Source organism: Streptomyces sp. XM4193 (assembly GCF_023072595.1).
Taxonomy (GTDB): domain Bacteria; phylum Actinomycetota; class Actinomycetes; order Streptomycetales; family Streptomycetaceae; genus Streptomyces.
Genome location: NZ_JALLGK010000002.1, coordinates 630130 through 687800, shown reverse-complemented (window position 1 = coordinate 687800; position 57671 = coordinate 630130). Strand labels below are relative to the sequence as shown.

Annotated in this window: 48 protein-coding genes and 1 riboswitch (2 of these 49 only partly in view); of the genes, 17 read left to right on the top strand and 31 right to left on the bottom strand. The window is 72.2% G+C overall.

What is annotated here, in order from left to right; all coding sequences use genetic code 11:
- Positions 1-341, bottom strand: the beginning of a protein-coding gene (locus MTQ01_RS10215; protein WP_247488785.1) for a TraR/DksA C4-type zinc finger protein. 523 nt of this gene lie to the left of the window's left edge; the window shows 341 of its 864 coding nt (coding positions 1-341); the start codon lies at positions 339-341; the stop codon falls past the left edge of the window.
- 477 nt (positions 342-818) lie between these two features.
- Between MTQ01_RS10215 and ileS the strand changes: the two genes are divergently transcribed.
- Positions 819-3962: an isoleucine--tRNA ligase gene (ileS, locus tag MTQ01_RS10210; protein ID WP_247488783.1), complete on the top strand. Its 3144-nt coding sequence runs from the start codon at positions 819-821 to the stop codon at positions 3960-3962.
- 142 nt (positions 3963-4104) lie between these two features.
- On the opposite strand, the gene MTQ01_RS10205 is transcribed toward ileS, so the two are convergent.
- From MTQ01_RS10205 to rsmH, 16 genes are all read right to left on the bottom strand, one after another.
- Entirely contained in the window at positions 4105-5220 is a 1116-nt protein-coding gene (locus MTQ01_RS10205) for a DivIVA domain-containing protein (protein WP_247488781.1), read from the bottom strand.
- 49 nt (positions 5221-5269) lie between these two features.
- Positions 5270-5554 (bottom strand): YggT family protein, encoded by a 285-nt coding sequence (locus MTQ01_RS10200; RefSeq protein ID WP_211039735.1) that lies wholly within the window; start codon positions 5552-5554, stop codon positions 5270-5272.
- Positions 5555-5618: 64 nt separating this feature from the next.
- Positions 5619-6239 (bottom strand): cell division protein SepF, encoded by a 621-nt coding sequence (locus MTQ01_RS10195; RefSeq protein ID WP_247488779.1) that lies wholly within the window; start codon positions 6237-6239, stop codon positions 5619-5621.
- A gap of 122 nt (positions 6240-6361) precedes the next feature.
- Complete coding sequence (locus MTQ01_RS10190; protein ID WP_247488777.1) at positions 6362-7105, bottom strand: YggS family pyridoxal phosphate-dependent enzyme; 744 nt, start codon at positions 7103-7105, stop codon at positions 6362-6364.
- Positions 7102-7839, bottom strand: a complete 738-nt coding sequence (pgeF, locus tag MTQ01_RS10185) for a peptidoglycan editing factor PgeF (protein ID WP_247488775.1) — start codon at positions 7837-7839, stop codon at positions 7102-7104. Before pgeF ends, MTQ01_RS10190 begins: the two co-directional genes overlap by 4 nt.
- A gap of 25 nt (positions 7840-7864) precedes the next feature.
- A complete protein-coding gene (gene ftsZ, locus MTQ01_RS10180) occupies positions 7865-9079 on the bottom strand; it encodes a cell division protein FtsZ (RefSeq protein ID WP_247488773.1) in 1215 nt (404 codons plus the stop codon).
- Between the two features lie 272 nt (positions 9080-9351).
- Positions 9352-10155, bottom strand: coding sequence for an FtsQ-type POTRA domain-containing protein (locus MTQ01_RS10175; RefSeq protein WP_308294381.1), 804 nt, complete (start codon positions 10153-10155; stop codon positions 9352-9354).
- A 53-nt stretch (positions 10156-10208) separates the two neighbouring features.
- Positions 10209-11303, bottom strand: coding sequence for an undecaprenyldiphospho-muramoylpentapeptide beta-N-acetylglucosaminyltransferase (gene murG / locus MTQ01_RS10170; protein WP_211039729.1), 1095 nt, complete (start codon positions 11301-11303; stop codon positions 10209-10211).
- A 6-nt stretch (positions 11304-11309) separates the two neighbouring features.
- Positions 11310-12890 carry a putative lipid II flippase FtsW gene (gene ftsW, locus MTQ01_RS10165; RefSeq protein WP_247488771.1) on the bottom strand — a complete coding sequence of 527 codons (1581 nt, stop codon included), beginning with the start codon at positions 12888-12890 and terminating at the stop codon, positions 11310-11312.
- Positions 12891-12958: 68 nt separating this feature from the next.
- Positions 12959-14443 (bottom strand): UDP-N-acetylmuramoyl-L-alanine--D-glutamate ligase, encoded by a 1485-nt coding sequence (gene murD / locus MTQ01_RS10160; RefSeq protein ID WP_247488769.1) that lies wholly within the window; start codon positions 14441-14443, stop codon positions 12959-12961.
- On the bottom strand, positions 14440-15498 hold the full coding sequence (gene mraY, locus MTQ01_RS10155) for a phospho-N-acetylmuramoyl-pentapeptide-transferase (protein WP_247488766.1): 1059 nt from the start codon (positions 15496-15498) through the stop codon (positions 14440-14442). Before mraY ends, murD begins: the two co-directional genes overlap by 4 nt.
- A complete protein-coding gene (murF, locus tag MTQ01_RS10150) occupies positions 15495-16925 on the bottom strand; it encodes a UDP-N-acetylmuramoyl-tripeptide--D-alanyl-D-alanine ligase (RefSeq protein ID WP_247488765.1) in 1431 nt (476 codons plus the stop codon). The genes mraY and murF overlap by 4 nt, the downstream gene beginning before the upstream one ends.
- Complete coding sequence (locus MTQ01_RS10145) at positions 16922-18688, bottom strand: UDP-N-acetylmuramoyl-L-alanyl-D-glutamate--2,6-diaminopimelate ligase (protein ID WP_247489200.1); 1767 nt, start codon at positions 18686-18688, stop codon at positions 16922-16924. The genes murF and MTQ01_RS10145 overlap by 4 nt, the downstream gene beginning before the upstream one ends.
- Positions 18689-18757: 69 nt before the next feature.
- On the bottom strand, positions 18758-20698 hold the full coding sequence (locus MTQ01_RS10140; protein WP_247488763.1) for a penicillin-binding protein 2: 1941 nt from the start codon (positions 20696-20698) through the stop codon (positions 18758-18760).
- Positions 20699-20705: 7 nt separating this feature from the next.
- Complete coding sequence (locus tag MTQ01_RS10135; RefSeq protein WP_247488761.1) at positions 20706-21083, bottom strand: septum formation initiator family protein; 378 nt, start codon at positions 21081-21083, stop codon at positions 20706-20708.
- The gene (gene rsmH / locus MTQ01_RS10130; protein WP_247488759.1) at positions 21080-22045 is read right to left on the bottom strand and encodes a 16S rRNA (cytosine(1402)-N(4))-methyltransferase RsmH; all 966 of its coding nucleotides are present in this window, start codon (positions 22043-22045) and stop codon (positions 21080-21082) included. The genes MTQ01_RS10135 and rsmH overlap by 4 nt, the downstream gene beginning before the upstream one ends.
- 560 nt (positions 22046-22605) lie before the next feature.
- Here rsmH and MTQ01_RS10125 point away from each other — a divergent pair.
- From MTQ01_RS10125 to MTQ01_RS10110, 4 genes are all read left to right on the top strand, one after another.
- Positions 22606-23136 (top strand): carbonic anhydrase, encoded by a 531-nt coding sequence (locus MTQ01_RS10125; RefSeq protein ID WP_247488757.1) that lies wholly within the window; start codon positions 22606-22608, stop codon positions 23134-23136.
- A gap of 132 nt (positions 23137-23268) precedes the next feature.
- Positions 23269-24276 carry an AAA family ATPase gene (locus MTQ01_RS10120; RefSeq protein ID WP_247488754.1) on the top strand — a complete coding sequence of 336 codons (1008 nt, stop codon included), beginning with the start codon at positions 23269-23271 and terminating at the stop codon, positions 24274-24276.
- A complete protein-coding gene (locus MTQ01_RS10115; protein ID WP_247488752.1) occupies positions 24276-25568 on the top strand; it encodes a DUF58 domain-containing protein in 1293 nt (430 codons plus the stop codon). The genes MTQ01_RS10120 and MTQ01_RS10115 overlap by 1 nt, the downstream gene beginning before the upstream one ends.
- The gene (locus tag MTQ01_RS10110; RefSeq protein ID WP_247488751.1) at positions 25565-27973 is read left to right on the top strand and encodes a DUF3488 and transglutaminase-like domain-containing protein; all 2409 of its coding nucleotides are present in this window, start codon (positions 25565-25567) and stop codon (positions 27971-27973) included. The genes MTQ01_RS10115 and MTQ01_RS10110 overlap by 4 nt, the downstream gene beginning before the upstream one ends.
- A gap of 642 nt (positions 27974-28615) precedes the next feature.
- Here MTQ01_RS10110 and MTQ01_RS10105 read toward each other — a convergent pair.
- The 3 genes from MTQ01_RS10105 to MTQ01_RS10095 all read right to left on the bottom strand — a co-directional run bounded on the left by MTQ01_RS10105 (position 28616) and on the right by MTQ01_RS10095 (position 30773).
- Positions 28616-29032, bottom strand: a complete 417-nt coding sequence (locus tag MTQ01_RS10105) for a DUF3040 domain-containing protein (RefSeq protein WP_247488749.1) — start codon at positions 29030-29032, stop codon at positions 28616-28618.
- Between the two features lie 385 nt (positions 29033-29417).
- Positions 29418-30167 (bottom strand): bifunctional 2-polyprenyl-6-hydroxyphenol methylase/3-demethylubiquinol 3-O-methyltransferase UbiG, encoded by a 750-nt coding sequence (locus tag MTQ01_RS10100; protein ID WP_247488747.1) that lies wholly within the window; start codon positions 30165-30167, stop codon positions 29418-29420.
- 42 nt (positions 30168-30209) lie between these two features.
- Positions 30210-30773: an SAV_6107 family HEPN domain-containing protein gene (locus tag MTQ01_RS10095; protein WP_247488746.1), complete on the bottom strand. Its 564-nt coding sequence runs from the start codon at positions 30771-30773 to the stop codon at positions 30210-30212.
- Between the two features lie 230 nt (positions 30774-31003).
- On the opposite strand from MTQ01_RS10095, the gene MTQ01_RS10090 reads away from it, so the two are divergent.
- The 4 genes from MTQ01_RS10090 (at position 31004) to MTQ01_RS10075 (ending at position 37001) form a co-directional block, all read left to right on the top strand.
- Positions 31004-31912, top strand: a complete 909-nt coding sequence (locus MTQ01_RS10090) for an ATP-binding cassette domain-containing protein (RefSeq protein ID WP_247488744.1) — start codon at positions 31004-31006, stop codon at positions 31910-31912.
- Positions 31884-33992, top strand: a complete 2109-nt coding sequence (locus MTQ01_RS10085; protein ID WP_247488742.1) for a YhgE/Pip domain-containing protein — start codon at positions 31884-31886, stop codon at positions 33990-33992. The genes MTQ01_RS10090 and MTQ01_RS10085 overlap by 29 nt, the downstream gene beginning before the upstream one ends.
- Before the next feature lie 213 nt (positions 33993-34205).
- Complete coding sequence (locus tag MTQ01_RS10080) at positions 34206-34862, top strand: TetR/AcrR family transcriptional regulator (protein ID WP_247488740.1); 657 nt, start codon at positions 34206-34208, stop codon at positions 34860-34862.
- 654 nt (positions 34863-35516) lie between these two features.
- Positions 35517-37001, top strand: coding sequence for an NAD(P)/FAD-dependent oxidoreductase (locus MTQ01_RS10075; RefSeq protein WP_247488738.1), 1485 nt, complete (start codon positions 35517-35519; stop codon positions 36999-37001).
- A gap of 214 nt (positions 37002-37215) precedes the next feature.
- On the opposite strand, the gene MTQ01_RS25285 is transcribed toward MTQ01_RS10075, so the two are convergent.
- The 5 genes from MTQ01_RS25285 to MTQ01_RS10050 all read right to left on the bottom strand — a co-directional run bounded on the left by MTQ01_RS25285 (position 37216) and on the right by MTQ01_RS10050 (position 42242).
- On the bottom strand, positions 37216-38418 hold the full coding sequence (locus MTQ01_RS25285) for a hypothetical protein (protein ID WP_374207676.1): 1203 nt from the start codon (positions 38416-38418) through the stop codon (positions 37216-37218).
- Between the two features lie 22 nt (positions 38419-38440).
- On the bottom strand, positions 38441-39358 hold the full coding sequence (gene metF, locus MTQ01_RS10065) for a methylenetetrahydrofolate reductase [NAD(P)H] (protein ID WP_247488736.1): 918 nt from the start codon (positions 39356-39358) through the stop codon (positions 38441-38443).
- Positions 39359-39521: 163 nt separating this feature from the next.
- Entirely contained in the window at positions 39522-40283 is a 762-nt protein-coding gene (gene thiE / locus MTQ01_RS10060; protein ID WP_247488734.1) for a thiamine phosphate synthase, read from the bottom strand.
- Positions 40284-40424: 141 nt separating this feature from the next.
- Positions 40425-40790, bottom strand: coding sequence for an Rv2175c family DNA-binding protein (locus tag MTQ01_RS10055; RefSeq protein ID WP_247488732.1), 366 nt, complete (start codon positions 40788-40790; stop codon positions 40425-40427).
- Between the two features lie 177 nt (positions 40791-40967).
- Entirely contained in the window at positions 40968-42242 is a 1275-nt protein-coding gene (locus tag MTQ01_RS10050) for an NAD(P)/FAD-dependent oxidoreductase (protein WP_247489198.1), read from the bottom strand.
- A gap of 73 nt (positions 42243-42315) precedes the next feature.
- Positions 42316-42425: riboswitch (TPP riboswitch) on the top strand.
- On the opposite strand from MTQ01_RS10050, the gene thiO reads away from it, so the two are divergent.
- The 6 genes from thiO (at position 42422) to MTQ01_RS10020 (ending at position 48948) form a co-directional block, all read left to right on the top strand.
- On the top strand, positions 42422-43597 hold the full coding sequence (thiO, locus tag MTQ01_RS10045) for a glycine oxidase ThiO (protein ID WP_247488730.1): 1176 nt from the start codon (positions 42422-42424) through the stop codon (positions 43595-43597). Its footprint overlaps the riboswitch before it by 4 nt.
- A complete protein-coding gene (gene thiS, locus MTQ01_RS10040; protein WP_247488728.1) occupies positions 43594-43794 on the top strand; it encodes a sulfur carrier protein ThiS in 201 nt (66 codons plus the stop codon). Before thiO ends, thiS begins: the two co-directional genes overlap by 4 nt.
- Before the next feature lie 145 nt (positions 43795-43939).
- Positions 43940-44683 (top strand): thiazole synthase, encoded by a 744-nt coding sequence (locus MTQ01_RS10035; protein ID WP_247489196.1) that lies wholly within the window; start codon positions 43940-43942, stop codon positions 44681-44683.
- A 311-nt stretch (positions 44684-44994) separates the two neighbouring features.
- Positions 44995-47013 (top strand): Stk1 family PASTA domain-containing Ser/Thr kinase, encoded by a 2019-nt coding sequence (pknB, locus tag MTQ01_RS10030; protein WP_247488726.1) that lies wholly within the window; start codon positions 44995-44997, stop codon positions 47011-47013.
- 304 nt (positions 47014-47317) lie between these two features.
- Complete coding sequence (locus MTQ01_RS10025; RefSeq protein ID WP_247488724.1) at positions 47318-48016, top strand: transglycosylase SLT domain-containing protein; 699 nt, start codon at positions 47318-47320, stop codon at positions 48014-48016.
- Between the two features lie 44 nt (positions 48017-48060).
- Entirely contained in the window at positions 48061-48948 is an 888-nt protein-coding gene (locus tag MTQ01_RS10020; RefSeq protein WP_247488722.1) for a deoxyribonuclease IV, read from the top strand.
- Positions 48949-49061: 113 nt separating this feature from the next.
- Here the strand turns inward: MTQ01_RS10020 and MTQ01_RS10015 are convergent, their stop codons facing one another.
- Positions 49062-49685, bottom strand: coding sequence for a sulfite oxidase-like oxidoreductase (locus MTQ01_RS10015; protein WP_247488720.1), 624 nt, complete (start codon positions 49683-49685; stop codon positions 49062-49064).
- A gap of 174 nt (positions 49686-49859) precedes the next feature.
- Here MTQ01_RS10015 and bfr point away from each other — a divergent pair, with 174 nt between their 5' ends.
- Entirely contained in the window at positions 49860-50342 is a 483-nt protein-coding gene (bfr, locus tag MTQ01_RS10010) for a bacterioferritin (protein WP_211039746.1), read from the top strand.
- Positions 50343-50434: 92 nt separating this feature from the next.
- Here the strand turns inward: bfr and MTQ01_RS10005 are convergent, their stop codons facing one another.
- The gene (locus MTQ01_RS10005; protein ID WP_247489194.1) at positions 50435-50761 is read right to left on the bottom strand and encodes a (2Fe-2S)-binding protein; all 327 of its coding nucleotides are present in this window, start codon (positions 50759-50761) and stop codon (positions 50435-50437) included.
- Between the two features lie 221 nt (positions 50762-50982).
- Positions 50983-52332 carry a class II 3-deoxy-7-phosphoheptulonate synthase gene (locus tag MTQ01_RS10000; RefSeq protein ID WP_247488718.1) on the bottom strand — a complete coding sequence of 450 codons (1350 nt, stop codon included), beginning with the start codon at positions 52330-52332 and terminating at the stop codon, positions 50983-50985.
- Positions 52333-52618: 286 nt separating this feature from the next.
- Between MTQ01_RS10000 and MTQ01_RS09995 the strand changes: the two genes are divergently transcribed.
- Positions 52619-54514 (top strand): anthranilate synthase family protein, encoded by a 1896-nt coding sequence (locus MTQ01_RS09995; RefSeq protein WP_247488716.1) that lies wholly within the window; start codon positions 52619-52621, stop codon positions 54512-54514.
- Between the two features lie 120 nt (positions 54515-54634).
- Here the strand turns inward: MTQ01_RS09995 and MTQ01_RS09990 are convergent, their stop codons facing one another.
- From MTQ01_RS09990 to macS, 3 genes are all read right to left on the bottom strand, one after another.
- Positions 54635-55633, bottom strand: coding sequence for an ATP-dependent 6-phosphofructokinase (locus tag MTQ01_RS09990; RefSeq protein WP_247488714.1), 999 nt, complete (start codon positions 55631-55633; stop codon positions 54635-54637).
- A gap of 149 nt (positions 55634-55782) precedes the next feature.
- Positions 55783-56424 (bottom strand): response regulator transcription factor, encoded by a 642-nt coding sequence (locus MTQ01_RS09985; RefSeq protein ID WP_247489192.1) that lies wholly within the window; start codon positions 56422-56424, stop codon positions 55783-55785.
- A 155-nt stretch (positions 56425-56579) separates the two neighbouring features.
- Positions 56580-57671 carry the 3' portion of a MacS family sensor histidine kinase gene (gene macS / locus MTQ01_RS09980; RefSeq protein ID WP_247489190.1) on the bottom strand. 54 nt of this gene lie beyond the right edge of the window, so 1092 of the gene's 1146 nt are visible here — the last part of the coding sequence; its start codon lies off the right edge, out of view; its stop codon occupies positions 56580-56582.

Below are 57671 nucleotides of genomic sequence, written 5' to 3'. Positions count from 1 at the left end.
TTCTTGGTCGCGGGCTTCTTGGCGGGGGTCTTCTCGGCGGCCTTCTTCGCTGCCGTCTTCTTCGCAGGCGGCTTCTCGGCCGTCGCCTTCTTCGCTGCCGCCTTCTTCGCCTCGACCTTCTTGGCCGTGGTCTTCTTCGCCGTGGTCTTCTTCGCGCTGGTCTTCTCGGCCGCGGCCTTCTTCGCGGGTGCCTTCTGCGTCGTCTTCCGCCCGGGGGCGGACGAGTCCGCCTCGTTCGGGACCTGCCCGGAATCCCTGGTGGAATCGTCTGCAGCGCTCCGGTGCTCCTGCTCGGCCCCGCCCTCCGCCGTCGTCCTCGCGGCGGATCTGCCTGAAGTCATGGCCGCGACCCCTTAACACAGTGTGATCTAGCGGGCAAACGTGTCGAGAACGATAAAGAGACCCCAATCTTCTCGCAAAGGGGCACGCCGGACAAAAGCCCCACCGAGCGTTGTGCTGCCTGGGCCCGCGTTGGCGTTGTGCCCCTCCGAACGCCGTGGAAACCGTTCGCAGGCGCTCCCGTGCGCCCCGTACACTGGCTGGCAGCGAACGGCAGGGATGGGGACGAGTAGCGTCCGTACGCGGCCAAGAGCGACCCGGGGACGGTGGAAGCCCGGGGGCAGGCGCGGCGCGAAGATCACCCCGGAGCCGCCGGAAGAAAGCTCCCCGAGCGAGTAGACCCGGCACGCTGGCCCCAATGAGAGGGCGGCAGGGAGCAGGTCTTCCGCCGCCAAGGAGGGTGGTACCGCGGGATGCGCCGCACGGCGGGCGTCTCGTCCCTCTGACGGAAGTGGTCATGTCCGCCGGAGGAACACCAGATGAGCCCGACTCCGCTGTACCGCCAGGTGCCCGCGCAGGTCAGTCTGCCCGAGGTCGAGCACGCCGTGCTGGACTTCTGGCGCGAGCAGAAGATCTTCAACCGCTCCCTGGAGCAGTCCCGGGGCCGCCCCGAGTGGGTGTTCTACGAGGGCCCGCCGACCGCGAACGGCATGCCGGGCGCCCACCACATCGAGGCCCGCGTCTTCAAGGACGTCTTCCCCCGGTTCCGTACGATGCGCGGCTACCACGTCGCCCGCAAGGCCGGCTGGGACTGCCACGGGCTGCCCGTCGAGCTCGCCGTCGAGAAGGAGCTCGGCTTCAACGGCAAGCAGGACATCGAGGCGTTCGGCATCGCCGAGTTCAACGACAAGTGCCGCGAGTCCGTCACCCGGCACACCGACGCCTTCAGCGCGCTCACCGAGCGCATGGGCTACTGGGTCGACCTGGACGACGCCTACCGCACGATGGACCCGCAGTACATCGAGTCCGTCTGGTGGTCGCTCCAGCAGATCTTCGACAAGGGCCTGCTGGTGCAGGACCACCGCGTCGCCCCGTGGTGCCCGCGCTGCGGCACCGGCCTGTCCGACCACGAGTTGGCGCAGGGGTACGAGACGGTGGTGGACCCGTCGGTGTACGTGCGGTTCCCGCTGACCGCCGGCCCGCTCGCCGGCCGCGCCGCCCTGCTGGTCTGGACGACCACCCCCTGGACGCTGGTCTCCAACACCGCGGTCGCCGTCCACCCCGAGGTCACCTACGTCGTCGCCACCGACGGCGAGGAGCACCTGGTCGTCGCCGAGCCGCTGCTGGAGAAGGCGCTGGGCGAGGGCTGGGAGGCCACCGGCGAGCGGTTCACCGGCGCCGAGATGGAGCGCTGGACGTACGAGCGCCCCTTCGATCTGGTCACCATCGAGAACGCGCACTACGTCGTCAACGCCGACTACGTCACCACCGAGGACGGCACCGGGCTCGTCCACCAGTCCCCCGCCTTCGGCGAGGACGACCTCAAGGTCTGCCGCTCCTACGGCCTGCCGGTGGTCAACCCGGTCCGGCCCGACGGCACCTTCGAGACCGAAGTCCCCCTGGTGGGAGGGAAGTTCTTCAAGAAGGCCGACGAGGTCCTGGTCGCCGACCTGGAGTCCCGCGGCAAGCTCTTCCGCCACCTCGCGTACGAGCACAGCTACCCGCACTGCTGGCGCTGCCACACCGCGCTGCTCTACTACGCGCAGCCGTCCTGGTACATCCGCACCACGCAGATCAAGGACGCCCTGCTCCGGGAGAACGAGCGCACCAACTGGTTCCCCGACTCCGTCAAGCACGGCCGTTTCGGCGACTGGCTCGGCAACAACATCGACTGGGCGCTCTCCCGCAACCGCTACTGGGGCACCCCGCTGCCCATCTGGCGCTGCTCCGAGGGCCACCTCACCTGCGTCGGCTCGCTCGCCCAGCTCTCCGAGCTGACCGGCACCGACCAGAGCGGCCTGGACCCGCACCGCCCCTACATCGACGCGGTCATCTTCCCCTGCACCGACGAGGGCTGCCCCCTCACCGCCGAGCGGGTGCCCGAGGTCATCGACGCCTGGTACGACTCCGGTTCGGTGCCTTTCGCTCAGTGGGGCTACCCGTACCGCAACAAGGAGGTGTTCGAGCAGCGCTACCCCGCGCAGTTCATCTCCGAGGCGATCGACCAGACCCGCGGGTGGTTCTACACCCTGATGGCCGTCGGCACCCTCGTCTTCGACCGCTCCTCGTACGAGAACGTCGTCTGCCTCGGCCACATCCTCGCCGAGGACGGCCGCAAGATGTCCAAGCACCTGGGCAACACCCTGGAGCCGATCCCGCTGATGGAGCGTCACGGTGCGGACGCGGTGCGGTGGTTCATGGCCGCCGGCGGCTCCCCCTGGGCCGCGCGCCGGGTGGGCCACGGCACCATCCAGGAAGTTGTCCGAAAGACGCTCCTCACCTACTGGAACACGGTCGCCTTCCAGGCCCTGTACGCCCGTACCTCCGAGTGGGCGCCGAGCGGCACCGACCCCGCCGAGGCGGACCGGCCGCTGCTCGACCGCTGGTTGCTCAGCGAGCTGCACGCGCTGGTCGACCTGGTCACCCAGGCCATGGAGAACTACGACACCCAGCGCGCCGGCAAGCTGCTGTCGACCTTCGTCGACGACCTCTCCAACTGGTACGTGCGCCGCTCCCGCCGCCGCTTCTGGCAGGGCGACCCGGCCGCGCTGCGCACCCTGCACGACGTGCTGGAGACGGTCACCCGGCTCATGGCGCCGCTGGTCCCGTTCATCTCCGAGCGCGTCTGGCAGGACCTGGTGGTCCCGGTGACGCCCGGCTGCCCGGAGTCGGTGCACCTGGCGCAGTGGCCGGACGCCGACACCGGGGCGATCGACGCCCAGTTGTCCGCGGACATGCTCCTGGTGCGGCGGCTCGTCGAGCTCGGCCGGGCCACCCGCGCCGAATCGGGAGTGAAGACCCGTCAGCCGCTCTCCCGCGCGCTCGTGGCGGCGCAGGGCTTCGAGCTGCTGGACGACGATCTACGCGCCCAGATCGCCGAGGAGCTGAACGTCAGCCACCTCGCCTCCCTCTCGGAGGTGGGCGGCTCCCTCGTCGACACCACGGCGAAGGCCAACTTCCGTGCGCTGGGCCGCCGGTTCGGCAAGGGCACCCAGCCGGTCGCCAAGGCGATCGCCTCGGCCGACGCGGCTGAGCTGTCGGCGGCGCTGCGTGCCGGCACGGCCACGGTCGAGGTCGAGGGCGAGAGCGTGGTGCTCTCCCCCGAGGAGGTCATCATCACCGAGACGCCGCGCGAGGGCTGGTCGGTCGCCTCCGACACCGGCGCCACCGTCGCCCTCGATCTGGAGATCACCGCGGAGCTGCGCAGGGCCGGTCTGGCGCGCGATGTGATCCGGCTGGTCCAGGAGGCCCGGAAGAACTCCGGCCTCGAAGTGGCGGACCGGATCGCGCTGCGCTGGCGCACGGAGGACGCGGAGCTGGTCACCGCACTCACCGACCACGCCGCCCTGATCGCCAACGAGGTCCTCGCCGAGGAGCTCGCCGCGCAGGAGCCGGACGGGTCGTTCGGCGACGCCTTCACGGACGAGGCCCTCGGCCTCACCTTCTGGCTGCGCAGGATCTGATCCGAACAACGGGAGGGGCCGATCGCATGGATGCGGTCGGCCCCTCCCCCGTCCCGGTGGTCCGGGCACGCGGAAGGGGCCGGCCCTGATGGGCCGGCCCCTTCCTGATATGCCGATCGCGGCCGTCCTCGGACGGCTCCGCTCAGCTGTCGTCCTCGTCGATCAGGAAGCCCCGCATGGGAGACGGAGCCTGCTGCATCGGCTGCGGACCCTGCGGTCGCACCGGAGCCATCGGCTGGGTCATCGCAGGAGACATCTGCTGCTGACCGCCGTAGGTCTGGTTGCCGCCCTGGGTGTGGCTGCCGTGGCCGGAGGCCGGGCTGCTGCCCATCGGGCTGTTGCCGCCCATCGACTGGTGGCCGCCCATGGTCCCGCCGCCACCGGCCGCCGTCGCTCCGGCGGACGCCATCGAGGGCGATGCCGGGAGCGAGGGAGCCTGCGGTGAACGCGGCGGCGCCAGCGAGTCGTCGGCCTGGCTCTCCAGCTGGCGCAGCTGGCTCTCCAGGTACGACTTCAGACGGGTGCGGTACTCGCGCTCGAAGCCCCGAAGGTCCTCGACCTTGCGCTCGAGAGTGGCACGGGCCGACTCCAGCGAGCCCATGGCCACGCGGTGCTTCTCCTGCGCGTCCCGCTCCAGGGCGTCCGCCTTGGCACGGGCGTCCCGCTCCAGACCCTCGGCGCGGCTGCGGGCCTCACCGACGATCTTGTTGGCCTCGGAACGGGCCTCCGCGATGGCCTGGTCGGCCGTCTGCTGAGCGAGCGAGAGAACCCGCGCGGCGCTGTCGTTGTTCTGACCGCCACCGCCCATCTGCTGCGGCGGGCCGCCCATCTGCTGCGGGGGACCGCCCATGGGACCGCCCTGACCCATCGGGCCGGGACCGCCGTGCGGGGGACCCTGCTGGCCACCGGGGCCTGCGGGCAACTGCGGTGCACCGCCGGGCAGTTGCGGCGGGCCGCCCATCTGCTGCTGCCCGGGGGGCACCGGCTGCGGTCCGGATATGGCGGCAGGCACAGGTGCGCCCTGCTGCGGGCGGTCCTGCGGCTCCTGCTGCTGCTTCCGCATGTTCTGCTGGTTCTGTGCGGCAGCCCGGGTCGCTGCGGCCAGCTTGGCGCGCAGGTCCTCGTTCTCCCGGAGCAGACGGGTCAGCTCTGATTCCACCTCGTCCAGGAAGGCATCGACCTCGTCCTCGTCGTAGCCTTCGCGCAGACGGACGGTCGTGAACTGTTTGTTCCGCACGTCCTCGGGGGTCAGCGGCATCTCTTCACCTCAACGTAGGTCATCGGCATATCGGCAAGACCGTACTCGTTCACACGCTCGCCACGATGCTCATTGCGATGTAAACGATGATCATCAGTACGAAGAAGGACAGGTCGAGCGCCACACCCCCGAAGCGTAGCGGCGGGATGAACCGCCGCAGCAGCTTCAGTGGCGGATCGGTGACAGTGTAGGCGGCCTCCAGTACGACCACCATCGCCTTGCCGGGCTGCCATGAGCGGGCGAACATGAACACGTAGTCCATCACCAGGCGGAAGATCAGCACTCCGAGAAAGCACTGAAGCACAATGAGGATCACCTGTTGTGCTGTGCCCATCCCGTGCTTCCCTCTCCCCTGGTGGCGCCCCGCCCGCTGACCGGGGCTTGTCTGTTGTTGTGCATCAGCTCTGGTTGAAGAACCCGCCTTCTGCGATACGGGCCTTGTCCTCCGCCGTAACATCGACGTTAGCAGGAGACAGAAGGAAGACCTTCTGCGTCACCCGCTCAATACTTCCGTGCAGGCCGAAGACCAAACCTGCGGCGAAGTCGACAAGTCGCTTCGCGTCAGTATCGTCCATCTCCGTCAGGTTCATGATCACCGGGGTGCCCTCACGGAAGTGTTCCCCGATGGTACGGGCTTCGTTGTACGTCCGGGGGTGCAATGTGGTGATGCGGTACGGCTCCCGCTCGGACACGACCTTGGGCATGATCACCGGCGCACTCTTCTCCAGGCTCGGACGTTCGGGTGTGATGGATGACACGGGCGCGATCCTCGGAACTCGCCCCACATCACCCACCAAAGCGGGAGATTGCTCACGTTCCCGTTGTGCAGGAGGCTGCACGACCCGGACCGACTCCTCAGGCTCGGGCTCGTGGACGGGCTGGTGCGCCTGTCGTCGCCGATCCCTCTCCGGCTCCGGTTCGGGCTCGAACTCATCGTCGGGGTCGTACCCCCTGCCGTCATACCCATCGTCCTCCACGAGGCCGAGGTAGACCGCCATCTTGCGCATCGCGCCGGCCATGCTCCGCTTCCTCCGCTCTGTGGTGGATCAGCTCCGTCACCAGTGACCCAGAACCCACGTGACCTGTCCGATACAGTCGGAATGACCATATTTTCTGCTGTGGTCCGACTTGCTTGGCGACGTTACCGGAGGGTGGGACGGACTCCGAGCACCGCGCTACCAACGCGTACATGTGTCGCACCGGCGGTCACGGCCTCCTCCAGGTCCGAACTCATCCCGGCCGAAACCATGTTGGCACCGGGGTCCACCGTACGCAGACTCCGTGAGATTTCCATCAGCCTCTCGAACGCCGCTCGCGGGTCACCGGCGTACGGCCCGGACAGGGGTGCGACGGTCATCACTCCGGCGAGTCTGAGGCCGGGCGCAGCGGTGACGGCGGCGCCCAACTCCCGGGCGTCCGCCGGAGATGCGCCGCCGCGCCCGCCGCCCTCGCCCGACTCCTTGTCAAGTGCAATCTGGAGCAGGCAGTCCAGCTCCCGTCCCCTCTGCTGCGCCGCCGTCGAGAGCGCGGCAACCAGACGCGTTCTGTCCACCGAGTGGACAACATCGGCGTACTCCGTGACGGAACGCACCTTGTTGGTCTGGAGTTGTCCGACGAAGTGCCAGGTGAGGGGCGCGCCGCGGCACTCGGCCGCCTTGCGCGCCGCCTCCTGGTCGCGGTTCTCCGCGACGTTGCGAACGCCAAGGTCGGCGAGGAGTCGGACGTCCCGTGCGGGGTGTGTCTTGGTCACCACGACGAGAGTCACCTCGTCCGGATCGCGCCCGACGCCGGCGCAGGCGCGTTCGATTCTGGCCCGCACCGCGGCGAGGTTGTGCGCCAACTCTTCTCTGCGGGCGGCCTCGTCGCCCGTGGAGGGGTCCGTCATCCCCGCTGCTCCAGCCATGTGTAGCTCGCAAGTCGGCCAGTGGTGCGCTCGCGCCGGTAGGAGAAGTGGTCCTGCGACTCGAGGGTGCAGACGGCCGGGTCGGTGACGTCCAGGACGCCCAACTCGGCGAGCTGGCCCCGGACTCCCGCGGGCACGTCGATGGCCGGCGTGCCCCAGGAAGTGGTGGCACGGGAAGCGGGCGCGACGGCTGCCGCCTCCTCGCGCATCTGCTCGGGGACCTCGTAGCACCTGCCGCAGACGGCCGGGCCGAGGTGGGCGGTGATCCGCTCGGGATCCGCGCCCAGTTCGACCATCCGCGCCACGGTCGCGGGCACGACGCCGGCCAGCAGACCGGGGCGGCCCGCGTGCGCCGCCCCGACCACGCCTGACGACGGGTCGGCCAGCAGCACCGGGGTGCAGTCGGCCGTGAGCACCGCCAGGACCGTGCCGGGCGAGGCGGCGACGACACCGTCGACGGGCGGGAGTTCACGGCGCGGCTGCGAGCCGTCGACAACCGCCACCTCGTTGCCGTGGACCTGGTTCATCCAGACGACCCGCTCGGCCGCCACTCCCAGGGCGCCGGCCGCAAGCCCGCGGTTGGCCGCGACGGCCTCCGGGCTGTCGCCCACCGCGCCGCCGAGGTTGAGGGTGCCATAGGGAGCGGCGCTCACCCCGCCCCACCTGTCGGTGAAGGCGAAGTGCGCGCCGCGTACTGCTGTGTGAGTCGGTATCACGTGTGAAGTTGCCGGTTCCGTGAGGTCACTTGAGGAAGTCCGGGACGTCCAGCTCCTCGGCCTGGCTGTCCTGGTACGGACGGGCCGAGGGGACCTGGGGGCTGGAGGCGGGCGCCGACGATTCGCCGACCGGGGCCGCCGGGGCGGGCTCGCTCTCCTCCTCGCGGGCGGGAACCGCACCCAGACCGCCGAACGCGGGGCGCTCGGGCTCCGGCTCGGTACGGGCCGGGCTCGCCAGCTCCTCCTTGCCGCTGTAGGCGCCCAGCACCTTCTCGCGGTTCTTCGAGGGCGGCTGCCCGCCGTCGAATCCCGCGGCGATGACCGTGACCCGCACCTCGTCGCCGAGGGCGTCGTCGATGACCGCGCCGAAGATGATGTTCGCCTCGGGGTGCGCCGCCTCGCTGACCAGCTGAGCGGCCTCGTTGATCTCGAACAGGCCGAGGTCGGAGCCGCCGGAGATGGACAGCAGCACACCGCGTGCGCCGTCGATCGAGGCTTCCAGCAGCGGGGAGCTGATCGCCATCTCGGCGGCGGCCACCGCGCGGTCGTCGCCGCGGGCGGAGCCGATGCCCATGAGCGCCGAACCCGCCTCGGACATCACGGACTTGACGTCGGCGAAGTCCAGGTTGATCAGGCCCGGCGTGGTGATCAGGTCGGTGATGCCCTGGACACCGGAGAGCAGCACCTGGTCCGCCGACTTGAAGGCGTCCAGCACGCTGACCTGGCGGTCCGAGATGGACAGCAGCCGGTCGTTGGGGATGACGATGAGGGTGTCGACCTCGTCGCGGAGCGCCGCGATGCCGTCCTCGGCCTGGTTGGCGCGGCGGCGGCCCTCGAAGGTGAACGGGCGCGTCACCACACCGATCGTCAGCGCACCGAGGGAACGGGCGATGTTGGCCACGACGGGGGCGCCGCCGGTGCCGGTGCCGCCGCCCTCGCCCGCCGTCACGAAGACCATGTCGGCGCCCTTGAGCACCTCCTCGATCTCCTCGCGGTGGTCCTCGGCGGCCTTGCGGCCGACGTCGGGGTTGGCGCCGGCTCCGAGCCCCCGGGTGAGTTCCCTGCCCACGTCCAGCTTGACGTCGGCGTCGCTCATCAACAGGGCTTGCGCATCGGTATTGATCGCGATGAACTCGACGCCCTTGAGACCGACCTCGATCATCCGGTTGATGGCGTTGACGCCACCGCCGCCGATGCCGACGACCTTGATGACTGCGAGGTAGTTCTGCGGTGCTGCCACGTCGAAGGCCTCTCGCCTCGAGTTACGTGTCGCCCCCCACAGTGGTTGTGGGACCGACGACTTATGCCGATGGGCCGGTTCGAAAGCCGACCCGAACCCTGACCCTGAAGTCGAGGGTTAACAGTTGTCGTTCCTTGAAGTCCTAGGAACGGACACTAAGTCGACAAGCGCTGCGCGTTCAACGAACACGCCGAACCTCCCGTTTTTCTTTTCACCCTATGTGATCAGCCGTTGCGGTAGCCAGCCAGGGTGCTGGCCTGCACGTACGTACGTCAACTTCCCGCCGCCGCGGGGGCGCTGGGGACGCTCACGTCGAAGTACCGCACACCGCTGTCCTTGTGATGCGCCTTCAACAGCGCGCGGAGGGCTTTGGCCTTTGCGGCACCGTACTCGCCGCTCCCCCACATCACCACGCGGTTCCCGGCGAGTTCAAGGCTGATCGAGTCGTAGGAGCGGACCCGAACGGTGCGGACCTCACGCGCGACGAAGCCCGGGAGGGCGTCCGCCACCGCGGCCGCCTCCTGTCGCAGCCGCCGCGGACCGAAGCGCTCGGCGTCGACCGACTTCTCACGGTCCACGACCAGCAGCGGCTTGCCCTTGGGCCGCTTGTCCACCGTCGCGTAGCGCACACCCTCGGCGTCGATCTCGACGTACTCGCCGCCCGCGCGCTTCTGGAGCAGCACCGGGGTGCGCTCGGTCACGTGCAGTCCGATGCCGGAGGGCCAACTGCGCACGACGCGCACCGAGTCCACCCGCGGCAGCGCCTCGGTGACGCGGCGCTGCGCTGCGGCCTTGTCGACCGAGGCGAGCGGGGTCCCGACCGCCACGGAGGCGGCCGCACGCACCTCCTGCGCCGTCAGCACCGCCGTGCCGTCGACCGAGACCTTCTCCACCCTCAGCCAGGGCGAGCCGTACAGCGCCCAGGCGCCGAAGCCCACGAGGGCCACGAACGCCAGCGCACACGCCACCGTGACCCGCAGGCCGGGCAGACGCAGTCGGCGCCGGGTGGGCGGGGGCGGCGGCGAACCGGACCGTGAGTGCGGCGAATCGTCCGCACGACTGGGTGTGCTGGTCACTTGTCCGGCTGCGCCGCCCACGCTTCCCTGCTTTCTGTGCCGGCGGGCCTGGCTCAGCCCTGCCGACGTGTCGCGATCGCGTCGTACACCATGCCGACCAGCAGCTCGTCGGCGTCCGGACGGCCGAACTCGGCGGCGGCGCCCGCCATCTCGTGCAGACGATGGGGGTTGGTGAGGACCGGCAGCACGTTCTGCTGGATCCACTCCGGCGTCAGTTCGGCGTCGTCGACGAGCAGTCCGCCGCCGGCCTTCACCACCGGCTGCGCGTTGAGCCGCTGTTCGCCGTTGCCGATGGGCAGCGGGACGTAGGCCGCGGGCAGGCCGACGGCGGAGAGCTCGGCGACGGTCATCGCGCCCGCGCGGCAGAGCATCATGTCGGCCGCGGCGTACGCGAGGTCCATGCGGTCCAGATACGGTACCGGCACATACGGCGGCATACCGGGCATGTTGTCCGGCTGCGGCAATTCGTTCTTCGGACCGACCGCGTGCAGCACCTGGACGCCGGAGCGCTGGAGCGCCGGAGCGATCGTCTCGACGACCTCGTTGAGCCGCCGCGCGCCCTGGGAACCGCCGGTCACCAGCAGGGTCGGCAGATTGGCGTCGAGGCCGAACGCGGCACGCGCCTCGGCACGCCGGGCCTCGCGGTCCAGCGTCGCGACCGAGCGACGCAGCGGAATCCCGATGTACCGGGCGTGGCGGAGCTTGCTGTCCGGCGTGGCGACGGCGACGTGCTTGGTGTAGCGCGAGCCGATCTTGTTGGCCAGCCCGGGACGCGCGTTCGCCTCGTGGACCACGATCGGCACACCCAGTCGCTTGGCGGCGAGGTAGCCGGGCAGCGCCACGTAACCGCCGAAGCCGACGACACAGTCGGCCTTGGCGCGCTCCAGCACCTGCTCGGCGGCCTTGATCGTGCCGCGCAGCCGCCCGGGGACGGTGATCAGCTCGGCCGTGGGCTTGCGGGGCAGCGGTACGGCCGGGATCAACTCCAGCTCGTAGCCCCGCTCCGGGACGAGCCTGGTCTCAAGTCCGCGCTCTGTTCCCAGAGCTGTGATGCCCACGGTCGGGTCCTGCCTGCGCAGGGCGTCCGCGAGGGCGAGCGCGGGCTCGATGTGGCCGGCGGTCCCCCCACCGGCGAGTACGACATGCACCGAATTTCACCGCTCTCCGGACGACCGCTCTCTGACGCGTCGTCTCATCGTCTTCACTCTCACCCCGGCCGCCTTACGGCCGACACCAGGCTGCCGCATGGCAAGCGCCGCGCGCGCGGCGGGGTCGCTGCGCGCGAACGCGATCAGCAACCCGACCGCGAACATCGTCGGCAGCAGGGCCGACCCACCGTAGGAGAACAGCGGCAGGGGGACACCGGCGATGGGCAACAGCCCCAGTACCGCACCGATGTTGATGACGACCTGGGACATGATCCAGGCCGTCACCCCTCCCGCGGCGAACCTGACGAAGGAGTCCTCCGTGCGTCCGGCCACGCGGATACCCGCATAGCCTAGAGCCGCGAACAGGGCGAGCACCGACAGAGTCCCCGCCAGGCCCAGTTCCTCACCAGTGATCGCGAAGATGAAGTCCGTGTGCGGCTCGGGCAGTTCACCCCATTTTTCCACACTGGCGCCCAGGCCCGAACCGAACCAGCCACCGGAGGCCAGGGCGTAGATCCCGTGCAGCGCCTGCCAGCACTGGTCGCCCGGTCCGGTGTCCGTGGTGCCGAGGCAGGCGATCCGGCGCATCCGGTACGGGGCGGTGAGGATCAGCGCCGCCCCGGCCACGCCCGCGGCCCCCAGCACCCCGACGAAGAGGCGGGTGGGCGCTCCCGCGATCCACAGCAGGCCGAACAGGATCGCGACCATCACCATCACGGTGCCCATGTCGCCGCCGACCATCACCAGCGCGCAGATCAGCAGCGCGCCGGGAACCAGCGGCACCAGCAGATGCTTCCACTGGTCCAGCAACCGCTTCTCGCCCTTCCTGGCGAGCAGGTCCGCGCCCCACAGCACCAGCGCGAGCTTGCCGAACTCGCTGGGCTGCACCTGGAACGGGCCGCCCAGCTCGATCCAGTTGGTGTTGCCGTTGACCTCGGTGCCCACGCCCGGCACCTGCACCAGTGCGAGCAGCGCCACCGACACCAGCAGCACCGGATACGTGAGCGCACGCAGCAGCCGTACCGGCATCCGCGAGGCGATGAGCAGCAGCACGGTCCCGATCACGGCGGCGAGCAGCTGCTTGCGGAAGTAGAAGGTGGCGGCCAGGTCGTAGCGCAGCGCCTGGATCTGCGAGGCCGAGAAGACCATCACCAGGCCGAGCAGGGTGAGCAGCAGGCTTCCGCCCAGGATCAGGTAGTACGCCGTCAGCGGCCGGTCCCAGGCCCGCCGCGCGCGGGACCGCAGCCGGCGGACCGCCTCCGGCGGGCGCAGCCCCCGCCCGGCAGGGGGCCGGGCCGGTGAACGGGGCTTGCGCCGGGGCACTTTTGACGGGGCCTTGGCCGATTCGGACGGGGCCTTGGCCGATGCGGCCCCGGACGCGGCTTTGCTCGGCGCCGCCTTGGCCGGACGCGTCGTGCCGGCCCCGGGGGACGCCTTGGACTTGGCCGACGGGGGCGCGGCCGCCGCGGCGGGCCGTTTGCGCGGGGAGCCCTGGGACTCGCGCGGCGCGGACGTGCCGCCGCCGGCGCGCCCCGGCTTGCCGGTGGCGCGGCCGGTCGGCGGCCGGAGCCGGTTCTCGGGCGTCATCTGCTGTCCGTCCCCTCCTGGGGCCCGCGGGGGCGATCCCCTGCTGATCGGGGCCCACAGGCAAAGGGCTAGCCCTCCACGCCGTCCTGGCTCTCCATCAGCTCCTGAACGGCCGCGGCGAAGGCTTCACCGCGCTGACCGTAGTTGGTGAACATGTCCATCGACGCACAGGCCGGGGCCAACAGCACCGTGTCCCCCGGCTTCGCCAGCCGGGTCGCCTCCCGGACCGCCGCCGACATCGCCTCAGTGTCGGTCCGCTCCAGGTCGGTCACCGGCACATCGGGGGCGTGTCGGGACAGCGCCTCGCGGATCAACTCCCGGTCCTGGCCCAGCGTCACGACACCGCGCAGCCGCGGCAGCGCGCCCTCGACCAGCTCGTCGAAGGTCGCGCCCTTGGCGAGGCCGCCGGCGATCCAGACCACCGATTCGTACGCGGCCAGGGACGCCTGGGCCGCGTGGGTGTTGGTGGCCTTGGAGTCGTTGACGTAGGCGACGCCGTTCACGTCCGCAACATGGGCGATGCGGTGCTCGTCCGGCCTGAAGGCGCGCAGTCCGTCGCGCACCGCCTCCGGCGGCACGCCCCAGGCGCGCGCCAGTGCGGCAGCGGCCAGCGCGTTGGCGACGATGTGCGGGGCGACATGGCCGGACGACGGCGCCAGATCGGCGACCTCGGCCAGCTCCTGGGCCTGCTGCTGCCGGTCCGGAACGAAGGCGCGGTCGACCAACAGGCCGTCCACGACACCGAATTCGGACGGCCCGGGACTGCCCAGGGTGAAGCCGATAGCCCGGCAGCCCTCGACGACGTCCGCGCCGCGCACGAGATGCTCGGTGGCCGGGTCCGCGCTGTTGTAGACGCAGGCGACCTGGTTGCCCTCGTAAACACGGCCCTTGTCGGCGGCGTAGGCGGCCATGGAGCCGTGCCAGTCCAGGTGGTCCGGGGCGAGGTTGAGCACCGCCGCGGAGTGGGTGCGCAGCGAGGGCGCCCAGTGCAGCTGGTAGCTGGAGAGCTCGACCGCGAGCACGTCGTAGGGCTCGTCGGAGAGCACCACGTCGAGGATCGGCGTGCCGATGTTGCCCACGGCAGCCGTGCGGAGCCCGGCGGCGGCGAGCATCTCGGCGAGCATCCGGACCGTGGTGGTCTTGCCGTTGGTGCCGGTGACGGCCAGCCAGCCGGCGGGCTGCGGGTGCTTCAACGCCCGCAGCCGCCAGGCCAGTTCGACATCTCCCCACACCTCGACGCCGGCCTCGGCCGCCGCCGCGAAGAGCGGGGCGGTCGGCGGCCAGCCGGGCGAGGTGAGGATCAGTCCGGTGCCCTCGGGCAGGGTGTCGCCGTCGCCCAGGCGTACGGAGATCCCCTCGGCCCGCAGCTCCTCGGCGCGGGCCCGGCGGCGCTCGTCGTCGCCGCCGTCGACCACGGTGATCTGCGCGCCCAGGGCGGCCAGGGCCCGAGCGGCGCTGATGCCGCTCACGCCGAGGCCGGCGACGACGACGCTGCGACCCGCGAAGTCCGCTGCCGGGTCCGTGGGCTGCTCCGAGCTCCCGGTGCCCGTCACTTCTGCGCCGCCCAGGCCGCGTAGAAGATGCCGACACCGACGATGGCGCACATGCCCTGGATGATCCAGAACCGGACCACCACCAGCACTTCGCTCCAGCCCTTCAGTTCGAAGTGGTGCTGGAGCGGCGCCATCTTGAACACGCGCTTGCCGGTCAGTCGGAACGAGCCGACCTGGATGACCACCGAGAGCGTGATGAGGACGAAGAGGCCGCCGAGGATGGCGAGCAGCAGCTCGGTGCGCGAGAGGATCGCCAGACCCGCCAGCGCGCCGCCGAGCGCGAGTGAACCGGTGTCGCCCATGAAGATCTTGGCGGGCGAGGTGTTCCACCACAGGAAGCCGAAGCAGGCACCCATCAGCGCCGCGGCGACGACCGCGAGGTCGAGCGGATCGCGCACTTCGAAGCAGCTCGGACTGCCGCTGATAGCGCAGGAGTCCTGGTACTGCCAGACACCGATGAAGGTGTACGCGCCGAAGACCATCACCGAGGCGCCGGTCGCCAGGCCGTCCAGACCGTCCGTCAGGTTCACGCCGTTGGACATGGCGAGAATCATGAACAGGGCCCAGATGACGAAGAGCACCGGTCCCAGGTGCCAGCCGAAGTCCTGGGTGAAGGAGAGCCGGTCGGACGCCGGGGCGTTGCCGCGCAGATCCTCGAAGTTGAGCGCGAGGACGGCGAAGGTGATGCCGACGATCAGCTGCCCGAGCATCTTCGCCTTGGCCCGCAGGCCCAGGCTCCGCTGCTTGACGATCTTGATGTAGTCGTCCAGGAAGCCGACCAGGCCCATGCCCGCCATCAGGAAGAGGACCAGCACGCCCGTGATGGACGGCTCGCTGCCCGTGATCAGCTTGGTCAGCGCATAGGCGACCAGGGTCGCCGTGATGAAGGCGATACCACCCATGGTGGGGGTGCCGCGCTTGCTGTGGTGGTCACGGGGTCCGTCGTCCCGGATGTACTGGCCGTAGCCCTTCTTGGCCAGCAGCTTGATCAGCAGCGGTGTGCCGACCAGCGTCAGGAAGAGTCCGATGACTCCGGAGAAGAGGATCTGCCTCATCGACCGGTGACCTCGCCCTCCGCGTCGGCGAGCAGCGCCTGCGCCACCTGCTCCAGACCTACCGAACGGGAAGCTTTCACCAGTACGACATCCCCCGGGCGCAGTTCACTGCGCAACAGGTCGATCGCCGCCCGTGTGTCGGACACGTGCACCGACTCCTCACCCCACGAACCCTCGTTCTTGGCGCCCATGTCGATCCACGCGGCCTCCCGGCCACCGACCGCCACAAGCTTGCTGACGTTGAGTCGGACGGCGAGCCGTCCGACCGCGTCGTGCTCCGTGAGCGCGGCGTCACCGAGTTCGGCCATCTCACCGAGCACGGCCCACGTACGCCGTCCGCCGCCCCTCGCTCCCCCGCCCGCGATGGCCGACATCGCCCTGAGCGCTGCCTTCATCGAGTCGGGGTTCGCGTTGTACGCGTCGTTGACGACGGTAACGCCGTCGGCGCGTTCGGTGACCTCCATGCGCCACCGGGAAAGCGTGCCCGCGCCGGTGAGCGCCTGGGCGATCCGGTCGGCGGGCATGCCCAGTTCATGGGCGACGGCCGCCGCGGCGAGCGCGTTCGACACGTGGTGCTCACCGTACAGGCGCAGCGTCACGTCGCTGCACCCGGAGGGTGTGTGAAGCGTGAAAGAGGGCCGCCCGTCGGCCTCCAGCCGTACGTTCTCCGCCCGTACGTCCGCTTCGCTCGATTCGCCGAACAGCACCGTGCGGGCCGCGGTGCGCGCGGACATGGCGCGCACCAGGCCGTCGTCGGCGTTCAGCAGCGCTACGCCGCCCTCCTCGGCGGACGGCAGGCTCTCCACCAACTCCCCCTTGGCCAAGGCGATTTGGTCGCGTCCGCCGAACTCTCCGATGTGCGCGGTGCCGACGTTCAGCACCAGGCCGATCCGAGGCGGGGTCAGCTCCGCGAGGTAGCGGATGTGGCCGACTCCGCGGGCCCCCATCTCCAGTACGAGGTGGCGGGTTTCGGCGTCGGCGCGCAGCGCGGTGAGCGGCAGCCCGATCTCGTTGTTGAGGTTGCCGTGCGGATAGACGGTCGGGCCGAGCTGCTCCAGCAGTTGGGCGATCAGGTCCTTGGTGCTGGTCTTGCCGACCGAACCCGTCAGGCCCACCACCGTCGCGCCGAGGGCGGCGACGGTGTGCCGGGCGAGGGCGCCGAGGGCCGCGGTGACGTCGTCCACCACGATCGCCGGTACGCCCACCGGCCGGGTGGCGAGCACGGCCACCGCACCGGACTTCACCGCGCCCGCGGCGAAGTCGTGCCCGTCCACCCGCTCGCCCTCGAACGCGACGAACAGCGAACCGTCGGCGACCTTCCGGGAGTCGGTGACCACGGGGCCGGTGACCGCCGCGCGCTCGTCCGGTATGTCGCTGAGCCTGCCGGAGACGATCCGGGCGACCTCGGCGAGTGTCAGAGGGATCATCGTGTCCGCCGCTCCCGGCTCTCGGAGCCGGCGCCCGAAGCGCCCGAAGCGCCCTCATCGCTGCCCGCGGCGGCGCGGATGGTCTCGCGCAGCACCTCGCGGTCGTCGAAGGGGCGGATCACGCCGGCGATGTCCTGGCCCTGCTCGTGGCCCTTGCCGGCCACGACGACCACGTCGCCGGGCTCGGCCCGGGCCACCGCCGCCTGGATCGCCGCGGCACGGTCCTCCTCCAGCAGCACCGTGCCGCGCTCGTAGGACGGCACCTCGGCGGCGCCGCCGAGCATGGTCGCCAGGATCGCCAGCGGGTCCTCCGAGCGCGGGTTGTCGGAGGTCAGCACCGCGGTGTCGGCCAGCCGGGCCAGCGCCGCGCCCATCGCGGGACGTTTGTGCGGGTCGCGGTCGCCGCCGCAGCCCAGTACGGCGTGCACCCTGCCGTCGGTCACCTTGCGCAGGGCGCGCAGCACCGACTCCACGGCGTCGGGCTTGTGCGCGTAGTCCACGACGGCGAGGTAGGGCTGGCCCTCGTCGACCCGCTCCAGCCGGCCGGGTACGCCGGGCACCGCGGCGACGCCCTCGGCGGCGGTCTGGAGGTCGATGCCGGCCACGACCAGCGCGGTGATCGCGGCGAGCGCGTTGGAGACGTTGAAGGGGCCGGGCAGCGGCGCGGCGGCGCGCACCGACTGGCCCTCCGGGCCGAGCACCGTGAACGCCGAGCCCAGCGGGCCCACTTCCACGTCGTCGGCGCGCCAGTGGGCGTCCGGGTGGCCCTCGGCGGAGAACGTGGTGACCGGCACCTCGGACTCCTGCACCAGCCGCTGGCCCCAGTCGTCGTCGATGTTGACGACGCCCAGCCGGGAGCGCGCCCGGGTGAACAGCTGCGACTTGGCCCGGAAGTAGTCCTCCATGTCCGGGTGGAAGTCGAGGTGCTCGGGGCTGAGGTTGTTGAAGACGGCGACATCGAACACGCAACCGTCGACCCGGCCGAGCACCAGCGCGTGGCTGGAGACCTCCATGGCGACCGAGGTCACCGCGCTCTCGCGCATCACCGCGAACAGCGCCTGGAGCTCGGTGGCCTCCGGTGTCGTGCGCTCGGACTTCACCCGGCGGTCGCCCACCCGGGACTCCACCGTGCCGATCAGGCCGGTGAGTTCGCCCTCCTTGGCCGCCGCGCGCAGACCGCCGTCGACGAGGTAGGCGGTGGTCGTCTTGCCCGAGGTGCCGGTGATGCCGATCTGCAGCAGATCGCGACCGGGCTCCCCGTAGATCTCGGCGGCGAGCCTGCCCATGCGTCCGCGCGGGTCGGGCACGGTGAGCACCGGCAGCCCCGCGTCCAGACCGCGCTGCGTGCCGGCCGGGTCGGTGAGCACCGCCACGGCGCCCAGCGAGGCGGCCTGCACGGCGAAGTCGACACCGTGGAACCGGGCGCCGGGCAGCGCCGCGTACACGTCGCCGGGGCGGACCGCGCGCGAGTCGTGGGTGATGCCGGTGACCTGGATCTCGGCGCCGGCATCCGGCCCCGGCGGCTGCTCCTCGGCTCTCGCGGTCGGGGGCGGCTGGACCTCGACCCGGAGCGACCGGGCCAGCTCGGTCAGCGGTACGGGTCGCAGTCCTGAGGGACGGACTGCGGGAGCACCTTCCGGTCCGGTGGTGCTGGAGTCGCTTGGGGTCTGATCTGCTTGTGGCACGGCGGTGAGATTACCGGGCTCGGGAGCGCCCGAGCCAAGTGAGGGGCGTGAGGGCTGGGCGGAGCCGGAGGGATCCATCGCCTCGGTGATCGTTTCCACGTGCGGTTCTTTCGTCGGTTGCCCTGGAGGATGACGCTGCCGGGCGGTTCAGTCGCCCGGGTCGAACGTGGTCGGCAGCCCGGCCGGCTTGGTGCCGGAGGGTGCCGCCTGGAGGGTCTTCAGCGCGAACTTCATGACCTGCTGGTAGACGGGTCCGCAGACCTCGCTGCCGAAGTAGCTGCCGCGCTTGGGGTTCTGCACGGCACAGTAGACAGTCACCCGCGGCGCGTCGGCCGGTGCGAAACCGGCGAAGGACGAGGTGTATCCGCGGTAGCTGCCGGTCTCGGGGTCGACGCGGTTGGAGGTGCCGGTCTTGCCGGCGACGCGGTAGCCCGGGATCTCGGCGACCTTGCCGGTGCCCTCCTCGTCGTGCACGACCGACTCCAGCATCCGCGAGAGCGTACGGGCCGTCTTCTTGCTGACGACGCGCTCGCTGTCGGGCTTGGGTGCCGCGGTGTACCGGCCGTCGGGGCCGCTGGTGCCGCGCACCAGGGTCGGGGTGGTGCGCAGTCCGCCGTTGGCGATCGTGGAGTAGACCGACGCCGCCTGCACGGAGTTGACGGACATGCCCTGGCCGAAGGGGATCGTGTACTGCTGCGAGGCGTTCCAGTCGCCGGGGGCGGCGAGCAGTCCGCGGGTCTCGCCGGGGAAGCCGAGGCCGGTGCGCTGCCCCATCCCGAAGCGGGTGAGGTAGCGGTGCAGCACCTTGTTGGCCTCGCGCTGGTTCTTCCCCAGTCGCTCGGCCGCAAGGATCGTGCCGATGTTGCTCGACTTGGCGAGCACCCCGGTGAGGGTGAGGTGGTACGTGGGGTGGTCGTGGTCGTCGGCGAAGGCACGGTCCGCCCTGGGCAGCCGGTTGGGGACGGTCACCCGGGTGCCGGGCGCGGCCTTGCCCTCCTCCAGCACGGCGGCCATCGTCATCAGCTTCGCGGTGGAGCCGGGCTCGTAGACGTCCTGGAGGGCGGGATTGCCGAGCGCGGCGCTGCTGGCGGTGCTCAGGTCGTTGGGGTCGTAGCCCGGGGAGTTGGCCAGCGCGAGCAGTTCGCCGGTCCTGGTGTCCTGGACGACGACGTAGCCGCGGTCGGCCTTGGACTTCTTGACCTGGTCGGTGATCGCCTGCTGGGCGGCCCACTGGATGTCGCGGTCCAGGGTCAGCTCTATCGACGTGCCGGGGGTCGCGGGCTGCTCGTCCGCGCCCACCGTGGGCACCCTGCGGCCGGCGGACTGGGCATAGGTGATCTTCCCGTCCTTGCCCGCGAGCTGCTTGTCGAACTGCGCCTCCAGCCCGCCGCCGCCGGTGCCGTCGGCGGTGACGAAGCCGAGGACGCCCGCGGCCAGTTCCTTGTTGGGGTAGACGCGCTTGGAGCCCGGCTCCGCGTAGACCCCGGCGAGCGCGTTGTGCCCCTCGTCCTTGCCCTGCTTGTCGGCCAGGGTCCGCTTGAGGTCCTGGATCTGACGCCAGGTCTGCGGAGTCTGCTTGCGGGCCAGCACCACGAACCGCGGGGCCGGCGGCTCGGTGAGCTTCTCGCGCAGCTCGGCGCGGCCCACACCCAGTATCGGGGCGAGGAGTTCGGCGGCCCGGTCGGGCGCGTCCGGCACGCCCGCCTGCGCGGGTTTGAAGAGGTACGGGTCCGCGGTGATGTCGTAGGTGTCGACGGTGGTGGCCAGTTCGCGGCCGGTGCGGTCGGTGACGCTGCCCCGCTCCGCGGCGATCGGCGCGGTGATGTAGCGGTTGAGATTGGCCTGTTGGGCGTAGCTGTTGGCGTCCACCGCCTGCACCTGGAGCAGCCGCAGCACGAAGACCAGCAGGACGAAGGTCAGACCGATGCTGAGGAAGCGCAGCCGCGGCCGGTGGCTGCCCAGCCGCAGCACCGCCGGACGGCCGCCCCCGCGCCCGGGCCCCGGTCGGTTTCCGGGCCGCGGGCCGGGCCGGGCGGAGCGGGCGGGACGGGGCACACGGCGTACTCGGCGCGGTTCGTTGGAGCCCACGGCCGCGTCACCTCCCGGAGTCGGGGCGGGCTGGTTCGGGGACGCCGACGACACCGCCGTCGGACTTCAGGAAGGCCGGCACGCCGCCGGGCACCAGGCCCAGCTCCCTGGCGCGCTTGTCCAGCGCGTCGGGGGCCGAGAATCCGTCGACCTGCCCCTGGAGCTCCTGCCGCTCGTCACTGAGCTCCTTGGACTGCTTCTTGAGCTTGCTGAGCTCGAACGACCCCTGGTTCAGGGAGGCGTTGAGCAGCAGCAGCCCGAGCAGCCCGGAGCCGAGCAGCACCACGATCAGCAGGACGAAGGGCGTACGCGCGGCGCCGGGGCCGTTGGCGGCCAGCCGGGTGAGTGCGGCGAGGCGGGCGGGCTGTCTGGGCCTGGGGCTCATGGCTGCGGTTCCTCCCGTACGCGTTCGGCACCGCGCAGCCGGGCGGGGGCCGCGCGGCGGTTGGTCTCGATCTCCTCCTCGGACGGCAGCTCCGAGCCGCGGGTCAGCAGGCGCAGCCGGGGCTGGTAGCGCTCGGGCACGACGGGCAGCCCGGGCGGCGCGGTGGAGGCCGCCCCCGCCGCGAACACCTGCTTGACCAGCCGGTCCTCCAGCGAGTGGTAGGAGAGCACGGCGATGCGTCCGTGCAGCGCGAGCGAGGAGACGGCGGCGGGGATCGCCCGTTCCAGCACCCGGAGTTCACCGTTGACCTCGATGCGCAGCGCCTGGAAGGTGCGCTTGGCAGGGTTGCCGCCGGTGCGCTTGACGGCCTGCGGCAGCGCCGCGCGGATGAGCTCGACCAGCCGGGCGCTGTTGGTGAAGGGCTCCCGCGCACGTTCCCGCACGACCGCTTCGACGATCCGTTTGGCCTGCTTCTCCTCGCCGTACGCGCGCAGGATGCGCACCAGTTCGCCCGGGGCGTACGTGTTGAGGACCTCCGCCGCCGAGATGCCGGTGCTCTGGTCCATCCGCATGTCCAGCGGGGCGTCCTGCGCGTAGGCGAAACCGCGGTCCGCCTCGTCGAGCTGCATGGAGGAGACGCCGAGGTCGAAGAGGACGCCGTCGACCCGGGGGACGCCGAGTCGGCGCAGCACGTCGGGGAGTTCGTCGTAGACCGCGTGCACGAGAGTGGCGCGCTCGCCGTACGGGGCGAGGCGTTCACCGGCGAGCTTCAGCGCGTCCTGGTCGCGGTCCAGACCGATCAGCCGCACCTGCGGGTGGGCTTCGAGCAGCGCCCGGCTGTGTCCGCCGAGCCCGAGGGTGCAGTCGACCACCACCGCGCCCGGACGTGTCAGGGCGGGCTCCAGGAGGTCCAGACACCGCCGGAGCATCACGGGGACGTGTCGCTCTTCGCCGCTGCTCATGCGCCCTCTCAAATCCGGCGCGGGCTGCTGCACATACAGCTCGGTCCCCGCCCGCTCTGAAGGGGAAGTGGCTTCCTGGCGCCGGGGAAGTGGCGTCGGGCCGCCGGAGCGGGAGGAGGCCGAGCCGTATGTGCGAACCGCACAGCCGGTGGGGCGTCGTCTACCGGGATGTCCGGCCGGCATCTGCGCTCGCGTCTCCCACTGGGCGTCACCTTAGTCCACCCGGTCGCGTGGTCAATCAACCGGTGGGGCGCGTCCCGGCCCGTTTCTCCAGCGGTTCTGCGGGAGTTGGGGCCGCGCGGTCGGAGGTCGGGGGTCGGCGGTTCGGCAGCGGTCGGCGCACCGGGCGGAGCGGCGCCGGCGAGGGACGGGCCCGGTGCCGGTGCGGGGCGGCCGGCGCGGGGACGGACACGCGCGCTCCCCCGGCGCGCTCCCGCGCTCGGACACATCCGCACCGACCTTGTGTGCACTAGGTCACACGGGGGTGGAATGCCTGCTGCGCCCCGTTCCGCACCGCTTCGCGGCGCGCCGCGGCGGTCGTGCCCCGATACGGTTCCGCCATGCCGACCTCTCCCGACCAGCAGACGGTGACCGATCAGCTCACCGCCGCCAACTCCCGCTACGCAGCGAAGTTCACCGATCCGGGCATGGACGCCCAGCCGGTCCTCAACGTCGCCGTCGTCGCCTGCATGGACGCCCGCCTCGACCTGCACGCCGCCCTGGGCCTGCGCCTGGGCGACTGCCACACCATCCGCAACGCGGGCGGCGTCGTCACCGACGACGTGATCCGCTCCCTGACCATCAGCCAGCGCGCCCTGGGCACCCGGTCGATCGTGCTGATCCACCACACCGGCTGCGGCCTCCTGGACCTGACCGAGGAGTTCCGGCACGAGCTGGAGCTCGAGGTCGGACAGCGTCCGGCCTGGGCGGTTGAGGCGTTCAAGGACCTCGACCAGGACGTACGACAGTCCATCCAGAAGGTACGAACCTCTCCGTTCCTCCCGCACACTGATGATGTGCGCGGTTTCGTCTTCGACGTGCGGACGGGCCTGCTGCGCGAGATCGACCCGGAGAGCGGCCAGGAGCGGTGACGCGAGAGGCGGTCTCCATGAAGAATGAAGCGTCAACCGGTTGGTTCCGCAGGAGCTGAGCCGGGAGTTTCGGGACGGGCCGGCCCAAGTGATCTCCGGCCCGGCCACTGGAGTTGGGCCGAGGAGGGCCGGGTGACGACCTATGAAGAGCGTGCGAGCCTCAGTGACCTGACGGACACCGCGGATCGGGTGCGCAAGTCCGTCGAGCGGGTCATCGAGGGCAAGCCCGAGGCCGTCCGGCTCTCGCTGACGGTGCTGCTCGCCGAGGGGCACCTGCTGATCGAGGACGTTCCCGGGGTGGGCAAGACGATGCTCGCCAAGGCCCTCGCCCGCTCCATCGACTGCTCGGTCCGGCGTATCCAGTTCACGCCGGACCTGCTGCCCTCGGACGTCACCGGGGTGAGCGTGTACGACCAGGAGCGCAAGGAGTTCGAGTTCAAGCCCGGGGCGATCTTCGCGCAGATCGTCATCGGGGACGAGATCAACCGCGCCTCGCCCAAAACGCAGTCGGCGATGCTTGAGTCGATGGAGGAGCGCCAGGTCACCATCGACGGCCGCACCTACGAACTGCCCGACCCCTTCATGGTCGTCGCCACCCAGAACCCGGTGGAGATGGAGGGCACCTATCCGCTCCCCGAGGCCCAGCGCGACCGTTTCATGGCCCGGGTCTCCATCGGCTACCCGAGCGTGGAGGCCGAGCTGGAGATGCTCGACGTGCACGGCGGCGTCTCGCCGCTGGACGACCTCCAACCGGTGGCGCACGCGCACGACATCGGCAAGCTGATCGACGCGGTGCGCGAGGTCCACGTCGCCGAGACGGTGCGCCGCTACGCCGTCGACCTGGTCGGGGCCACCCGCAACCACCCGGAGCTGCGGCTCGGCGCCTCGCCGCGCGCCACGCTCCAACTGCTGCGCGCCGCCAAGGCGTCGGCAGCGCTCGCCGGCCGCGACTACGCGCTCCCCGACGACGTCCAGAACCTGGCCGTGCCGGTCCTCGCGCACCGGCTGCTGCCGACCGCGCAGGCCCAGCTCAACCGCCGCACCACCGAGCAGTTGGTGGTGGAGATACTGCAACGCACCCCGGTGCCCGACACCCAGCAGTGGGGTCCCTACGGGCGGCCGGCACCGCGGGGCCACTGATGGACACCGGGAGCGGCGACCAGGAGCAGCGCGGCTCGCTGCGCACCTCGTTGAGCGGGCTGACGACCCGGGGCCGTTCCTTCCTGGCCGCCGGTCTGGCCGCGACCGCGTGCGCCTACGTACTCGGGCAGGGCGACCTGCTGCGGGTGGGCATGATGCTGGCGGTGCTGCCGCTGGTCTGCGTGGTCGTGCTGCACCGCACCCGGTACCGGGTCGCCGGCTCCCGGCTGCTGCAACCGACCCGGGTGCCGGCGCGCAGCGAGGCACGGGTGCATCTGAGGGTGGAGAACATCTCGCGGCTGCCCACCGGGCTGCTGATGCTCCAGGACCGGGTGCCCTACGTGCTCGGCCCGCGTCCGCGCTTCGTCCTGGACCGGGTGGAGGCCGGCGGCCGGCGCGAGGTGTCCTACCGGGTCCGTTCAGACCTGCGCGGGCGGTACGCGCTCGGGCCGCTCCAGCTGCGGCTGACCGATCCGTTCGGAATGGTCGAGCTCACTCGTTCGTTCAGCTCTCATGACACTCTCACCGTGGTGCCGCGCACGGAGCCGCTGCCGCCGGTCCGCCTGGCCGGCGAGGCCGGTGGTTACGGCGACAGCCGTCAGCGCGCGCTGGCGCTCGCCGGGGACGACGACGTGATTCCGCGCGAGTACCGCCACGGCGACGATCTGCGCCGGGTGCACTGGCGCTCGACCGCCCGGTACGGCGAGCTGATGGTCCGGCGCGAGGAGCAGCCCCAACAGGCGCGCTGCACCGTGCTGTTGGACACCAGGGACGAGGCCTGGGCGGGCTCGGGGCCCGACTCGCCCTTCGAGTGGGCGGTCTCCGCGGCGGCCTCCACCGTGATGCATCTGATCGAACGCGGCTACGGCGTACGGCTGTTGACGGAATCCGAAGGTTCCGGCCTGGACACCGGCGGCCTGATGGGCGATTCCTCGGAGACGGCCGGTCTGCTGATGGACTCGCTCGCGGTCGTGGAGCACTCCGCGGAGCCGAGCCTCGCCCGTATGTGGGAGTCCCTGCGCGGGGACGGCCTGCTGATCGCCTTCCTGGGCGCGATGGACGAGGAGGACGCGGCGCAGACCGCGCGGATGCGGGCCCGTGCCGGCGGTGCGGTCGCGTTCCTGGTGCGCGGGCGCGCCACCCGGGCCGAGGACGAGGCACGGGCGAGGGCGCTGCGGGAGAGCGGCTGGACGGTGGTGCTCTGCGACGCGGGAGACCCCTTCGCCGAGCTGTGGCGGCAGACGGACCGGGCGGCCGCGGGCAGCGGCCCGGCGGAAGGCGGGAACGCATGAGCGGCGGAGCTCGGTTGACGCTGGCGGCCTGGTGGGCCTCGGTCGCCTCGGCGTGCGCGCTGCTGCCGCTGGTCTCGGCGGCGAGCTGGCTCTTCCAGGCAGCCGCACTGCTCGCGGTGCAGAGCGCGGTGGGCCTGGCCGCCCGCCGCGTCCCGCTGGCCAGGCCGGTGACGATCACCGCGCAGCTGCTCGTCTCGTTCGTGCTGCTGACGCTGATCTTCGCCCAGGAGAGCGCGCTCGGCGGTGTGCTGCCGACACCGGCGAGCGTCGAGCAGCTGGGAGCGCTGGTCGGCCAGGGCGGCGAGGACGTCACCCGGTTCACCATCCCCGCACCGCTGACCGACGGCATCCAGCTGATGCTCGTCGGCGGTGCACTGCTGATCGGTCTGCTGGTGGATGTCGTCGCGGTGACCTTCCGCAGCGCCGCGCCCGCCGGTCTGCCGCTGCTGGCGCTCTACTCGGTGGCCGCGGGCCTCGGGCAGGGCGAGGTGAGCTGGCTGTGGTTCCTGGTCGCCGCGACCGGCTATCTGCTTCTGCTCCTGGCCGAGGGGCGGGACCGGATCTCCCAGTGGGGCCGGGTGTTCAGCGGCGCCGCGATGCAGCGCGGCTTCGGGCAGCGCTCCGAGCCCCCGGTGTCCGCGCCGGTGCGCACCGGACGGCGGATCGGGGTGGCGACGCTGGGCCTCGCGCTGCTCGTACCCGCGCTGCTCCCCTCGCTCGGCAGCGGGGTGCTGGACCCGGCCGGGCGCGGATCGGGCAGCTCCTCCGACGGGACCGTGTCCGCGGTCAACCCGCTGGTGGCGCTCCAGGACAGCCTCAACCAGCCGGAGAACCGCACGGTCCTCACCTACCGGACGAACGCGCAGAGCAACGAGGACATGTATCTGCGCATCGTCTCCCTCGACCAGTTCGACGGGACCGCGTGGAAGCCGTCGGAGCGCCGCATCACCTCCGTGCCCGACCCGCTGCCCGACGTACCCGGCATGTCCCCCGACGTGGACGTGCAGCGCACGACGACTCTCGTCGAGGCCGCCGACTGGTACAAGCAGAGCTGGCTGCCGATGCCGTACCCGGCCCAGCGGGTGGACATCGACGGCCGCTGGCGGTTCGAGCCCGAGGGGCGCACCCTGGTCGGCGATCGCGGCCAGACCACCGAGGGCGCGAAGTACCAGGTGGTCAGTCTCCAGGTCCGGCCCACCGCCGAGCAGTTGAAGAACGCCCCGCCCGCCCGCGAGCAGATCCGCCGCGAGTACACCGACGTGCCGGGCTCGCTGCCCCGCGAGGTGGAGAGCATCGCGCGCAACGTCGTCCAGGGTTCGGACAGCGACTACGAGCGGGCGCTCGCGCTCCAGGAGTGGTTCGCCCGCGAGGGCGGGTTCACCTACAACACCGAGGTGCGCGCCGGCAGCGGCAGCGCGGCGATCACCCGCTTCCTGGACCAGCGCGAGGGTTTCTGCATCCACTTCGCCTTCTCGATGGCCGCCATGGCCAGGACCCTGGACATCCCGGCCCGGGTGGCGGTCGGTTTCACCCCGGGCACCGCGGTGTCCGGCGGCCGTACCGAGGTGGGACTGCAGGACGCGCACGCCTGGCCCGAGCTGTACTTCGAGGGCGTCGGCTGGACCCGGTTCGAGCCCACCCCCTCGCGCGGCAACACCCCCGGATACGCGCAGCCCGATCTGCCCGACCCCTCCGTACCGGAGGACGAGGAGACCGGGCCGGAGGAGACCACCGGTCCCAGTCCGGAGCCCACCGAGGAGGAGGAGTGCACGGCCGAGCGCCGGCAGGCCGGCGAGTGCGGTGAGCTGGACGCCGTCGGCCCGCCCCCCGGCGACGGGGGCTTCCCGTGGCAGCGCGCCGCGCTGATCACCGTCGCGGCGCTGGCCGCACTGACACTGCCGCTGCTGCCCGCGCTGTGGCGCATCCGGGCGCGCGGCAGACGGCTCGCCGCCGCCGGCGGCCCGACAGCCGGCTCGGCGGACGCCGTGCTGGCCGTCTGGCGGGAACTGCTGGACACCGGCTGGGACTTCGGCATCACGCCCGACGACTCCGCCACCCCCCGCAAGGCAGTGCGCCGCCTGGTCACCGAGGGCCGGCTCGACGCCGACGCCGCGGCAGCCGCACACCGGGTCGCGGACGCGGTGGAGCGGGTGCTGTACGCCCCGACCACAGCGCGGAGCAGCACTGCCGACGGCGATCCGGCCGCCGACGTGCGCACCGTCCGCGCGGGACTGCGCTCCGCCGCGGACCGGCGGACCGGACTGCGGGCAACGCTCGCGCCCCGTTCGGCCGTACGGGTGAGCTGGGCCGTGCGCCGCCGCTGGACCCTCGCGGCGGAGCGGGTGCGGGCCCGGGCGGCGAGGGCAGGTGCGGCGGTGCGTTCGGTGCGCAGACGACGGGCCTGACCGCGGTCCCGGCCGCTCCGTCGGTCGGAACCCGCTGCGGCCACCCAGCCGTAGCCGCCCGCCCACGGGCCGCGCCGGGTGGCCGCACCTGCGATCCGCCGGCGGTGGGGCGCCGTTGTGTCCGTGGCCGGCCGCCGATCCGTCCGTGAGCGGGGCGCCGCGACCGGCCGGCCCGGCGGACGTGCACGCGGCTGCGGTTCAGGGGCTCGTGGGGCGTGGGGTTCCGTGCGGCAGCACCGGGCGGGGCACACCTGCGCGGGCGCTCCCGCCCCGCGCACACCGCTGCCGCGAACGAGCGAACGACCGGCCCCCGCACACCGATTCCACCCCCGCACCGGCCCGCAGGCGCCCGGTCCGCGTACGCAGAGTCCGCGTTGCGCGGAGCCTCACGCACGGGGCCCGTACGCGCCTCGGCGGGCTCGCGTCGGGCTTCTTCGCGCGGCACCGGGTGGGGCGGCCGGGGCGGCGCCGGACGAGGCGCGGCCTGCGGCCCTGCGGCAGCGGGGCGGGACGCCCGCTGTCCGGCGCCGTCGGCCGGCGCCGCGGGACCGCACACACGAAAGCGATGGGTGGCTCTCCGGGGAGAGCCACCCATCGCTTTCGATCTGGCTGTGTGGTGTTGTCCAAGCGCCGTGGCGTCGGCTACTGGCGCTCGTCGCGACGCCGCTGCCAGCGCTGCTCGATCTTGTTCATCATCGATTTGCGCTGTTTGGGCTGTCGTCGGGAGGAGGCTCCGCCCCTCGCGGGTCCGGCCTCGCCACCGCCTTCGGCCTTGGCGTCGTCGGTCTTGGGGCCTTTCCGCCAGCCGGTGACGGCCAGGACGGTGCATCCGAGCATCACGAGGAAGCCGAGGACGCTGACCCAGATGATCTGCGCGACCATTCCGGACATCAGGAGCGCAATGCCCACCAGAAAGCCCGCAACCGCCTGATAGACCCGCTTGCGGGTCGGCGCGCGCAGCTCGCTTCCCTCGAGCGCTGTCGCGAACTTGGGATCTTCGGCGTACAGCGCTCGCTCCATCTGCTCGAGCATGCGCTGCTCGTGCTCAGAGAGCGGCACGGAGTCCTCCTACTCGTCGGTCGCGGGGGGCGACCGGATGCGACCCTTCAAGGATAGGCAGGGAATCGCCCCCGTGAAACCCGCCCCTGTACGCCAGTCCCTTCCGTGAGGTCGGACTTGGCTGACACAGCAGTGGCCAGTTCATTCCCCTACTACCCGCCCGTCATGCCCGACGGTCTGCCTCGATCATACGGCGCCGGGCGCGGAAGCGGGCACCCACGGCCAAGGGCTGTCAGGTCAATCTTGCCCGATCCCCGCAAGGGCCGCGCGAGGGACCGCCGCACCCGCGGTGAACTGCACACTCGCAACCGGGTGGCCGCCCGCACCGGCAGCCCTCGTGAGGGCGCCCGGGGCAGCTCCGTACGCGCACCCGCGGCGCGCACGACTAGCGCAGCTCCGCCAGCACGTGCAACTGGCCCGCGACCGAGCGGAAAGCGGGCAGCTCGGCCGCCGCCGCCTCCAGTTGGGCGAGCGCCTCGACCGCCTGCGGGTCGGAGTCCACCAGCGCACCGGGCACCAGATCCCCGAAGATCCGCACGCCCTGGATGACACCGACCTCCAGCCCGGTCGCGACCAGCAGCTCGCTCAGGTGCTCCGGGGAGAAGCGGCGCGGCATCGGGTCGGCGGAGCCCCAGCGGCCGTCCGGGTCCTCCAGGGCGTGCCGCGCCTCGGTGAAGTGACCGGCGAGCGCTCTGGCGAACACGGCTCCGCCGAGCCCTGCGGCGAGCACGCTGAGGGTGCCGCCCTCGGGCCGCAGCGCGGCGACCGCGTTGCGCACGGACTCCGCCGGGTCGTCCACGTACTCCAGCACTCCGTGGCACAGCACCGCGTCGTAGCCGCCGCGCTCCGCGACGTCCAGCAGTCCGTGCGCGTCTCCCTGGACACCCTGCACCCGCTCGGCCACACCCTCCTCGGCCGCCCGGCGCTCCAGCGCGAAGAGCGCGTTGGGGCTCGGGTCGACGACCGTGACGCGGTGGCCCAGGCCCGCCAGCGGCACGGCGAAGTGCCCGGAGCCCCCGCCCGCGTCGAGGACTTCGAGCGCCTCCCGTCCGGCCCGGGCGGCTCTGCGGTCGAGCGCGTCCCTGAGCACCTCCCAGACCACGGCGGTACGGAGAGCGGCGCGGGGGCGGGTCATGGCGGTGCTCCTCGGCGACTGAAGTGGCTGATCGGGCCCAGCCTATTGCCTCCCCCCGGACGCCGACGGACGCCGCCCTCTCGCCGGGCTCCCGCGGCCCGGCCGGGCCTGTCTGCGCTGGTGCGGCAGTCCCGAGTCGATGGTCAGGGTGCGCTCCACCAGCAGGCGGAACTCCTGGGCCGTGCGCAGTAGCTCGTCCGCATGCGCACCGCTGACCGCACCGTGCACACCCGCCTCGGCGAGCGCGCGCCTGCTCGCACCGGAGGCGAAGTACGCGCTCCACTCCGCGAGTTCGGGGGCGATCTCGCGGAGTATGTCCCAGGCGCTGCGTATACGGCGGCGGGCGCGCTCGGAGGTCTCCGGCCGGCCGCGCACAGCCAGGACCGCGGCGGCGGTGTGGAGTGCGGCACGGTGGGCCGCGACATAGCGCTCGTGGGGCGGACCCAGGACGGCGGCCTCGGCCAGCGCCTGGTGCGCCTGGGCGAGTTGGGAGAGGGCGGCCGTCGAGACGGCCGGCGGATGGCCGGCCGGCGCCGGGTGGGAGCCGGGAGTGACAGGGGGATCGGGAGTGGGAGAGGTTTCGCTCGGGGGCCCGTTCACCTTCATGGGCTGGTGCCTCCTTCGCTTCTTGGCTGCCTCGGTACTGCTTCGGCCTCGGGTGCCTCGCTCGGTCGTGGTCGGGTGCGGGTGTCGCGGGGCTCCCGCACTCCGCGAGGGCGCGCGGGAAGGCCCAACGCCCATGGTGACTCCCACCACTGACAACGAGGGGTGCGTCCGGGGCTCCGGGGCGACTGCTAGCCTTTGAACTGACCAGTCAGTTCAAAGAAGGAGGGCGTATGCGGGGGGCGTCAGTCACCGCCGAGGGCCTCGGCATGGACGGGCCCCGGGGCACGGTGTTCCGGGGCGTCGAACTGTCCGCGGAAGCCGGGGAGTTGGTGGCGGTCCAGGGTCCGTCGGGTTCGGGCCGGACCTGTCTGCTGCTGGCGCTGACCGGGAGGATGCGGACCACCGCGGGCCGCGCCGAGGTGGACGGCCTGCCGCTGCCGAAGCGGATGGCCGCGGTGCGCGAGATCACCGCGCTCGGTCCCGTACCGGACGTCAACGACCCCGATCCCGCCCTCACCGTCGCCGAGCATCTGCGCGAACGTTCCCTGCTGCGCCCGTACTTCCGCGGCTGGCGGCGCGAGCGCTCGACCGCCCGCCGGGAACGCGTCGAGCGGGCGATGGAGCTCGCCGGCCTCTCCTTCGAGGAGCTGCCCAAGGGGCCGCGCACGACCGTGCGGCAGCTGGAGCGGAGACAGGAACTGCGGCTGGGCGTCGCCCTCGCCCTGCTGGACGAACCGCGGCTGATCGCCGTCGACGATGTCGGGCTCAAGCTCTCGGACGCCGAACGGCTGGAGATGTGGGGGCTGTTGCGGACCGTCGCGGCGGCCGGCGTCACCGTGCTGGCCTCGTGCGCCCAGGCGCCGGAGGACACCGCCGTGCTGCGGATCGACGCCGCGGACGACCCGGCCCCCGGGTACGACGGCTCCCCCGAACCGGGCGCGGAGGAACAGCCCGAACCGGGAGCGGAGGAGCGGGCCGACCCCGCGGCGGCCGAGGAGGCCGGCACCTCCGAGGAACCGTCCCGGCGGGACACCACCGGCTCCCCGGCCGAGGCCACCTCCTCGACCACGACCACGACTGCGACCACGACTGCGAAGGAGGGCTCCGGGGATGCGTTCGCCGAGACTGGCCGCGCTTGAGCTCAAGCGGTTCGGAAGGGGCCGGATGCCCCGGGCCGCGGTGGCGGCGATGCTGCTCATCCCGCTGCTGTACGGGGCGCTCTACCTGTGGTCGTTCTGGGACCCGTTGGGCAGCATGGACCGGATACCGGTGGCGCTGGTCAACGACGACAGGGGTGCGCACACCGAGAGCGACGACGGGGAGCGGCAGCGGATCGAGGCGGGAGAGGACATCGTCTCAGGGCTGCACGACAGCGACACCTTCGACTGGCAGGAGGTCAGCGCCGAGGAGGCCGAAAAAGGCGTGGAGGACGGGAGCTACTACCTCTCGCTGACGATCCCCGCCGACTTCAGCGCCAAACTCGCCTCCAGCTCCGGGGACAACCCGGAGACCGGTGCCCTCAGCGTCCGCACCAACGACGCCAACAACTACATCGTCGGCCAGATCTCCCGGACCGTCTTCTCCGAGGTGCGCGCCTCCGCCTCCTCCAAGGCCTCGGACGGCTTCTTCAACCGCATCTTCGTCTCCTTCTCCACCCTGCACGAGCGCACCAGCGAGGCCGCCGACGGAGCCGGCCGCGTCAACAAAGGGGTCGGCGACGCCAAGGACGGGACCAGGGAGCTGCTCGCCGGAGCGGGCAGGGCCCAGAAGGGCAGCGGCGAACTGCACTCGGGTGTCACCAAGCTGCACAAGGGCGCAGGCACGCTGCACAGCGGTACCCAGCAGGTCGCCGGCGGCACCAAGAAGCTGGCCGCCAAGGTGAACCGGCTCGCCAAGGCCGTCGAACCGCTCACCTCCCCCGAGGCGGGCGAGGACATCGCCAAGCTGGCGGGCAGGGTGGCAGAGGGGGCGAAGGCCGCGCAGAAGCACGTCGAGAAGCTCCCCGAGGAGGCCGAGCGCGCGGAGAGACTGGCCCGCGGCGCGGCCAACGGCGCCGAGAAGCTGCACAACCGGCTCTGCGGCGACGAGAGTTCGGCCGAGCTGCCGGCCGTCGACTGCTCCGAGCTGAAAAAGCACGTCCAGCTCACCCGCCGAGCCGCCGACGCGGCGGAGGGACTGAACGACCGCGTCCAGGAGTACGAGGACCTGGACGAGCTCCGCAAGGACCTGGTCAAGGTCGAGCGCACCGCCCGACAGGTGCAACAGCGCGCGCCCCACCTCGGCAAGGACCTCGACACCGCCGTCAAGCAGGTCAACGCGCTCGACGCCGGCGCCCGCAAGGTCAACGCCGGAGCGGGGCGACTGCACAAGGGCCTGGGCACCGCGAAGAGCGGGTCCTCCCAACTGGACAGCGGCCTCGGAGAGTTGAGCGCGGGCGTCAAGCAGCTGGACGGCGGGCTCTTCAAGCTCGCGGACGGTTCGCAGAAGCTGGCCAAGGGACTGGACGACGGCAAGGACCGCATCCCGGACTACGGCGACGACGAACGCGCCGAGCGCAGCTCGATCATGGCCGACCCGGTGGACCTGCAGAGCCGGGCCGCCCACCAGGCACCCAACTACGGCACCGGTTTCGCGCCGTACTTCATCCCGCTCGCCCTGTGGGTGGCGGCGATGATCTGCTACATGCTGCTGCCCGCCCTCAACCGACGCGCGCTCGCCGCCGGCGCGCCCTCCTGGCGCACCGCGCTGGCCGGCTGGCTGCCGGTGGCGGGCCTGGGCCTCGCCCAGGTGGTGACGCTGCTCTCCGTGCTCCACTGGGGGCTGGGACTCCAGATGGAACGCCCGGCGGGCACCGTGGGATTCCTGCTGCTGACCACCGCCTGCTTCAGCGCGATCGTCCAGTGGATGAACGCGCGGTTCGGGCCCGCGGGGCGCATCGTGGTACTGGTGGCGCTGATGCTCCAACTCACCTCCGCCGGCGGCACCTACCCGGTGCAGACCAGCCCGGACTTCTTCAACGCCATCCACCCGTACCTGCCCATGACCTACGTCGTGGACGGGCTGCGAGTCCTCATCACCGGTGGCGCAATGACGCCGGTGTGGCAGGCGTGTGGGGTATTGCTGGGCTTCACCGCGGCTGCGCTGGCGCTGACCGCGCTCACCGCCCGGCGCGGTGCCGTGTGGACGATGAAACGGCTGCACCCGGAACTCACGCTGTGAGCCCGGGCGGGCAGCGGCGAGGAGGCAGCAGTGGCGCGGACCGCCACAGCGGCACCTCGGCTGCATGGAGCGTCGCGTGCTGTACGGGCGTCGCGTGCAGTACGGCGGCACGAGCTGTACGGGCGGCACGGAGCACGGCGTCGCGGGTGCGACGCGAAGACCGCGGCGGGGTCGTCACGGTGAGGAGACTGCGGTGAGGAGAAGGCTCCCGGGATGAAGAACGGCAGCAGCAGCGGGACGCCGCGCGGCCCGCGCACGAGCGCGACGCGCCAGAAGCTGTACGAGGCGGCGGTGACACTCATCGCCGAACAGGGCTTCTCCTCCACCACGGTCGAGGAGATCGCCGAGCGGGCGGGCCTCGCCAAGGGCACGGTCTACTACAACTTCGCCAGCAAGGCGGACCTCTTCGAGGAACTGCTGCGCCACGGCGTGGAGTTGCTCACCACCGAGCTGAGGGACGCGGCGGAGCAGGAGAGCGCGCGGGGCGGGGGCCGGGTCGACTCGCTGGACGCGATGATCATGGCGGGCCTGCGGTTCATCGACCACTATCCGGCGTTCAGCCAGCTCTACGTCGCAGAGCTGTGGCGTCCCAACCGGGCGTGGCAGAAGACGCTGATGGTGGTCCGGGGGCAGGCGGTGGCCGTGGTGGAGGACGTGCTGCGACTCGGCGTCGAGGAAGGGGAGTTCAGCGAGGAGATCGACATCCAGCTGACCTCGGCGGCCCTGGTCGGGATGGTGCTCGTGGCGGCGCTGGACTGGAAGGCGTTCCAGTCGGAGCGATCGCTGGAGGACGTGCACGGCGCGCTCTCGCTGCTGCTCCAGGGCCGCGTCGGCGGCAACGGCAGGCTCGGCGGCCCCTCCGGCGACTGACGCCGTCCCGCTGAGCCGCCGGTGCGCGTCGCCGTGTGTCGCCGTGCCGTGGCGGGGCGAGCAGGCCGGTGTGGCAGTGTCCGTCGCGTCCCGTCCCGTCCGCTGCGGGGCCACGGGTGAGCGACCGGTCTCGGCGTGTGCCGAGCCGGCCGCTCGTTCCCCTGTGATTCCCCTTCGTTCCCCCGTTGCCGGTGGTCCGCCGGCCCCGGAGGTGCACACCTCGGGCTCGGCCGCCCCGTGTCGGCCGTTCCCGTGCGCCCTCCGGTGCCCCACACTCTGCCGTCCCGAGGCGTCCGCTCCCATCCGCGCTCGTACTCAACTCCCCGGCTGGGTACGCGCACTCAGGGCTGAGCAGCTTCGCCCAGACCCCTGCGGGGGCTGCCGCGCCCCATGTGATCCGCCGGCGCCGGTGCTCCCCCTGATCCTCACCAGCGGCTGGGCGGGCGGTGTCAACGTCTGCGCCGCGGTCCTCCTGCCGGACCGGGCAGCGGGCCCGGCGCCAGGAGCGTGCGAGGGGCACGGCGCTTCCGCACCTGCCGCCGCCGTGCCACCCGTGGCGACCGCCGGGCACGTCCTCCCGCAGCAGGCCGCAGCAGCCCGCCTCCGCCACCCGGGCCGGCTCACCGTACGGGGACGCGGGCTAGAGTCCGGGGCATGGCAGAGGTAGTGGTCGTGGGCGCCGGCATGGGCGCGATGGCGGGGGCGGCTCGGCTGGCCGTCGCGGGACACCGGGTGCAGGTCCATGAGCGCGCAGACCGTCACGGCGGCTCGGTCGAGCGGTACGAGCGCGACGGATTCGGTTTCGACACCGGGCCGGGTCTGCTCCAACTGCCGGCCGTCTGGCGGGACTTGTTCGTCAAGACGGGCCGGGCGCCGCTGGAGAGCTGTGTGAGCGTCCACCAGGTGGACCCGGCGTCCCGGCACCTGTTCGCCGACGGCACCGAGGTGACGCTGCCCGCCGCCTCCCGCGCCGGTGTCATCGACGCACTCGACTCCGCGCTGGGCGCCGGCAGCGGTGAGCGCTGGACGGATCTCGTCTCCCGCGCCCGTACGGTCTGGGACGCGACCCGCAGGCCGCTGCTGGAGGAGCCGCGCACCGTTTCCGGTTCGGCGCGCGGTCTCCCCGACCCGTATCCGGCCGGCCGCCGCGGCCTGTTCCGGCGCCGCACCCCGACGCTGGACGAAGTGGCGCGCACGGAGCTGCGCGATCCGCGCCTGGTGGCGCTGCTCGGCTCCTACGCCCGCGGTTGGGGGCTTGATCCGCGACAGACACCGGCGAGCGCGTCCGTCCTCGCCTATCTGGAGCAGACCTTCGGCAGCTGGTACGTCGTCGGCGGGATGCAGGCGCTGGCGGACGCGGTGCACGCGCGCTGCCTGGAGCGGAAGGTGACGTTCCACTTCAACTCCGAGGTGGTGGGCCTGACCTCGGCCGACGGACGCGCCACCGGCGTCGAACTGGCCGACGGCAGCACGGTGCCGGCGGACCACGTGGTGGACGGGACCGGCCGCCTCTCGGCCGGACCGGCACCGCTCCGGGCGGAAACAGCCGGACCCGCGCCCACCACTCGGGACGCCACAGCCGGACCCGCAGACGCGCCGGCCGCCGGAGCGGGCCGAGGTGCCCCGGTGCCGGGGCACTCACGTCACACCCTCCTGCTGGCGCTGCGCGGCGCCCGTCCCGCCGACACCGTGCACCGGACACATGTGCACTCCGACACCGGCGTGGTCACCGTCTCGCGCCCGGACGACCGGACGCTGGTCCCCGACGACGCGCACGAGGCGGTGGTGGTCGACGTCGCGGTGCCGGCCGGGAGTTCACCCGACGCCGGGGCGGAGGCGGCGCTGCTGGCCGCGGCCGAACGCGCCGTACCGGATCTGACGCGACGGCTGCTCTGGCACGAGGCACGCACTCCGGCGGACTGCGCCGAGCGGACGGGTGCGCCCGGCGGGGCCGTGCCCGTGCCGGCGCTGGCCGGCGCCGACGAACGCCCCCTGGTGCCCAACCTCGGTTCGGTGCGCGGCAGTTGGGCGCTGGGCGGCTGGGCCCATCCGGGCGGCGGCCTGGCGCACGCGGGCATGTCCGGCGCGCTGGTGGCCGGGCTGCTCGTCGAGGGCGAGGACTGGCGCGGCTCCCGCTGACCGACCACCGTCGGGCACCACCGATCGCACCGGGAGCCGATTCGGTGCCCGGTGCGGGTGCCCGGTGCGGGTGCCCGGTGCGGGTGCCGCACCGACGCGGACTCAGGTGCCGTGCCGCTTCAGGTGCCGTGCCGCGTCGGCCGTGCCGACGACGCGGCCCCCGGCGCCGGACCGTGCGAAGACCGTGCGGAGAGCGGGCCGGTTCCCGGTGGCTTCAGGGGCGCTGCGGGTCGTAGTAGCCGTACCCGCCGGGCTCCTGGGTCGGTCGCTGCGGGTCGGCCTCGCGCTGCTGGGGCACCCACACCCCGCCGGGCGGCGTCTGCTGCGCGTACGGGTCGTACGGCTCGGCGCGCCGGTCCTCGGCTCCGTATCCGCCCTGCTCGCCCTGGGCGGAGTAGGTGCCTGCCGGGTAACCGCCGCCGGCGGAGGGGTAGTTGCCGGTCAACGGATCGTAGAGGTCGTTGGCCCCCGGATAGCCGCCGTAGCCCGCAGCACTCTGACCGCCGGCGTACGGGTCCGCGTACGGCGCGTACTGCTGCTCGTCGTAGCCGTACCCGTCGCCGTAGGACTGGCCGGGGGCGGCGGAGTAGAGCGGACTGCTGTAGGAGGACTGGTCCTGCGCCGCGCCGTGGACGGGAGTGCCCCAGCTGTCGTCGGGGTGCGGGGTGCCGTGGGCCGGGGTGCCCTGCGAACTGCTGTGGGCAGGTGCGCCGTAGGCCGTGCCGTAGCCGTCGGAGGAGCCGTAGCCGGACGGGGATTCGTAGCCGTCGGAGCCGTAGGGGTCCGAGGACCCGTAGACCGGGGTGCCGTAAGGGGCGGAGCCGTACTGCGGGGCGCCGTACGGGGAGGCGTCGTAGGACGAGTCGCCGTAGGACGAGTCGCTGTAGGAGCCGTAACCGCCCAGGGTGTCGTAGCCGGTGGAGTCCTGGCCGCCCGAGGTGTCGTAACCGGCGGCGGCGAAGCCGCTCGGCGCGGCGGCGGCCGGCGGCTCGTCCCGGTCGTAGACGCCGTACTGACCGGTGTCGTCCGGCAACGGCAGCGGCTGGTAGGTCGAGGTCTCCTCCAACTGGGAGACCTCCAGAACCGGTTCGCTGTCCACGGGCGGGGGCGGCGGGTCGTCCGCCTCCGCGCCCTCGGCGCGGCGCCGTCGGCTGGAGCCCGGCTGGCCGCCCAGCGCCCAGCCGGTGGAGAAGCCGCGGCGGAAGGAGAGGGTGACGAAGAGCTGCCCGGCGCCGAAGGCGGCCGTGCCCACGAGGATCACCAGCAGCTCGGACATGAGGACGCCGAGGACGACGCAGAGGAATCCGCAGAAGGCCAGCAACCGCCAGCGCAGCCGGGCCTTGTACTGGAGCAGGACCTCTCCGAGCAGCCAAAGGGCCACACAGCCGAACGCGATGTAGAGGACCGTCCAGCCCATGTACGCCCCTCCCCTACCGAGATCAGAGCCGCTCGTGCAGCCCCAGCTTCTCGTAGATTTCCAACGTAGCCGTGGAGTGGTTGAGGGTGATGAAGTGAAGACCTGGGATGTCCTCGTCCATCAACTTCGCGCAGAGCTCCGTGGCGTACTCGATCCCCACTGAGCGTACAGCGGCCGGGTCGTCCTTGACCGCGAGAATGCGGTCAGCCAGCTCGGGCGGGAACGTGGCGTTGCTCAGCTGGGCGAAACGCTCGATCTGCCGCACGTTCGTGACCGGCATGATCTCCGGAATGATGGGCGTCTGACAACCGGCGGCGGCGACTCTGTCCCGAAGGCGCAGATAGTCGTCGGCCGAGAAGAACATCTGGGTGATCGCGTAGTCGGCGCCCGCGCGGCACTTGTCGACGAAGTGCCGGATGTCGCTGTCCCAGTCGGTCGAGCGGGGGTGCATCTCCGGGTAGGCGGCGACCCCGACGCAGAAGTCCCCGGCCTCCTTGATCATCTCGACCAGCTCGACGGCGTAGGTGACGCCCTCGGGGTGCGCGATCCACTCCCCCATCGGATCGCCCGGCGGATCGCCGCGCAGCGCCAGCATGTTGCGGATCCCCGCGTCGGCGTACTGGCCGATGACGTTGCGCAGCTCCGCCTTGGAGTGGTTCACCGCGGTGAGGTGGGCGACCGGGGTGAGGGTCGTGTCGGTGGCGATGCGCTCCGTCGCCCGCACGGTGCCCTCGCGCGAGGACCCGCCCGCGCCGTACGTCACCGAGACGAAGGTGGGGCGGACCGCCTCGATCCGGCGAATCGCGTTCCACAGGGTCCGCTCGCCCTTCTCGGTCCGCGGCGCCATGAACTCGAAGGAGAAGGACTTCTTCCCGGAGTTCAGCAGCTCGCGGATGGTGCGCGCACGGTCCGAGCGGGTGGACGCGATTCCAAGGGCCATATCCGGAAGGCTAACGCTCCGGCAGGTCACGGCAGTAGCCAGGTCCAGGACATGGACACGTACCTGCCACGCTTTTCGGCCCTTCTCCCGGCGCTTCTCCCGGCGCCGCGACGGGCCCGCCGGTGGTCCGCCGCCGCGGGGCTCGTCCGCTCCCGCGCCGGGGTCAGACCTGCGCGAGCCGTGCGCGCAACCGCCCGGCCGCCGCCGCGGGGTCGGCCGCCTCCGTGAGGGCACGCACCACGACCACGCGCCGGGCGCCCGCCTCCAACACCTCTTCCAGACGTGCCTCGTCGACACCGCCGATGGCGAAGAACGGCCGGTCGCTGCCGAGCTCACCCGCTCTGGCCGCCGCGTGGCGCACCAGATCGAGCCCCGGCGCCGGACGGCCCGGTTTGGTGGGGGTCGGCCAGCACGGACCGGTGCAGAAATAGTCCACGCCGGGGTCGGTGAGCGCGGCCCCCACCTCCGCCGGCGCATGGGTGGAACGTCCGATCAGCACGTCCTCGGGCCCCGCTCCGAGGATCGCGCGGGCAGCGGGAACGGGCAGATCGCCCTGCCCGAGGTGGAGCACGTCCGCACCGGCCGCGTGCGCCACATCGGCACGGTCGTTGACCGCGAGCAGCGCGCCGTGGCGGCGTGCGGCCTCGGCGAAGACCGCGAGGTGCTCCAGCTCCTCGGCCGCCTCCATCCCCTTGTCCCGCAGCTGGACGATGTCCACGCCGTTCGCGAGGACCTCGTCCAGGAACTCGGCGAGATCGCCGCGCTCCCTGCGGGCGTCGCTGCACAGATAGAGCCGCGCGTCCGCGAGGCGCTCCCGGGCGGTGCGCGCCCGGGACGCGCTCGGCGCCGGATCCGGCGGTGCCGGAATCGACACGGACCTCCCGCTCGACTCGGCTGCGGGCGCGCTCGACTCGGGCGCGGACATGGGGCCTCCCCTGCGGGGCGTACGGACCGCGCGCCTGCGCGGCGGCCCGTACGCCGGAACGGATCTGGAAGCGACCGGGACGCCCGGTCTGCGGTGCTGCGGCCGGAAGCGCTCAAGCGCGCGGGCCCGGCAGGGCTCCGGTCAGACGGCGAGGGCCTGGGCCCGGCGCTTCACCTCGGTGCCGCGGTTCTCGCGCAGCGCGTCGGCGGGGGTGCCGGGGAGGGTGTCGTCCGCGGTGAACAGCCACTCCAGCATCTCCTCGTCGCTGAAGCCGTCGTCCCGCAGCAGGGTCAGGGTGCCGGCCAGGCCCTTCACGATGCGGCCTTCGCCGATGAACGTCGCGGGCACCATCAGCACCCTGTTCTCGCCGCGGCGGACGGCCAGCAGCTGGCCCTCGTTGATCAGCTGTCGCACCCGGGTCACCTGGATGTCGAGCAGCTCGGCGATCTCGGGCACGTTGAGCCAGGCCGGAACGAGGGCATCTGTTTTCGCGTCAATCTCGGTCACGCTCCAAGACTGCCATCAGCCACCGACATTCACACGCCCTCGGTCACCTGTGCGCTCACAGCGACGTCCCGACCGACGCCGGGCCCACCGTTGCCGGGGACTCCCGACCGCCGCACCGTGCGCGGCCCGGCACACCGCACCGGCCCTGCGGCGCGCACGGCCCCGCTCGCCGGACCGTCAAGCGCCCGGCGGGTCCACCGCGGCCTTCTTCAGCGGGACCGAGGGGTCGGCGGCCAGCTCGCGGTCGAGCCCGGCCCCGCGCTCGACGAGCTTGCGCCCCTGAGCCAGGTCGCGCGGTCTGCCGACGGCGAGCAGGGCGTTGAGCCGTCCCTCGCGCAGCCAGCACACCGACCAGGACTGCCCGTCCGGCTCCCCGCGCCACAGCAGCTCGTCGCCGTCGCGGTGGTGGCCCACGTACTGGACGAAGCGGCCGAACTGCTCGGACCAGAAGTAGGGCACGGGGTCGTAGACCGCGCCGCCGAGCGGCACCGCCTGTCCGCCGTCACCGCCGGCGATCCCCGCCGCCACGGCCCTCGGGCCCTGGAGCGCGTTGTCCCAGTGGTGGATCAGCAGGCGCTCGCCGTAGCGGGCGGAGGGGAACGACGCACAGTCGCCCACCGCGTACACCCCGGGCACGGAGGTGCGCAGCTGCTCGTCGACGCGCACCGAACCGTCCGGGGCGAGGTCCACGCCGCTGTCGCGCAGCCAGTCCGTCGCGGGGCGGGCGCCGATCCCAACGACCACCGCGCTCGCCGGCAGCACGGTGCCGTCCGCCAGCTCGACCTTGGCGGCCGGGTCCTCGTGCACGGCGCGCACCGCCACTCCCGTGCGCAGGTCGGCGCCGGCTTCGGCGTACCAGGCGGTCATCGGGGCCGCGACCTCGGCGGGCATCGTGCCGGCCAGCGGCCGGTCGGCGGCCTCCACCACCGTCACCGGGCAGCCCGCCTCGCGCGCGGCCGTGGTGAACTCCGCGCCGATCCAGCCGGCGCCGACCACCACCACCGGTTCGCCGGACTCCAGCACCGGGCGCAGTCGCCGGGCGTCGTCCAGGGTGCGCAGCAGACCGACGCCGGAGACCTCGGTGCTGCCGGGCAGGGTCAGCGGCTCGGCACCGGTGGCCAGCACCAGCCGGTCGTAGCGGATCTCGCCGGCGTCGGTCAGTAGGACGCGGTCCCCCACCCGCAGGGCGGTGACGGTGACTCCCAGCCGCAGCTCGATGCCGAGTGCGTCGAAGTCCACGTCGAACTCCGCGCTCTCCGCCCGCCCCGTGAGCACCGCCTTGGACAACGGCGGCCGGTCGTACGGCACATGGGGCTCGGATCCGATCACGGTGATCGCGCCCGGCCACTTCTGCTCGCGCAGGGCGACACCGGTCTGCACGCCGGCCAGACCCGCGCCGACGATCACCGTGTGCGCACCCGCGCCGTCCGTGCTCAAGCTCGCGCTGTCCATGCTCAAAGAGGTCACCGGAGCACTCTAGGACTCCGCCTCCCGTCATCGGGAGCCTCGGCAGTACGCTGGGTGGCAACTGCATCGCGGGAGCCCGGCGCACCGGGCTGAGAGGGAGGTCGCGGCCTCCGACCGTAGGAACCTGATCCGGGTCATTCCGGCGAAGGGAGAGGCTGGAGCTCGTGCGTGTCTGCATTGTCGGCGGCGGTGTCATCGGTCTGGTGACGGCCTGGCGCACCGCACAGCGCGGCGCCGGGGTCACCGTGGTGGACCCCTCTCCGGGCGGCGGCGCCGCCCAGGTGGCGGCGGGCATGCTGGCCGCCGTCACCGAACTCCACTACGGCGAGGAGCAGTTGCTCGCCCTCAACCTCGCCTCCGCGCGCCGCTACCCCGACTTCGCTGCCGAGCTCGCCGAAGCGAGCGGGCAGCAGCTGGGCTACCGCGCCTGCGGCACCCTCGCCGTCGCGCTCGACTCCGACGACCGTGCCCATCTGCGCGAACTGCACGCCCTCCAGCAGCGCTGCGGGTTGAGCGCGCAGTGGCTGAGCGGCCGGGAGTGCCGCCGGCTGGAGCCGCTGCTGGCGCCCGGGGTACGCGGCGGACTCCGGGTGGACGGCGACCACCAGATCGATCCGCGGCTGCTCTCCCGGGCGCTGCTCACGGCCTGCGAACGCGCCGGGGTCGTCACCCTGCGCACCCGCGCGACCCGGCTGCGGACCGGCCGCGGGGGCGTCGAGGGCGTGACCCTGGCCGACGGGAGCGAACTCGCCGCGGACGCCGTGGTGCTGGCCGCCGGCAGCGAGAGCGGACGCCTGGCGGGGGTGCCCGCCGAGTGCGTGCCCCCGGTGCGGCCGGTCAAGGGCCAGGTGCTGCGGTTGCGGATGCCCGACCCGGCGGGCCGACGGCCCTTCCTGTCGCGCACCGTGCGGGCGGTCGTACGCGGTGGGCCGCTGTACCTCGTACCGCGCGAGAGCGGCGAACTCGTCGTCGGCGCGACCAGCGAGGAGCGGGGCTGGGACACCACCGTCACGGCCGGCGGAGTGTACGAACTGCTGCGGGACGCCCACGAGTTGCTGCCCGGCATCACCGAGCTGGAGCTGGTGGAGACCAGGGCCGGGCTGCGCCCCTGCTCGCCCGACAACGCCCCGGTGCTCGGCCCGACCCCGCTGCCCGGGCTCCATCTCGCCACCGGCCACCACCGCAACGGCGTACTCCTCACCCCGGTCACCGGCGACGCCCTGGCTGCCTCGGTCACCGGCGGGCAACTGCCGCCCGAGGCCGCTGCGTTCGGAGCAGGGCGCTTCACCGCCGAGGTGGCCACCACCGACATCGAGCAGCCACGGGAGCGACAGCCATGAGGATCAGGGTCAACGGCCGGGAACAGAGCGAGCGCGCCGGGCTGACCCTCGCCCAGCTCGTCGCCGGCGTCACCGACGCCGTCGCCGGAGTCGCGGCCGCAGTGAACGAGAACGTGGTCCCGCGCAGCCGCTGGGACACCACGACGCTGGGCGACGGTGACCGCGTGGAGATTCTGACCGCCGTACAGGGAGGGTGACGACGTGCCCGAGCACCGGACCACCGACGACTCGACCACCGCCGGCACCACCGGCACGGCCACCGACGCCGGCACGGCCACCGCCGCGCAGCCCGGTGCCGAGCCGCTGACGATCGGCGGCAGCACCTTCGGCTCGCGGCTGATCATGGGCACCGGCGGGGCGCCCAGTCTGGAGATCCTGCGCTCGGCGCTGCTGGCCTCCGGCACCGAGCTGACCACCGTGGCGATGCGCCGGCTGGACCCCGGTACACAGGGCTCGGTGCTCAGCGTGCTGGAGCGGCTGGGCATCCGAGTGCTCCCCAACACCGCCGGCTGCTACACCGCGGGCGAGGCCGTGCTCACCGCGCAGCTCGCCCGCGAGGCACTCGGCACGGACCTGGTGAAGCTGGAGGTCATCGCCGACGAGCGCACCCTGCTGCCGGACCCCGTCGAGACCCTGGACGCGGCCGAGACGCTGGTGGACGACGGCTTCACCGTGCTGCCGTACACCAACGACGATCCGGTGCTCGCCCGGAAGCTGGAGGACGTCGGCTGTGCCGCCGTCATGCCGCTGGGCTCGCCCATCGGCTCGGGCCTGGGCATCCGCAATCCGCACAACTTCCAGTTGATCACCGAGCGCGCCGGGGTTCCGATCATCCTGGACGCGGGCGCGGGCACCGCCTCCGATGTGGCGCTCGCGATGGAGCTGGGCTGCGACGCGGTGATGCTCGCCTCCGCCGTCACCCGCGCCCAGCATCCGGAGCTGATGGCCACCGCCATGCGGCATGCCGTACAGGCCGGACGGTGCGCGTGGCGCGCGGGCCGCATCCCGCGCCGACACTTCGCCGAAGCCTCCTCGCCCGTCGAGGGCGTCGCCGACTTCGACCCGGAACGCCCCGCCTTCCGCTGACCCGGCCCCGGCTCCGGCCCGCGTCCGACGCGGGCTCCGTCCGACGCGAGCTCCGTCCGACGCGGGCTCCGTCCGACGCAGGGGTCGCGGAGGCGGGTGGCCGGGCGAACCCGACGGGGTGCACCCCTCCGGGGCGCGGCCGACGCCGGCTCGGCGTGCGTGCCCTCCCCCGCGCCCGGCCCGCGCGCCCGCTCGTGCCGAGCGCCCGGGCCACGCAGGGGCTGCGACTCTGTCACCGTTCCGCTGCAGACGGCGCAGCCCGTAGACCTCGCCGCAGGTGGAGGGGTCGGCCGCTCGTACACTCGTCTCTCGTGGATGCGCCCCTCAAAGACCCCCTGGTCGGTCAGACGCTTGACGGTCGGTACCGCGTGCTCGCGCGCGTGGCCGTCGGTGGCATGGCCACGGTCTACCGGGCGATGGACACCCGGCTCGACCGTGTCCTCGCGCTCAAGGTGATGCACCTCTCGCTCGCCGGCGATCAGACCTTCGTCGAGCGGTTCATCCGGGAGGCCAAGTCCGCCGCCCGGCTCGCGCACCCCAACATCGTGGCCGTCTACGACCAGGGCACCGACGGCACCTACGTCTACCTGGCGATGGAGTACATCCAGGGCTGCACCCTGCGCGATCTGCTCGTCCAGCGCGGGGCGCTCCAGCCCCGCGCGGTGCTGGACGTGCTGGAGCCGGTCCTCGCCGCGCTCGGTTCCGCCCACCGCGCCGGACTGATCCACCGGGACGTCAAGCCCGAGAACGTGCTGATCGGCGACGACGGCAGGGTCAAGGTCGCCGACTTCGGCCTCGTACGGGCCGTCGACTCCCAGACCTCGACGGACACCACCTCGGTGATGGGCACCGTCTCCTACCTCGCGCCCGAGCAGATCGAGCACGGCACCGCAGGCACCGCGTCCGATGTGTACGCCTGCGGGGTGATGCTCTTCGAGGCGCTCACCGGCTCCAAACCGCACGGTGGCGGCACCCCGGCACAGGTCCTCTACCAGCACCTTCACCGAGGCGTCCCGGCCCCCTCCAGCAGGGTGCCGACGCTGCCGCGGGTGCTGGACGCCCTGGTGCTGCGCGCCACCGACCGCGATCCGGCCGCCCGGCCCGCCGACGCGGTGGAGCTGCTCCACGAGGTGCGGGAGGCCAGGGCCGCACTCAGCGACAGCGAGCTGGACACCGAACCCGAGACGGCGCTCCCCGGCGCGGTCGCCTCCGTCGACGACAGCGAGGCGACCGACCGGCACCGGCAGGACGACGACACCGCGGTTCTCTCCCGTCGTGTCCCCGCCGGCCAGAACCTCCCCCATTCCGGCTCCGGGGCCCGCAGCGGCGCGGAGGGCGGAACGGACCGCGAGCGGGAGCACACCAGCTTCCTGCCGCCGCTGCCCTCGCTGGCGCCCACCGTCGACCCGGAGCCGCAGGACCGCGGGCCCGGCGGACGCTGGTCGCGCATCGGCCGCTCCCGGCGGGCGCTGGCCGCGATCGTGGGCGCCGTGGTGCTGGTACTCGTGCTCGGCGCGGGCGTCTGGTACATCAACTCCGGCCAGTTCACCCAGACCCCGAGCGTGCTCCGGCTCACCCAGGCCCAGGCCGAGCAGAAGCTCGACGAGGCCGGCCTGCGGGTGAAGGTCAGCCGCGCCCATCACGCCACCGTCGACCGCGGGCGGGTGGTCGCGACCGATCCGACGCCGGGCTCGCGCATCAGGGGCAACGGGACGGTGACCATCACGGTCTCCCGCGGCCCCGAGGTGGTGAAGGTCCCGCAGCTCAAGGGCGTACCGCTCGCGGAGGCGCGCAAGCGGCTCAAGAGCGCGAACCTGGCGGCGGCCACCGTCACCAGGGAGTTCAGCGACACGGTCGACCGGGGCGCGGTCGTGGCCACCGACCCGAAGGCCGGCAGCGAGCGGCGGCCCGGCTCCGCCGTCTCCCTGGTCGTCTCCAAGGGAGAGCAGCTCGACGTTCCCTCGGTGACGGGCATGACCGAGGAGGAGGCCCGCGAGGAGCTGACCGAGGTCGGCTTCGAGGTGAAGGTCGCCTCCGCCCGCGTGCACTCCGAGGAGGACAGCGGCACCGTCGCCCGCCAGTCCCCGGACGAGGGCGCCACCGGCGCCACGGGCGACACCGTGACCCTCACCCTCTCCAAGGGACCCGAGATGGTCGAGGTGCCCGACGTGGTGGGCATGGACGAGGACGAGGCCGTGCAGGAGCTGGAGGACGCGGGCTTCAAGGTCACCGTCCGGCGCTTCTTCTTCACCGGGAAGGTCTTCAACCAGTCCGTGGACGCGGGCGAGGACGCCCCGAAGGGCTCGAAGGTCACCGTCTACATCCGCTGATTCACCGCTGACCGCGGGTGCAGATGCAACTTCGCCGCGTAGCACAAACCCCGCGCCGTTGTGATCCCCGGCATAGGACCCAGCTCACTTACGACCTGCGGTAGTTGCTGCTGACCAAGCACCAGAGCGGGCGCGAGCGGATAAAACCGGACACCTCCCACGAAGTGCGGTAGTACGTCACATCATTGCCAGGCCAATTTCCGGGCGCTAACAATTCAGGTCGTCGCAACGCGCCGTGGATCGAAACGGCGTTCATCGCCGTAACGGCCAAGCGACCCCCGCTACCCGGAAGGTCCCCTCCGCCATGCCCGAGATAAAGATTCCGAGCCAGCGCCGCGGCATCTCCACGACCCAGAAGTTCACCGCGGTCGGTGTCGCCGCAGCCGCGGGTGTCGCCGGTCTCGCTCTGAGCCTTACCCCGGACAGCACCGAGAACACGGCCCAGGCGAAGCCCGTCAACCACAGCGCGGGCATCTCCCTGACCCCCACCGGTTTCCCCGACCAGCAGGACAGCATCAAGAACCAGCTCGCCAACGCCGAGAAGCGCGCCGTCGTCCAGAAGGACGAGCAGTCCAAGGCCGCCAAGGCGCTCGCGGCGAAGAACGCGGCCGAGTCCCGGTCCGGGAAGGCCGCCAGCCGCTCCACCGAGCGCTCGGTACCCGAGGCCGCCCCGAAGCAGTACGCCGACAACCTGGACGGCTGGATCCGCGAGGCCATGGACATCATGGCCGCCAACGGGATCCCCGGCACCTACGAGGGCATCCACCGCAACATCATGCGGGAGTCCAGCGGCGACCCCAGCGCGATCAACAACTGGGACATCAACGCCGTCAACGGAGCCCCCTCCATCGGCCTGCTCCAGGTGATCAAGCCGACCTTCGACCACTACCACGTCGAGGGCACCAAGAAGGACCAGTACGACCCCGTCGCCAACATCGTCGCCGCCTGCAACTACGCGGCCGACAAGTACGGCAGCATGGACAACGTCGACAGCGCCTACTGAGCCCGCCCCACGGGCCCCGGCGCACCAGTGGCACCCTGGGTGCGGTGACCAACCCCTCCCCCTCCGCCACTTCCGCGCCGCGCAATCCGATCGGCGGTCATGTCCCCGTAGCCGGGGGCCTGGCCGCCGTCGGCCTTTCCCACGCCCGCGACCTGGCCGCCGAGACCGTCCAGGTCTTCGTGGCCAATCCGCGCGGCTGGGCGACCCCGCCCGGCGACCCGCGCCAGGACGAGCAGTTCCTGGCCGGCTGCGCCGCCGCGTCACTGCCCGTGTACGTGCACGCGCCGTATCTGATCAACTTCGGCTCCTCCAACGCGGAGACGGCCGAGCGGTCCGTGCGCTCCATGCGCCACTCGCTGCGCAGGGGCCGGGCCATCGGCGCCCGCGGTGTCGTCGTGCACACCGGCTCGGCGACCGGCGGACGGCCCCGGGACGTCGCCCTCGCGCAGGTGAGGGAACTGGTGCTGCCGCTCCTGGAGGAGCTCACCGACCCGGCCGACCCGTGGCTGCTGCTGGAACCGACCGCCGGGCAGGGCACCTCTCTGTGCTCCACGGCGCAGGAGCTGGCCCCCTACTTCGACGCTCTCGACCACCACCCGATGCTCGGCGTCTGCCTGGACACCTGCCACGCCTTCGCCGCGGGCCACGACATGGCGGCGCCCGGCGGCACCAAGAAGATGCTGGACGAGGTGGTGGACGCCACCGGGACCGGCCGGCTCAAGCTCATCCACGCCAACGACTCCAAGGACGTCGCCGGCGCCCGCAAGGACCGCCACGCGAACATCGGCGCCGGCCACATCGGCACCGAGCCGTTCGCGGAGCTCTTCCGGCACCCCGAGACCGCAGGTGCGCCGCTGGTCATCGAGACGCCCGGCGGCCCCGACGGCCACCGTGCCGACATCCGCCTGCTCAAGTCACTGCGCGACGGCTGACCCGCGCGACGGGCGGCGAGGGCCGAGCACGGCGGGACGCGACTGCCGTACGCGGCTCCTCCGCCGCACCCGCGTGCGGAGCGGATGCCCGCCGTTGCGCAGGGGCCCGCGCCTCAGAGCTCCGGGCCGTCTCCCGGCTCCTCCTGGTAGGAGTAACGCTGCTCGCGCCACGGATCGCCGAGGTTGTGATAGCCGCGCTCCTCCCAGAAACCGCGCCGGTCGGCGGTCATGTACTCCACTCCCCGCACCCACTTCGGCCCTTTCCAGGCGTAGAGGTGCGGAACCACCAGACGCACCGGAAATCCGTGTTCGGCGGTGAGGAGTTCACCCGCCCGGTGTGTCGCGAACAGCGTTCGGGCGTCGGTGAAGTCGGCCAGCCGGAGATTGGAACTGAATCCGTACTCCGCCCAGACCATGATGTGGGTGACCTCGTCGGCGGGCGGCGCGAGTTCGAGAATGGTGCGCGCCGGTACGCCGCCCCATTCCACGTCGCGCATGCTGAACTTGCTGACGCAGTGGAGATCGCCCACCACCGTCTCGTGCGGAAGTGCGGAGAACTCCTCGTGCGTCCAGCAGTGTTTGCCGCCGCTCGCGGTGGCGCCGAAAACCCTGAACTCCCAGCGCTCCGCGCGGAACTTGGGCACCGGCCCGTAGTGGGTGACCGGCCAGCCCCGCTGCTGCCGCTGACCTGGCGGTAGCGGAGCACGCTCCGTGTCCTCGCTGTCCGGCTGGCCCATGAATCCATGGTGACAGACCAGGGGGGATGCTCCGTCCCACCGCGCTGTCGCGTCCCAACAGCCCGAAAATCGGGGCAATTTCGGTAAGCCTGTACTTACTGGACGTGATCGCCGTCGCGGTGCAAGGATGCCCGGCACACCCCACCGAACCTCTTCCGGAAGGAGCCCGGTGCCATGCAGGGCGACCCCGAGGTCATCGAATTCCTCAATGAGCAGCTGACCGCCGAGCTCACCGCCATCAACCAGTACTTCCTGCACGCGAAAATGCAGGAGAACTTCGGTTGGCCCAAGCTGGCGAAGTACACCAGGGCCGAGTCGTTCGACGAGATGAAGCACGCGGAGATCCTGACCGACCGCATTCTCTTCCTCGAAGGTCTGCCCAACTACCAGCGCCTGTTCCATGTGCGCGTGGGGCAGACGGTCACCGAGATGTTCAACGCGGACCGACAGATCGAGGTGGAGGCCATCGACCGCCTCCGGCGCGGTATCGAGGTCATGCGCAACAAGGGCGACGTCACCTCGGCGAACATCTTCGAGGACATCCTCGCCGACGAGGAGCACCACATCGACTACCTGGACACGCAGCTGGAACTCATCGAGAAGCTCGGTGAGCCGCTGTACATCGCGCAGTTGATCGAGCAGCCGAGCGAGGCCTGACCCGGTCGACCGTCCACGGCCCGCGCATCGTCACCGAGCAGCGGGCCCGGCCGATCAGCCGCTTCCGGGCTTCGGGGGCGGCGGCCGCACGGTCAGGCGGCCGTCTCCGTCCTCGCCGCCCCGGCGAGGACACCCGGACGGGCGGACGGCCCGGGCATGGAGGCGGGGGTCGCGGGCCGGGCGTCGCCGGAGCCCTCGACCGGCTCGGAACGGGCGGCCAGCAGCGCCGCGGCCTCGCGGCTGACGCTGCGGTCGGCGCACGCGCCGCGGCCGAGCAGCCCCTGGATGCGACGCACGCACGACCCGCAGTCGGTGCCCGCCTTGCAGGCGGAAGCGATCTGGCGGGGAGTGCAGGCACCGGCGTCCGCGTGCTCACGCACCTGCTGCTCGGTCACTCCGAAGCACGAGCAGACGTACACGCGGCTCACCTCCTGCGGGCTGGTTTCCCGGGCCACAGAAGGGCGCGGGGAACTAAGATTAAGCTCACCTTACCCCCGCGTGCGGGGCGGCAAAAGCAGCTGGGGCACGGATCTCTGTGATCCGTGCCCCAGATCGTTTCGTGCCCCGCGACCCCGGTTCCCGGTCGGCGCCGAAGCGCCGAGCCAGGAGGCGTCGTACGGTACGAGCCGTCCGCCCGCGTCTACTGGTCCCGGTACATCTCCGCGACCAGGAAGGCCAGGTCGAGCGACTGGCTGCGGTTCAGCCGAGGGTCGCAGGCGGTCTCGTAGCGCTGGTGCAGATCGTCCACGAAGATCTCGTGGCCGCCGCCCACGCACTCGGTGACGTCGTCACCCGTCAGCTCGACGTGGATGCCGCCGGGGTGGGTGCCGAGCTCCTTGTGCACCTCGAAGAAGCCCTTGACCTCGTCCAGGACGTCGTCGAAGCGGCGGGTCTTGTGCCCGGAGGCGGCCTCGAAGGTGTTGCCGTGCATCGGGTCGCAGACCCACGCGACCTGGGCGCCGGAGGCGGTGACCTTCTCCACGAGGGTGGGGAGCTTGTCGCGGACCTTGTCCGCGCCCATCCGCGTGATGAAGGTGAGCCTGCCCGGCTCGCGGTCCGGGTCGATCCGGTCGATCAGCGTGAGCGCCTCCTCCGGGGTGGTGCCCGGACCGAGCTTGACGCCCACCGGGTTCTGCACCCGGGAGACGAACTCGATGTGCGCGCCGTCGAGTTGGCGGGTGCGCTCGCCGACCCAGACCATGTGGCCCGAGACGTCGTACAGCTTGCCGCTGCGCGAGTCGGTGCGGGTCATCGCACCCTCGTAGTCGAGGAGCAGCGCCTCGTGCGAGGAGTAGAACTCGACGATCTTGAACTCCTCGGGGTCCACCCCGCAGGCGTTCATGAAGTTCAGCGCACGGTCGATCTCGCGGGCGAGCGCCTCGTAGCGCTGGCCGGAGGGCGAGCTGCGCACGAAGTCCTGGTTCCAGGCGTGCACCTGTCGCAGGTCGGCGTAGCCGCCCGTGGTGAAGGCGCGCACCAGGTTCAGCGTGGAGGCCGAGGCCTGGTACATCCGCTTCAGCCGGTCCGGGTCCGGCGTGCGGGCCTCGGGCGTGAAGTCGAAGCCGTTGACCGAGTCGCCCCGGTACGTCGGCAGGGTGACGCCGTCCCGGGTCTCCGTCGGCTTGGAGCGGGGCTTGCTGTACTGGCCGGCGATCCTGCCGACCTTCACCACCGGCACCGAACCGGCGTAGGTGAGCACGGCGCCCATCTGCAGCAGCGTCTTCAGCTTGTTGCGGATGTGCTCGGCGGAGACGCCGTCGAAGGCCTCGGCGCAGTCTCCGCCCTGGAGCAGGAACGCCTCGCCGCGCGCGACGGCGGCCATCCTGTCCTTGAGCTGGTCGCACTCGCCGGCGAAGACCAGCGGCGGATAGGACTCGAGCTCGGCGATCACATCGCGCAGAGCCTTCGAGTCCGGGTAATCGGGCTGCTGCGCCGCGGGCAGGTCTCGCCAGGTGTGGGCACCGGCGTCGGATTTCGCGTTCACGGTCACGGCGACAGGTTACGTGCTCCCCGGGGAGGGCCATGGCCACAGCTCACGGGATGAGACGACCGGTCCACGGGCGCTTCCGGCGCCGCCGGCCAAGGTCGCAGGTCGGGTAGGGTGCGGCTGTGCTCACGCAGTTCTCACAGGTCTCGCAGACCCGTATGTGGTGGTGGCCCGCTGATCCGGCGGCCCACTGACTGCGCACACCCCCGTACATGTCCAGGCCGCCCAGGGGCGGCCTTTCGTGTTTCTCGGGACCGCCCTTCCGTGCTGCCCCACCGGAAGGAAGAACGTGCCGCACCGCCTGCTCTCCGCACTCCTGACCGACGACGACCCACCGCCCTTCGCCCTGCTGCGACGCCGTGCGCCGGGCCGCGACCCCGACAGCGTCGAACTGCTCACCGGCCCCGTGCGGGAGGTGGACCGGCTGGCGGACCTGCCGGACCGCGAGCTCGGCGCGCTGGCCCTGCTGCCGTTCCGGCAGATCACCGAACGCGGTTTCACGGCCCACGACGACGGCACCCCGCTGAGCGTGCTGCTGCCCGAGCAGCGCGCCGAGCTCCCGCTGGCAGCGACCCTCGCCCTGCTGCCCGACCACCGGGTGACGGTGGCCGGCGGCGGTTTCGACCTCGACGACGCGGCGTACGCACGGCTGGTGCGCCGGGTCGTGGAGGAGGAGATCGGCACCGGGCAGGGCGCCAACTTCGTGATCCGCCGCACCTTCCGCGGCCGGGTGGCGGGGTACACGGCCCGCGACGGGCTCGCGCTCTTCCGCACGTTGCTGGAGACCGAGCGCGGCGCGTACTGGACGTTCGTGGTGCACACCGGCCGACGCACCCTGGTCGGCGCCGCGCCCGAGGTCCATGTGCGGATGAGCGGCGGCACCGTGGTGATGAACCCGATCAGCGGGACCTACCGCTACCCGCCCGGCGGCCCGACGCCGGAGGGGCTGCTCGACTTCCTCGCGGACGGCAAGGAGCGCGAGGAGCTGTCCATGGTCGTGGACGAGGAGCTGAAGATGATGTGCGCGGTCGGGGACGCCGGCGGGGTCGTCGTGGGACCGCGGCTGAAGGAGATGTCCCGTCTGGCGCACACCGAGTACGAGCTGCGCGGACGCAGCAGCCTGGACGTGCGCGAGGTGCTGCGCGAGACCATGTTCGCCGCGACCGTCACCGGGTCCCCGGTGCAGAACGCCTGCCGGGTGATCGCGCGCCACGAGCCGACCGGGCGCGGCTACTACGCGGGCGCCCTCGCCCTGCTCGGCCGGGACGCGGGCGGCGCGCAGACGCTGGACTCGCCCATCCTCATCCGCACCGCCGACATCGACGCCGCGAGCGGGGAGCTGAGCGTGGGCGTCGGGGCCACCCTGGTGCGGGACTCGGACCCGGCGAGCGAGGTCGCCGAGACCCACGCCAAGGCCGCCGGTGTGCTGGGCGCGCTGGGAGTGGGGTCGGTGCAGCGGCCCGCCGCGGGGGCGAGCGGTGCGTCCCTGGCGGACGACCCCCGGGTCCGGCGGGCGCTGGACGACCGGCGGACGGGCCTCTCGCCGTTCTGGCTCCGCATGCGTACGGGCGGCTCCCGGCCGGTGGCCGCACCGCCCGGCGAGGTGCTCGTGGTGGACGCCGAGGACACCTTCACCGCGATGCTGGCCCATCTGCTGCGGGCGACCGGCCCCTCCGTGTCGGTGCTGCGCCACGACGAGCCGGGGCTGGCGGAGATCGCGCGCGAGCACCGGGGGCCGATCGTGCTGGGACCCGGCCCCGGCGATCCGCGGGCGGGGAACGTGCCCGCGGTGGGTGCGCTGCGGACGCTCGCCGCGCAGCTGCTGGCCTCGCACCGGCACGGGCTGCTGGGGGTCTGTCTGGGCCATGAGGTGATCGCCGCCGAGCTGGGGCTGGAACTGGCGCCCAAGCAGCGCCCGTACCAGGGCACGCAGCTGACCGTCGACTTCTTCGGCAGGCCCGAGACGGTCGGGTTCTACAACTCGTACACCGCACGCTGCGACGAGCCGACCGAGACCGAACTCGCCCTGCATCGCGTGGAGTTGAGCCGCGACCCGGAGAGCGGCGAGGTGTACGCGCTGCGCGGGCCGGGCTTCGCCGGGGTGCAGTTCCATCCCGAGTCGGTGCTCACGCTCAACGGGCCGGAGCTCCTGGCCGATCTGCTCGCCGGCGCGCTCATCGGCTGAGCGGTCCCGGGCGCCGCGTCGGTCGCGGAACGACCGAGACCCACGCGGCGCCCGCGGGCCGCTCCGTCCCAGGTCGGCTGTACGGGGCGGCGCGGGCGGTTCAGCCGAAGCGGGGGCGGTTCAGCCGAAGAAGATCTCGCTGTCCGCGTAGAGCGAGGCGTCGATCTTTTTGCTGCGCGAGACGGCTTCGGTCAGCCGCACCCGCTCCACATTCGCGCCGCGCACCGCGACCATCGCTCCCCAGTCACCCTCGTGCACCGCGTCCACGGCGTGCAGTCCGAACCGGGTGGCCAGCCAGCGGTCGTACGGGGTCGGGGTGCCGCCGCGCTGGATGTGGCCGAGCACCGTCGTACGCGCCTCGTGGCCCGTGCACCGCTCGATCTCCAGGCCCAGCCACTCGCCGATTCCGGACAGCCCGGTGAGGTCGACGTCGCCGGAGGCCGGCAGCGCGCTGTCGGAGACCACCACGATCGGCGAGTACGTCGCCTGGAAACGGGACTCGACGTGGCCGCAGACCCGGTCGAGGTCGAAGGGGAACTCGGGGACGAGCACGCAGTTGGCGCCGCCGGCCAGACCCGCGTGGACCGCGATCCAGCCGCTGCTGCGGCCCATCACCTCCACGACGAGCACCCGCTTGTGCGACTCGGCGGTGGTGTGCAGCCGGTCGATGGTCTCGGTGGCGACCGTGACCGCGGTGTTGAAACCGACGGTGTAGTCGGTGCCGTGGATGTCGTTGTCGATGGTCTTGGGCACTCCGACGCACGGGACGCCGTGCCGGTCGGCGAGGACCGCGGCGGCGGTGAGGGTGTTGATGCCGCCGACGACGATCAGTCCGTCCACCCCGCGGCTGCGCAGGGTCTCCGCGATGCGGCGCGGGCCGTCGGGTGCGGTCAGCGGGTCGGTGCGGGAGGAGCCGAGGATGGTGCCGCCCCGGGGCAGGGTGCCGCGCACGGCGGGGATGTCGAGCTCGACGGCGCGGTCGTGCAGCACACCGTCCCATCCGTCGAGGAACCCGACGACGGAGTCGCCGTAGCTCTGCACGCCCTTGCGGACGATGGCGCGCAGGGCCGCGTTCAGCCCCGGGCAGTCGCTGCCCCCGGTCAGTACTCCGATCCGCATGGCACTTCCTCTCCGCAGACCACCGTTGAGCGGCCCGGTGCGCGGCAGACCGTCGGTCTGCGGCCGGGCCGCTGGTCACCGTACGTCAGCACGGGCCCAACTCTCCCCGCCGCGCCGTGATTTGGGCGCAGCCGGGAACGCGGCGGGTCTCACTCCCCGTCCAGTCCCCGTTCGATGGCGTACCGCACCAGCTCGACGCGGTTGTGCAGTTGCAGTTTGCCGAGGGTGTTCTGGACGTGGTTCTGCACGGTGCGGTGGGAGATGAACAGCCGCTCGGCGACCTGCTTGTAGGAGAGCCCCTTGGCCACCAGCCGCAGCACCTCGGTCTCCCGCTCGGTGAGCTGCGGCGCCGCGGCCTCCTGCGGTTCGGCCGGGCTCTGCGCGGCGAGCCTGCGGTACTCGCCGAGCACCAGCCCGGCCAGACCGGGAGTGAACACCGCGTCGCCCTCCGCGGTCCTGCGCACCGCGTCCACGAGCTCCTGCGTGCTGGCGGACTTCACCAGGTAGCCGGTCGCGCCCGACTTCACCGCCTCCAGCACGTCTGCGTGCTCCCCGCTGGCCGAGAGCACCAGCACGCGCAGCGCCGAGCCCTTGCCGACCAGCTGCTTGCACACCTCCACCCCCGGCAGTGTGGGCAGGTTGAGGTCGAGCACCAGCACATCGGGCTCGCAGGTGCGGGCGCGGCGCACCGCCTGCGGCCCGTCGTCGGCGGTGGCGACGACCTCGAACCCGGCCGCCGCCAGGTCTCTGGCCACGGCATCCCGCCACATGGGGTGGTCGTCGACCACCATGACCCGCACCGGTGCGGGTCCTCCGGTGTGTGCGGCGGCCCCCTCCGTACGCGGGTCCGCCGGGGCGTCCGTACGGGCGTCCGCGCCCTTGTCCCCCGGTGTGCCCGTGCGCGCGTCGGAGCGTGTCTCCGCGCCCGCGCCGGTGTGTGCGTCGTTCATTTCGGCACCCTCAGCTCGACTTCCGTACCCTGCCCGGGAATCGACACCACCTCGGCGGTGCCCCCCACTTCGTGCAGCCGTCCGACGATGGACAGTGACACCCCCATCCGGCCCTCGCGCTCGGCGGCGGCCAGGCGCCCGGCGGCGACACCGGGCCCGTCGTCGCGCACCGTCACCAGCACCGCGTCCGGCTCGTCCTCCAACAGGATCCACGCCTTGGCGCTCTCCCCCGCGTGCTGCCGGACGTTGTCCAGCGCCGCGGCCACCGCCGCGTCCGTCATCCGCGCCGTGTGCTCGGGCAGCGCGACGGGGCCGCCCGGCCCCGCGAAGGTCACCGCGGTACCGGCGCGGGCGGCGAGCAACTCGGCCAGGTCCCGGGTGACTTCGCCGCCCGTACCGGTGCCGGAACCGTACGCGGGCCCGCCGCCGCCCGCGTCGCCGGCCGGGGCCGACGCGGTCGGGCCGCTGGAGACCAGGGAGCGCAGTGCGACCTCCTGCTCCCCCGCCAGCCGGCCGATCTCCGCCGCCCCGCCCCCGATCTCCGTCCCCCTGCGCTGCACCATCGCGAGCACCTGGAGGACGTTGTCGTGGATGTCGCGGGCCAGCCGCTCCCGCTCCCGGGTGGCCGCCTCCACCTTCAGCGCCTCGGCGAGGGTGTGCTCGCTGGCGCGGGCGACCTCGACGACGTAGCCGATGCCGATGCTCGCCACCGTCACCAGCAGCACGTTGTGCACGGTGTCCCGGGTCAGCCCGCCCTCCTCCACCACGTTGGCGGCGCCGACCACCAGGGAGGCGCCGGCCGCCCAGCGCCAGCCGTGCTTGATGGCGAGCGCGAGGACCGGTCCGGCGACCCAGATGGTCGGCAGGCTCGGGTTCACCGACCCGGCCGTGTCGGCCACCGGCGTCAGCAGGATGCCCCCGACTCCGAGCGCGAAGTCGCAGCCCAGGAAGCAGGGGGTGCAGCGCTCGGCGGAGGAGACGTGCCGCAGCGTGGCCAGCGTCCAGCAGACCAGCACGGTCAGGTACACCGCGCCCACCAGCGGGCGGCCGTAGGTGTCGTGGTGGTAGAGGAAGACGCCGGTGGCGTA

Excerpts from the sequence above, each read along its gene's own strand:
- ileS (WP_247488783.1), top strand. The coding sequence starts at position 819 with ATGAGCCCGACTCCGCTGTACCGCCAGGTGCCCGCGCAGGTCAGTCTG.
- MTQ01_RS10205 (WP_247488781.1), bottom strand. The coding sequence starts at position 5,220 with ATGCCGCTGACCCCCGAGGACGTGCGGAACAAACAGTTCACGACCGTC.
- MTQ01_RS10200 (WP_211039735.1), bottom strand. The coding sequence starts at position 5,554 with ATGGGCACAGCACAACAGGTGATCCTCATTGTGCTTCAGTGCTTTCTC.
- MTQ01_RS10195 (WP_247488779.1), bottom strand. The coding sequence starts at position 6,239 with ATGGCCGGCGCGATGCGCAAGATGGCGGTCTACCTCGGCCTCGTGGAG.
- MTQ01_RS10190 (WP_247488777.1), bottom strand. The coding sequence starts at position 7,105 with ATGACGGACCCCTCCACGGGCGACGAGGCCGCCCGCAGAGAAGAGTTG.
- ftsW (WP_247488771.1), bottom strand. The coding sequence starts at position 12,890 with ATGACGCCCGAGAACCGGCTCCGGCCGCCGACCGGCCGCGCCACCGGC.
- mraY (WP_247488766.1), bottom strand. The coding sequence starts at position 15,498 with ATGAGGCAGATCCTCTTCTCCGGAGTCATCGGACTCTTCCTGACGCTG.
- murF (WP_247488765.1), bottom strand. The coding sequence starts at position 16,925 with ATGATCCCTCTGACACTCGCCGAGGTCGCCCGGATCGTCTCCGGCAGG.
- MTQ01_RS10145 (WP_247489200.1), bottom strand. The coding sequence starts at position 18,688 with ATGGATCCCTCCGGCTCCGCCCAGCCCTCACGCCCCTCACTTGGCTCG.
- MTQ01_RS10135 (WP_247488761.1), bottom strand. The coding sequence starts at position 21,083 with ATGAGCCCCAGGCCCAGACAGCCCGCCCGCCTCGCCGCACTCACCCGG.
- rsmH (WP_247488759.1), bottom strand. The coding sequence starts at position 22,045 with ATGAGCAGCGGCGAAGAGCGACACGTCCCCGTGATGCTCCGGCGGTGT.
- MTQ01_RS10125 (WP_247488757.1), top strand. The coding sequence starts at position 22,606 with ATGCCGACCTCTCCCGACCAGCAGACGGTGACCGATCAGCTCACCGCC.
- MTQ01_RS10115 (WP_247488752.1), top strand. The coding sequence starts at position 24,276 with ATGGACACCGGGAGCGGCGACCAGGAGCAGCGCGGCTCGCTGCGCACC.
- MTQ01_RS10110 (WP_247488751.1), top strand. The coding sequence starts at position 25,565 with ATGAGCGGCGGAGCTCGGTTGACGCTGGCGGCCTGGTGGGCCTCGGTC.
- MTQ01_RS10100 (WP_247488747.1), bottom strand. The coding sequence starts at position 30,167 with ATGACCCGCCCCCGCGCCGCTCTCCGTACCGCCGTGGTCTGGGAGGTG.
- MTQ01_RS10095 (WP_247488746.1), bottom strand. The coding sequence starts at position 30,773 with ATGAAGGTGAACGGGCCCCCGAGCGAAACCTCTCCCACTCCCGATCCC.
- MTQ01_RS10090 (WP_247488744.1), top strand. The coding sequence starts at position 31,004 with ATGCGGGGGGCGTCAGTCACCGCCGAGGGCCTCGGCATGGACGGGCCC.
- MTQ01_RS10085 (WP_247488742.1), top strand. The coding sequence starts at position 31,884 with ATGCGTTCGCCGAGACTGGCCGCGCTTGAGCTCAAGCGGTTCGGAAGG.
- MTQ01_RS10080 (WP_247488740.1), top strand. The coding sequence starts at position 34,206 with ATGAAGAACGGCAGCAGCAGCGGGACGCCGCGCGGCCCGCGCACGAGC.
- MTQ01_RS10075 (WP_247488738.1), top strand. The coding sequence starts at position 35,517 with ATGGCAGAGGTAGTGGTCGTGGGCGCCGGCATGGGCGCGATGGCGGGG.
- MTQ01_RS25285 (WP_374207676.1), bottom strand. The coding sequence starts at position 38,418 with ATGGGCTGGACGGTCCTCTACATCGCGTTCGGCTGTGTGGCCCTTTGG.
- metF (WP_247488736.1), bottom strand. The coding sequence starts at position 39,358 with ATGGCCCTTGGAATCGCGTCCACCCGCTCGGACCGTGCGCGCACCATC.
- thiE (WP_247488734.1), bottom strand. The coding sequence starts at position 40,283 with ATGTCCGCGCCCGAGTCGAGCGCGCCCGCAGCCGAGTCGAGCGGGAGG.
- MTQ01_RS10050 (WP_247489198.1), bottom strand. The coding sequence starts at position 42,242 with ATGGACAGCGCGAGCTTGAGCACGGACGGCGCGGGTGCGCACACGGTG.
- thiS (WP_247488728.1), top strand. The coding sequence starts at position 43,594 with ATGAGGATCAGGGTCAACGGCCGGGAACAGAGCGAGCGCGCCGGGCTG.
- MTQ01_RS10035 (WP_247489196.1), top strand. The coding sequence starts at position 43,940 with ATGGGCACCGGCGGGGCGCCCAGTCTGGAGATCCTGCGCTCGGCGCTG.
- MTQ01_RS10025 (WP_247488724.1), top strand. The coding sequence starts at position 47,318 with ATGCCCGAGATAAAGATTCCGAGCCAGCGCCGCGGCATCTCCACGACC.
- MTQ01_RS10015 (WP_247488720.1), bottom strand. The coding sequence starts at position 49,685 with ATGGGCCAGCCGGACAGCGAGGACACGGAGCGTGCTCCGCTACCGCCA.
- bfr (WP_211039746.1), top strand. The coding sequence starts at position 49,860 with ATGCAGGGCGACCCCGAGGTCATCGAATTCCTCAATGAGCAGCTGACC.
- MTQ01_RS09990 (WP_247488714.1), bottom strand. The coding sequence starts at position 55,633 with ATGCGGATCGGAGTACTGACCGGGGGCAGCGACTGCCCGGGGCTGAAC.
- MTQ01_RS09985 (WP_247489192.1), bottom strand. The coding sequence starts at position 56,424 with ATGGTGGTCGACGACCACCCCATGTGGCGGGATGCCGTGGCCAGAGAC.